Origin of the sequence: Pseudomonas syringae, assembly GCF_021606685.1 — a bacterium.
Lineage (GTDB): Bacteria > Pseudomonadota > Gammaproteobacteria > Pseudomonadales > Pseudomonadaceae > Aquipseudomonas > Aquipseudomonas syringae_R.
The window spans coordinates 1-57206 of sequence record NZ_WKCB01000020.1; the positions used below are offsets into that span (position 1 = coordinate 1).

Annotated in this window: 48 protein-coding genes and 4 pseudogenes (1 of these 52 running past the window's edge); 33 read left to right on the forward strand and 19 right to left on the reverse strand. The window is 62.4% G+C overall.

The window, feature by feature from the left end; genetic code table 11:
- Nucleotides 1-597: 597 nt before the first annotated feature.
- Both GIW02_RS10340 and GIW02_RS10345 read left to right on the forward strand, forming a co-directional pair.
- Entirely contained in the window at nt 598-1974 is a 1377-nt protein-coding gene (locus tag GIW02_RS10340; RefSeq protein WP_236416855.1) for a cystathionine beta-synthase, read from the forward strand.
- On the forward strand, nt 1971-3137 hold the full coding sequence (locus GIW02_RS10345) for a cystathionine gamma-synthase (protein WP_236416854.1): 1167 nt from the start codon (nt 1971-1973) through the stop codon (nt 3135-3137). Before GIW02_RS10340 ends, GIW02_RS10345 begins: the two co-directional genes overlap by 4 nt.
- A 125-nt stretch (nt 3138-3262) precedes the next feature.
- Here the strand turns inward: GIW02_RS10345 and GIW02_RS10350 are convergent, their stop codons facing one another.
- Entirely contained in the window at nt 3263-5461 is a 2199-nt protein-coding gene (locus GIW02_RS10350) for an OsmC domain/YcaO domain-containing protein (RefSeq protein WP_236421850.1), read from the reverse strand.
- A gap of 162 nt (nt 5462-5623) precedes the next feature.
- Between GIW02_RS10350 and GIW02_RS27235 the strand changes: the two are divergent.
- Nucleotides 5624-5890: pseudogene (locus tag GIW02_RS27235) on the forward strand (PAS domain-containing protein); the annotation flags it as partial.
- A 264-nt stretch (nt 5891-6154) separates the two neighbouring features.
- Nucleotides 6155-7189, forward strand: a complete 1035-nt coding sequence (locus GIW02_RS10355; protein ID WP_456361656.1) for a methyl-accepting chemotaxis protein — start codon at nt 6155-6157, stop codon at nt 7187-7189.
- A gap of 94 nt (nt 7190-7283) precedes the next feature.
- On the opposite strand, the gene GIW02_RS10360 is transcribed toward GIW02_RS10355, so the two are convergent.
- The gene (locus tag GIW02_RS10360; RefSeq protein ID WP_236416850.1) at nt 7284-8672 is read right to left on the reverse strand and encodes an XAC2610-related protein; all 1389 of its coding nucleotides are present in this window, start codon (nt 8670-8672) and stop codon (nt 7284-7286) included.
- A gap of 120 nt (nt 8673-8792) precedes the next feature.
- On the opposite strand from GIW02_RS10360, the gene GIW02_RS10365 reads away from it, so the two are divergent.
- Nucleotides 8793-9368, forward strand: a complete 576-nt coding sequence (locus GIW02_RS10365; RefSeq protein WP_236416848.1) for a cysteine hydrolase family protein — start codon at nt 8793-8795, stop codon at nt 9366-9368.
- On the opposite strand, the gene GIW02_RS10370 is transcribed toward GIW02_RS10365, so the two are convergent.
- A complete protein-coding gene (locus GIW02_RS10370; protein ID WP_236416846.1) occupies nt 9352-9813 on the reverse strand; it encodes an NUDIX domain-containing protein in 462 nt (153 codons plus the stop codon). The genes GIW02_RS10365 and GIW02_RS10370 overlap by 17 nt on opposite strands.
- A gap of 5 nt (nt 9814-9818) precedes the next feature.
- Complete coding sequence (locus GIW02_RS10375) at nt 9819-10403, reverse strand: TetR/AcrR family transcriptional regulator (protein ID WP_236416844.1); 585 nt, start codon at nt 10401-10403, stop codon at nt 9819-9821.
- Nucleotides 10404-10535: 132 nt separating this feature from the next.
- Here GIW02_RS10375 and GIW02_RS10380 point away from each other — a divergent pair, with 132 nt between their 5' ends.
- Entirely contained in the window at nt 10536-11402 is an 867-nt protein-coding gene (locus GIW02_RS10380; RefSeq protein ID WP_236416835.1) for an aldo/keto reductase family oxidoreductase, read from the forward strand.
- A gap of 4 nt (nt 11403-11406) precedes the next feature.
- On the opposite strand, the gene GIW02_RS10385 is transcribed toward GIW02_RS10380, so the two are convergent.
- Nucleotides 11407-11835 (reverse strand): HIT domain-containing protein, encoded by a 429-nt coding sequence (locus GIW02_RS10385; RefSeq protein ID WP_236416834.1) that lies wholly within the window; start codon nt 11833-11835, stop codon nt 11407-11409.
- A 77-nt stretch (nt 11836-11912) separates the two neighbouring features.
- Here GIW02_RS10385 and GIW02_RS10390 point away from each other — a divergent pair, with 77 nt between their 5' ends.
- The 6 genes from GIW02_RS10390 (at nt 11913) to GIW02_RS10415 (ending at nt 17958) form a co-directional block, all read left to right on the forward strand.
- Nucleotides 11913-12587 carry an Asp/Glu racemase gene (locus GIW02_RS10390; RefSeq protein ID WP_236416831.1) on the forward strand — a complete coding sequence of 225 codons (675 nt, stop codon included), beginning with the start codon at nt 11913-11915 and terminating at the stop codon, nt 12585-12587.
- A 195-nt stretch (nt 12588-12782) separates the two neighbouring features.
- Nucleotides 12783-13838: an AMP-binding protein gene (locus tag GIW02_RS10395; protein ID WP_236416829.1), complete on the forward strand. Its 1056-nt coding sequence runs from the start codon at nt 12783-12785 to the stop codon at nt 13836-13838.
- Nucleotides 13839-13848: 10 nt separating this feature from the next.
- Nucleotides 13849-14625, forward strand: a complete 777-nt coding sequence (locus GIW02_RS10400; protein WP_236416827.1) for an ABC transporter ATP-binding protein — start codon at nt 13849-13851, stop codon at nt 14623-14625.
- Between the two features lie 2 nt (nt 14626-14627).
- Nucleotides 14628-15509 carry a branched-chain amino acid ABC transporter permease gene (locus tag GIW02_RS10405; RefSeq protein ID WP_236421851.1) on the forward strand — a complete coding sequence of 294 codons (882 nt, stop codon included), beginning with the start codon at nt 14628-14630 and terminating at the stop codon, nt 15507-15509.
- 22 nt (nt 15510-15531) lie between these two features.
- Entirely contained in the window at nt 15532-16599 is a 1068-nt protein-coding gene (locus tag GIW02_RS10410; RefSeq protein ID WP_236421852.1) for a branched-chain amino acid ABC transporter permease, read from the forward strand.
- 27 nt (nt 16600-16626) lie between these two features.
- The gene (locus GIW02_RS10415) at nt 16627-17958 is read left to right on the forward strand and encodes an ABC transporter substrate-binding protein (RefSeq protein WP_236419468.1); all 1332 of its coding nucleotides are present in this window, start codon (nt 16627-16629) and stop codon (nt 17956-17958) included.
- Nucleotides 17959-18130: 172 nt separating this feature from the next.
- Here GIW02_RS10415 and nirD read toward each other — a convergent pair whose 3' ends face one another.
- Complete coding sequence (gene nirD / locus GIW02_RS10420; RefSeq protein ID WP_236419466.1) at nt 18131-18493, reverse strand: nitrite reductase small subunit NirD; 363 nt, start codon at nt 18491-18493, stop codon at nt 18131-18133.
- On the reverse strand, nt 18493-21036 hold the full coding sequence (nirB, locus tag GIW02_RS10425; RefSeq protein ID WP_236419465.1) for a nitrite reductase large subunit NirB: 2544 nt from the start codon (nt 21034-21036) through the stop codon (nt 18493-18495). The genes nirD and nirB overlap by 1 nt, the downstream gene beginning before the upstream one ends.
- 567 nt (nt 21037-21603) lie before the next feature.
- Here nirB and GIW02_RS10430 point away from each other — a divergent pair.
- The 6 genes and pseudogenes from GIW02_RS10430 to GIW02_RS10450 all read left to right on the forward strand — a co-directional run bounded on the left by GIW02_RS10430 (nt 21604) and on the right by GIW02_RS10450 (nt 30670).
- Nucleotides 21604-25590: a bifunctional nitrate reductase/sulfite reductase flavoprotein subunit alpha gene (locus GIW02_RS10430; RefSeq protein WP_236421853.1), complete on the forward strand. Its 3987-nt coding sequence runs from the start codon at nt 21604-21606 to the stop codon at nt 25588-25590.
- A 230-nt stretch (nt 25591-25820) separates the two neighbouring features.
- A pseudogene (locus tag GIW02_RS27240) lies at nt 25821-26777 on the forward strand (cache domain-containing protein); the annotation flags it as partial.
- A gap of 198 nt (nt 26778-26975) precedes the next feature.
- Nucleotides 26976-27680, forward strand: a complete 705-nt coding sequence (locus GIW02_RS27245) for a methyl-accepting chemotaxis protein (protein WP_456362085.1) — start codon at nt 26976-26978, stop codon at nt 27678-27680.
- A gap of 849 nt (nt 27681-28529) precedes the next feature.
- Nucleotides 28530-28844: a hypothetical protein gene (locus tag GIW02_RS10440; RefSeq protein WP_236418582.1), complete on the forward strand. Its 315-nt coding sequence runs from the start codon at nt 28530-28532 to the stop codon at nt 28842-28844.
- Between the two features lie 111 nt (nt 28845-28955).
- Nucleotides 28956-29381, forward strand: a complete 426-nt coding sequence (locus GIW02_RS10445; protein ID WP_236418583.1) for a DUF2231 domain-containing protein — start codon at nt 28956-28958, stop codon at nt 29379-29381.
- Nucleotides 29378-30670, forward strand: coding sequence for a PQQ-dependent sugar dehydrogenase (locus tag GIW02_RS10450; RefSeq protein WP_236418584.1), 1293 nt, complete (start codon nt 29378-29380; stop codon nt 30668-30670). Before GIW02_RS10445 ends, GIW02_RS10450 begins: the two co-directional genes overlap by 4 nt.
- Before the next feature lie 69 nt (nt 30671-30739).
- Here the strand turns inward: GIW02_RS10450 and GIW02_RS10455 are convergent.
- Nucleotides 30740-30979, reverse strand: a pseudogene (locus tag GIW02_RS10455) (LysR family transcriptional regulator); the annotation flags it as partial.
- 39 nt (nt 30980-31018) lie between these two features.
- Between GIW02_RS10455 and GIW02_RS10460 the strand changes: the two are divergent.
- Nucleotides 31019-31228 (forward strand): annotated as a pseudogene (locus GIW02_RS10460) (DMT family transporter); the annotation flags it as partial.
- On the opposite strand, the gene GIW02_RS10465 reads toward GIW02_RS10460, so the two are convergent.
- Nucleotides 31215-32618, reverse strand: a complete 1404-nt coding sequence (locus GIW02_RS10465) for an MFS transporter (protein WP_236421854.1) — start codon at nt 32616-32618, stop codon at nt 31215-31217. The pseudogene GIW02_RS10460 and the gene GIW02_RS10465 overlap by 14 nt on opposite strands.
- A 143-nt stretch (nt 32619-32761) precedes the next feature.
- Entirely contained in the window at nt 32762-33286 is a 525-nt protein-coding gene (locus GIW02_RS10470) for a GNAT family N-acetyltransferase (protein ID WP_236418586.1), read from the reverse strand.
- Between the two features lie 364 nt (nt 33287-33650).
- Here GIW02_RS10470 and proP point away from each other — a divergent pair, with 364 nt between their 5' ends.
- The 3 genes from proP to GIW02_RS10485 all read left to right on the forward strand — a co-directional run bounded on the left by proP (nt 33651) and on the right by GIW02_RS10485 (nt 38393).
- Nucleotides 33651-35153, forward strand: coding sequence for a glycine betaine/L-proline transporter ProP (gene proP / locus GIW02_RS10475; RefSeq protein ID WP_236421855.1), 1503 nt, complete (start codon nt 33651-33653; stop codon nt 35151-35153).
- Between the two features lie 50 nt (nt 35154-35203).
- The gene (locus tag GIW02_RS10480; protein WP_236419387.1) at nt 35204-35710 is read left to right on the forward strand and encodes a GAF domain-containing protein; all 507 of its coding nucleotides are present in this window, start codon (nt 35204-35206) and stop codon (nt 35708-35710) included.
- 112 nt (nt 35711-35822) lie between these two features.
- The gene (locus GIW02_RS10485; protein WP_236419385.1) at nt 35823-38393 is read left to right on the forward strand and encodes an EAL domain-containing protein; all 2571 of its coding nucleotides are present in this window, start codon (nt 35823-35825) and stop codon (nt 38391-38393) included.
- On the opposite strand, the gene GIW02_RS10490 is transcribed toward GIW02_RS10485, so the two are convergent.
- Nucleotides 38386-39207: an AraC family transcriptional regulator gene (locus GIW02_RS10490; RefSeq protein WP_236419383.1), complete on the reverse strand. Its 822-nt coding sequence runs from the start codon at nt 39205-39207 to the stop codon at nt 38386-38388. The two genes, GIW02_RS10485 and GIW02_RS10490, sit on opposite strands and share 8 nt — an antisense overlap.
- A 96-nt stretch (nt 39208-39303) precedes the next feature.
- Between GIW02_RS10490 and GIW02_RS10495 the strand changes: the two genes are divergently transcribed.
- Complete coding sequence (locus GIW02_RS10495; RefSeq protein ID WP_236421856.1) at nt 39304-40515, forward strand: MFS transporter; 1212 nt, start codon at nt 39304-39306, stop codon at nt 40513-40515.
- 110 nt (nt 40516-40625) lie between these two features.
- Complete coding sequence (locus GIW02_RS10500) at nt 40626-41792, forward strand: GGDEF domain-containing protein (protein WP_236417849.1); 1167 nt, start codon at nt 40626-40628, stop codon at nt 41790-41792.
- A 227-nt stretch (nt 41793-42019) separates the two neighbouring features.
- On the opposite strand, the gene GIW02_RS10505 is transcribed toward GIW02_RS10500, so the two are convergent.
- Nucleotides 42020-42442: an MAPEG family protein gene (locus GIW02_RS10505; RefSeq protein WP_236417847.1), complete on the reverse strand. Its 423-nt coding sequence runs from the start codon at nt 42440-42442 to the stop codon at nt 42020-42022.
- Nucleotides 42435-42740 (reverse strand): DUF2834 domain-containing protein, encoded by a 306-nt coding sequence (locus tag GIW02_RS10510; protein ID WP_236417845.1) that lies wholly within the window; start codon nt 42738-42740, stop codon nt 42435-42437. Before GIW02_RS10510 ends, GIW02_RS10505 begins: the two co-directional genes overlap by 8 nt.
- 84 nt (nt 42741-42824) lie before the next feature.
- Here GIW02_RS10510 and GIW02_RS10515 point away from each other — a divergent pair, with 84 nt between their 5' ends.
- Nucleotides 42825-43613: an MmyB family transcriptional regulator gene (locus GIW02_RS10515; RefSeq protein WP_236417840.1), complete on the forward strand. Its 789-nt coding sequence runs from the start codon at nt 42825-42827 to the stop codon at nt 43611-43613.
- A 54-nt stretch (nt 43614-43667) separates the two neighbouring features.
- Entirely contained in the window at nt 43668-45353 is a 1686-nt protein-coding gene (locus GIW02_RS10520; protein ID WP_236417839.1) for an amidase, read from the forward strand.
- 1 nt (nt 45354) lies between these two features.
- Here GIW02_RS10520 and GIW02_RS10525 read toward each other — a convergent pair whose 3' ends face one another.
- Nucleotides 45355-46089, reverse strand: coding sequence for a CPBP family intramembrane glutamic endopeptidase (locus GIW02_RS10525; RefSeq protein WP_236417838.1), 735 nt, complete (start codon nt 46087-46089; stop codon nt 45355-45357).
- Between the two features lie 29 nt (nt 46090-46118).
- Here GIW02_RS10525 and GIW02_RS10530 point away from each other — a divergent pair, with 29 nt between their 5' ends.
- Nucleotides 46119-46286, forward strand: coding sequence for a hypothetical protein (locus tag GIW02_RS10530; RefSeq protein ID WP_236417836.1), 168 nt, complete (start codon nt 46119-46121; stop codon nt 46284-46286).
- 74 nt (nt 46287-46360) lie between these two features.
- Here the strand turns inward: GIW02_RS10530 and GIW02_RS10535 are convergent, their stop codons facing one another.
- The gene (locus GIW02_RS10535; protein ID WP_236417834.1) at nt 46361-47455 is read right to left on the reverse strand and encodes an SMP-30/gluconolactonase/LRE family protein; all 1095 of its coding nucleotides are present in this window, start codon (nt 47453-47455) and stop codon (nt 46361-46363) included.
- Between the two features lie 217 nt (nt 47456-47672).
- On the opposite strand from GIW02_RS10535, the gene GIW02_RS10540 reads away from it, so the two are divergent.
- A complete protein-coding gene (locus GIW02_RS10540) occupies nt 47673-48104 on the forward strand; it encodes a nuclear transport factor 2 family protein (RefSeq protein ID WP_236417832.1) in 432 nt (143 codons plus the stop codon).
- Nucleotides 48105-48114: 10 nt separating this feature from the next.
- On the opposite strand, the gene GIW02_RS10545 is transcribed toward GIW02_RS10540, so the two are convergent.
- Nucleotides 48115-49440, reverse strand: a complete 1326-nt coding sequence (locus GIW02_RS10545; protein ID WP_236417830.1) for an aminotransferase-like domain-containing protein — start codon at nt 49438-49440, stop codon at nt 48115-48117.
- Nucleotides 49441-49529: 89 nt separating this feature from the next.
- On the opposite strand from GIW02_RS10545, the gene GIW02_RS10550 reads away from it, so the two are divergent.
- The gene (locus GIW02_RS10550) at nt 49530-50420 is read left to right on the forward strand and encodes a DMT family transporter (RefSeq protein WP_236421857.1); all 891 of its coding nucleotides are present in this window, start codon (nt 49530-49532) and stop codon (nt 50418-50420) included.
- Here GIW02_RS10550 and GIW02_RS10555 read toward each other — a convergent pair.
- Nucleotides 50417-50971 carry a YceI family protein gene (locus GIW02_RS10555; RefSeq protein WP_236417828.1) on the reverse strand — a complete coding sequence of 185 codons (555 nt, stop codon included), beginning with the start codon at nt 50969-50971 and terminating at the stop codon, nt 50417-50419. The two genes, GIW02_RS10550 and GIW02_RS10555, sit on opposite strands and share 4 nt — an antisense overlap.
- 121 nt (nt 50972-51092) lie before the next feature.
- Here GIW02_RS10555 and GIW02_RS10560 point away from each other — a divergent pair, with 121 nt between their 5' ends.
- Both GIW02_RS10560 and yghX read left to right on the forward strand, forming a co-directional pair.
- A complete protein-coding gene (locus GIW02_RS10560) occupies nt 51093-51587 on the forward strand; it encodes a hotdog family protein (RefSeq protein ID WP_236417827.1) in 495 nt (164 codons plus the stop codon).
- 44 nt (nt 51588-51631) lie between these two features.
- Complete coding sequence (gene yghX, locus GIW02_RS10565) at nt 51632-52519, forward strand: YghX family hydrolase (protein WP_236417825.1); 888 nt, start codon at nt 51632-51634, stop codon at nt 52517-52519.
- Nucleotides 52520-53090: 571 nt separating this feature from the next.
- Here yghX and GIW02_RS10570 read toward each other — a convergent pair.
- Nucleotides 53091-53969 carry a LysR family transcriptional regulator gene (locus GIW02_RS10570; RefSeq protein WP_236418692.1) on the reverse strand — a complete coding sequence of 293 codons (879 nt, stop codon included), beginning with the start codon at nt 53967-53969 and terminating at the stop codon, nt 53091-53093.
- Nucleotides 53970-54109: 140 nt separating this feature from the next.
- Here GIW02_RS10570 and ampC point away from each other — a divergent pair, with 140 nt between their 5' ends.
- Nucleotides 54110-55231 (forward strand): class C beta-lactamase, encoded by a 1122-nt coding sequence (gene ampC, locus GIW02_RS10575; protein ID WP_456361650.1) that lies wholly within the window; start codon nt 54110-54112, stop codon nt 55229-55231.
- On the opposite strand, the gene GIW02_RS10580 is transcribed toward ampC, so the two are convergent.
- Nucleotides 55212-56348 (reverse strand): polyprenyl synthetase family protein, encoded by a 1137-nt coding sequence (locus GIW02_RS10580; RefSeq protein WP_236418694.1) that lies wholly within the window; start codon nt 56346-56348, stop codon nt 55212-55214. The two genes, ampC and GIW02_RS10580, sit on opposite strands and share 20 nt — an antisense overlap.
- A 178-nt stretch (nt 56349-56526) precedes the next feature.
- Between GIW02_RS10580 and GIW02_RS10585 the strand changes: the two genes are divergently transcribed.
- Nucleotides 56527-57206, forward strand: the 5' portion of a protein-coding gene (locus GIW02_RS10585) for a terpene synthase family protein (protein WP_236418695.1). Its footprint extends 289 nt past the window's final position; the window shows 680 of its 969 coding nt (coding positions 1-680); the start codon lies at nt 56527-56529; the stop codon falls past the right edge of the window.

Below are 57206 nucleotides of genomic sequence, written 5' to 3' on the forward strand. Positions count from 1 at the left end.
CCCTTCAGGGGCAACCCAATACCCCGTGGCGAGCGGGCTTGCCCGCGTTGGGCTGCGCAGCAGCCCCAGTACGTCGCACTGTGTTGTGCCAGGCAGTCCTCGGTTGTGGGTTTCAGGGGGCGCTTCGCGCCCCAACGCGGGCAAGCCCGCTCGCCACATAAGCCCGCTCGCCACATAAGCTGGTTCGTTACAGAAAGCCGGTTCGTGCGCGGGGTGACCTGCAATATTTGCCAGGCTCCAGGCCGCAACCCGATAAACCGTGGCGAGCGGGCTTGCCCGCGTTGGGCTGCGCAGCAGCCCCAGTACGTCGCACTGTGTTGTGCCAGGCAGCCCTCGGTCGCGGGTTTCAGGGGGCGCTGCGCGCCCCAACGCGGGCAAGCCCGCTCGCCACATAAGCCCGCTCGCCACATAAGCTGGTTCGTTGCAGACAGCGGATGCGGATCTTTTCGGTTATCTCAAGGTGCATGCGGGTGGCGTCCATGCGCCAAAAAAAGACATTCAGCGGACCGCTTGGTTGCGACCCACCGGATACCGGCCTACTGTTCCAAGCCATGCTGCGCAATTTGCTGTCCCCCACCCCAGACTTCAGGTGACGACATGCCTACGCTTCCCCGTCCCGCCGTACTTGAACTGATCGGCAACACCCCGCTGGTGCGCGTCAGCCGTTTCGATACCGGCCCCTGCACGCTGTTTCTCAAGCTTGAATCCCAGAACCCCGGCGGCTCGATCAAAGACCGCATCGGCCTGGCCATGATCGACGCCGCCGAACGCGACGGGCGCCTGCGCCCCGGCGGCACCATCATCGAAGCCACCGCCGGCAACACCGGCCTGGGCCTGGCGCTGGTGGGCCGGGCCAAAGGCTACCGGGTAGTGCTGGTGGTGCCCGACAAGATGTCCACGGAAAAAGTGCTGCACCTCAAGGCCATGGGCGCCGAGGTGCATATCACCCGTTCCGACGTCGGCAAGGGCCACCCCGAGTATTACCAGGACGTGGCCGCGCGGCTGGCCAAGGATATTCCTGGCTCATTTTTTGCCGACCAGTTCAACAACCCGGCCAACCCCCTGGCCCATGAAACCAGCACCGCGCCGGAAATCTGGGCGCAGACCCAGCACGACCTGGACGCCATTGTGGTGGGCGTCGGCTCGGCAGGCACCCTCACCGGCCTGACGCGTTTCTTCAAGCGCGTACAACCCGAACTGGAGATGGTACTGGCCGACCCCGTGGGCTCGGTGATGGCCGAATACAGCCGCAGCGGCACACTCGACACCCCCGGTTCCTGGGCCGTTGAAGGCATCGGCGAAGACTTCATCCCCTCGATTGCCGACCTGTCCAGCGTGCGCCACGCCTATTCCATCAGCGATGAAGAAAGCTTCGACCACGCCCGTCAGTTGCTCAAGGCCGAGGGCATTCTCGGTGGTTCGTCTACCGGCACCCTGCTTGCCGCTGCGCTGCGCTATTGCCGCGAACAGACCGAGCCCAAGCGCGTGGTGACCTTTGTCTGCGACACCGGCACGCGTTACCTGTCCAAGGTCTACAACGACCAATGGATGAACGACGCCGGGCTGTTGCAGTACAAACACTACGGCGACCTGCGCGACCTGATCGCCCGTCGTTTCGAAGACGGCCGCGTGATCAGCGTGAGCCCCGACGACACTCTGCTCACGGCCTTCCAGCGCATGCGCCTGGCGGATGTCTCGCAGCTGCCGGTGCTGGTCAACGGCCGCGAGCTGGTCGGGGTGATCGATGAATCCGACATCCTGCTGGGCCTGCACCACGACGCCGCGCACTTCACCCTGAACGTCGCCGGCGCCATGACCAACACCCTGCAAACCCTGGCCCCCAACGCCAGCCTGGTCGAGCTGCAGGCCGAACTCGACCGTGGCCTGGTCGCCATCATTGCTGACGCGTCGGGCTTCTACGGCCTGATCACCCGCGTCGACCTGCTCAACCACCTACGGAGATCCCTTGCATGAGCCAGCCCGATAAAGGCGCGTTTGCCACCCGCGTAATCCACGCCGGGCAGTCACCCGACCCGACCACGGGCGCGCTGATGCCGCCGATCTATGCCAACTCCACCTACCTGCAAGACAGCCCCGGCGTGCACAAGGGCTTCGACTACGGCCGCTCCCACAACCCCACGCGGTTTGCCCTGGAGCGCTGCGTGGCCGACCTCGAGGGCGGCAGCCAGGCGTTTGCCTTTGCCTCCGGGCTGGCGGCGATTTCCACGGTGTTGGAACTGCTCGATGCCGGCGCGCATATCGTCTCCGGCAACGACTTGTACGGCGGCACCTTCCGCCTGTTCGACAAAGTGCGCCAACGCAGCGCCGGGCACCGCTTCAGCTTTGTCGACCTGAGTGATGTGTCGGCGTTTGAAGCGTCGCTGCAGGACGACACGCGCATGGTCTGGGTCGAAACCCCGAGTAACCCGCTGCTGAGCCTTACCGACCTGAGCGCCATTGCCCGAATCTGCCGTGACCGCGACATTATCTGCGTGGCCGACAACACCTTCGCCAGCCCGTGGATCCAGCGCCCGCTGGAGTTGGGGTTTGATGTGGTGGTGCACTCGACCACCAAGTACCTTAACGGCCACTCGGATGTGATCGGCGGTATCGCCATTGTCGGCGACAACCCCGCACTGGCTGAACGCCTGGGTTTCCTGCAGAACTCAGTGGGTGCCATCGCCGGCCCCTTCGATGCCTTCCTGACCCTGCGCGGCGTGAAAACCCTGGCGCTGCGTATGGAGCGCCACTGCAGCAACGCCCTCGACCTGGCGACCTGGCTGGAACAGCAGCCGCAAGTGGCGCGGGTGTATTACCCGGGGCTCACGTCCCACCCGCAGCACGCACTGGCCCGCACACAGATGCGCGGATTCGGCGGGATGATTTCGGTGGACTTGAACAGCGACCTGGCCGGTGCCACGCGCTTCCTGGAAAACGTCAGGATCTTCGCCCTGGCCGAGAGCCTGGGCGGCGTTGAAAGCCTGATCGAACACCCGGCGATCATGACCCATGCGAGCATCCCGGCGGCCACGCGGGCGCAGCTGGGGATTGGCGACGGCCTGGTACGGCTATCGGTGGGCGTTGAGGATGTGGAGGACTTGCGGGCGGATCTGGCGCAAGCGCTGGCAAAAATCTAAATAGCCCACTCAACGAAGACCAAATGTGGGAGGGGGCTTGCTCCCGATGACGGTTGATCAGCCAATGAATCTGTTGACTGACACTCCGCCATCGGGGGCAAGCCCCCTCCCACATTGGTTACGCGTCAAGCTGAAGTGACGTTGGCCCGCGCGCTATGCAGCTTCTTGTAGCTGTCGATCAAACGCAAATGCCGGTCCAGACCTTCCAGCTTCATGCTCGTCGGCGTCAGCCCATAGAAGCGCACGCTGCCATTGACCGAGCCGATCACTGCATCCATCCGCTCATTGCCGAACATGCGCCTGAAGTTTCTCTCGTAGTCCGCCAGTTCAAGGTCATCGTCCAGTTGCATCTCCAGCACCGCATTCATTGCCTGGTAGAACAGGCCGCGCTCGGCGGTGTTGTCGTTGTACTGCAGGAACATCTCCACGCACTCCTTGGCCTCTTCATGCTGCTGCAAGGCGAGGAAGATCAGCAGCTTCAACTCCAGGATGGTCAGTTGGCCCCAGGCGGTGTTGTCGTCGAACTCGATGCCGATCAAGGTGGTGATGTCGGTGTAGTCGTCCAGCTCGCTTTCAATCAGGCGCTCGACCAACGCGTTCAACTCGGCCTCGTCCAGACGGTGCAGGTTGAGGATGTCTTCGCGGAAAAACAGCGCCTTGTTGGTGTTGTCCCAGATCAGGTCATCCACCGGGTAGATTTCCGAGTAATCCGGCACCAGGATGCGGCACGCGGTGGCGCCGAGGTGCTCGTACACCGCCATATAGGATTCTTTGCCCATGCCTTGCAGAATGCCGAACAGTGTCGCGGCTTCCTGGACGTTGGAGTCTTCGCCTTCGCCGGAGAAGTCCCACTCGACGAATTCGTAGTCCGACTGCGCACTGAAGAAGCGCCACGAAACCACGCCGCTGGAGTCGATAAAGTGCTCGACGAAGTTGTTCGGCTCCGTCACCGCCTGGCCTTCGAAGGTCGGCTGCGGCAAGTCGTTCAAGCCTTCGAAACTGCGGCCTTGCAGCAATTCGGTGAGGCTGCGCTCCAGCGCCACTTCCAGGCTTGGGTGTGCACCGAACGAGGCGAATACACCGCCGGTGCGCGGGTTCATCAGGGTTACGCACATCACCGGGAATTCACCGCCCAGCGACGCATCCTTGACCAGCACCGGGAAGCCCTGGGCTTCCAGGCCCTGAATGCCGGCGAGGATGCTAGGGTATTTGGCCAGCACTTCAACCGGCACGTCCGGCAGCGCGAATTCACCTTCGATGATTTCACGCTTCACGGCCCGCTCGAAAATCTCCGACAGGCACTGCACCTGGGCTTCGGCCAAGGTATTGCCAGCACTCATGCCGTTGCTGAGGTAAAGGTTTTCGATCAGGTTGGACGGGAAGTACACCACCTCGCCGTCCGACTGGCGTACGAACGGCAGCGAAACAATCCCGCGTTCTTCATTGCCGGAGTTGGTATCGAACAGGTGCGAGCCACGCAGCTCACCCTCGCGGTTGTAGACCTTGAGGCAGTAGGCATCGAGGATTTCGCTTGGCAGCGCATCGTCAGGTCCCGGCTGGAACCAGCGCTCGTCCGGGTAGTGCACGAACGGCGCGTTGGCCAGCTCTTCACCCCAGAACTGGTCGTTATAGAAGAAGTTGCAATTGAGCCGCTCGATAAACTCGCCCAACGCCGACGCCAGCGCGCCTTCCTTGGTCGCGCCCTTGCCGTTGGTGAAGCACATTGGCGAGTGCGCATCGCGGATATGCAGCGACCACACATTGGGCACGATATTGCGCCACGAGGCGATTTCGATCTTCATCCCCAGGCCGGCGAGGATCCCGGACATATTGGCGATGGTCTGTTCCAGCGGCAGGTCTTTACCGGCAATGTAGGTACCCGCCTGTGAGGTGCTGTTTGGCATCAACAAGGCCTGGGCATCGGCGTCGAGGTTGTCCACTTCCTCGATCACGAACTCGGGACCGGCCTGCACCACTTTCTTCACGGTGCAACGGTCGATGGAACGCAGGATGCCCTGACGGTCCTTGTCGGAGATATCTGCCGGCAGCTCGACCTGGATCTTGAAGATCTGGTTATAGCGGTTTTCCGGGTCGACGATGTTGTTCTGCGACAGGCGAATATTGTCGGTGGGAATATTGCGTGTCTGGCAGTACAACTTCACGAAGTACGCCGCACACAACGCCGACGACGCCAGGAAGTAATCGAATGGCCCCGGCGCCGAACCGTCGCCCTTATAGCGGATCGGCTGGTCGGCAATCACCGTGAAGTCATCGAACTTGGCTTCAAGCCGGAGGTTGTCGAGAAAGTTGACCTTAATTTCCATGCGGGTACACCAGAATAACGGGCTAAACAAAATGGCCGCCATTATGAGGTGTTTCATCGGGAAGTTTCAGGCTTTTGACCAATGGCTGGCGAAATAGCCAATGTGCATTAATCTTCTGCGAGTTGGCGCCGATGGACTGAGTGCAACCAGGGAGTAGTCGGAATGCGCAACAACCAGCCCGTTACACAGCGCGAGATTTCCCTCGCGCCGCAACAAAAACTCATCTCGGCGACGGATGTTCGAGGTGTGATCACGTATTGCAACGACGCCTTTGTGGATATCAGCGGTTTTGAACGCGCCGACCTGATCGGCGCCCCCCAGAACATCGTGCGTCACCCCGATGTGCCCCCCGCAGTATTTGCGCATATGTGGAGTGCGCTCAAACAGGGTCAGCCCTGGATGGGCATCGTCAAGAACCGCTCGAAAAACGGCGACCATTATTGGGTCAACGCCTACGTCACGCCGATCTTCGAAGGCAACAGCGTGGTGGGTTTCGAGTCGGTGCGGGTCAAGCCCACGGCCGATGAGATTCGGCGCGCCCAAGCTCTGTACCAGCGCATCAGCCGGGGCAAACCGGCGGTGCCGCACCAGGACAACTGGCTGCCCGCCGCCCTGAGCTGCGTGCCGTACCTGGCCACTGCGGTCGCCGGTTGCGTCGCCGGGTTGTTTCTCAGCGCACCGCTGGCCGTCGCGGTGGCCGTGGCGGTCGCTGTGCCGGTGGGCGTGCTCTGCTCACGCACTCGCCAGGGCAGCACCTTGCGGCTGTTGGCAGGTGTCGAACCTTCGACCTCGGACGCCCTGATCGCGCAGATGTACAGTGACGCACGCGGCCCGCAGGCACGCCTGGAAACCGCGTTTCTCAGCCAGACTGCACGCCTGAAAACCTGCCTCACGCGCCTGCAGGACAGTGCCGAGCAACTCAGCGCCCTCGCCGGGCAATCCGATCAGTTGGCCACCGCCAGCGCCAAGGGCCTGGACCGCCAGCGCGTGGAAACCGAACAGGTCTCGGCCGCCGTGAATCAGATGGCCGCGACCACCCAGGAAGTCGCCAGCCACGTGCAACGCACCGCCGATGCCACGCAGCAAGCCAACGCCCTGACCGGGCGTGGCCGCGAAGTGGCGCGCGATACCCGTGAAGCCATCGAGCGCCTTTCTGCCGTGGTCGGCGAAACCGGCGCCACCGTGGCGCAACTGGCCCGCGACAGCGATGAAATCGGCAGCGTGGTGGATGTGATCAAAGGCATTGCCGATCAAACCAACCTGCTGGCGCTCAACGCCGCGATTGAAGCGGCACGTGCCGGTGAACAAGGCCGCGGCTTTGCCGTGGTGGCCGACGAAGTGCGCCAACTGGCCCAGCGCACCTCGCAATCCACCACCCAGATCCACGCCCTGATCACCCAACTGCAAACGTCCTCCAACAACGCCGTGAGCAGCATGCAGCACGGCCAACGCCAGGCCCAGGAAGGCGTGGCGTGGGTGCTGGAGGCGGACCAGGCGCTGGTGGGCATCAGTGAAGCGGTGTCGCACATCACCGACATGACCACCCAGATCGCCGCCGCTACCGAAGAACAAAGCGCGGTCGCCGAGGAGATCAGCCGCAATATCACCACCATCGCTGAACTGGCCGACCAGACCTCGGTACAAGCCCATCAATCCACGGACCTGAGCAAGGAGCTGACCAACACAGCGTCCACTCAATACGCCTTGGTTGAACGCTTCAACCGCTGATCCCCCTAAGGCGCCCGTCCTCAAGCAAGACGGGCGCCGTCCGCAGTTTTATCCGACGCCTCAGCAACCCACGCTGGCGGTGAGAAGGCACGGCTCAAGGCTGCTTGCGATACATCCCTGTCAGGTAATCGGGAAAGTCCGGTGCGGAGTTGTGGTTGATAACCGCAAAATTCTTCACCAACTGAATGTGGTACGGCCCTGCGCGGCGGCCCACGTCGGGCTCACGCACGATAATCAGGTTATCGGTTTCCATCGGCACAGTGAGGTGGGTGCTCACGATGACTTTGTCGGTGCCGGTGTCTTTGAGCGTGATAGTGAACTCCGCGAGTTCCCTGCCCTGGGCGTCGCGCTCCGGGAGGATTTTCAGGTCCAGGTCGCCGTCGCGGTCGAGGAAGTCGTCACGCATCTGGTAGTGGCCGGCGCGCTGGTCGCGGGCAACATTGTCGATTTTTTCGTAGTCCGGTTCGCGGTATTCATCGCGCAACTGGAAGGCCATTTCGCGGGTAGGTCCCTTGACGGCGCTGAGCCAGGTGCCAGTGTTGTCCTGCTTAATGTGCCACACGCCGGTTTGATGGCCGTCGTCGCTATATTCGTGCAGGTACAGGAAGGACTCGTCAGCGTACTCGCCCCGATTGCCCACCAGCTTGATCGGTTTGCCGCTGCCGCTCTTGGTGTAGCGCAACTCGCCGATCATCACAGCGCCCTGCTGCTGGTACCAGATTTCCACCGGGATCTTGCCGTTTAGCGTGCCGACCAGCCGCTGCGGGTCTTCATTGACCGGGCCTTCGAGCCTGGGCGTTTCCAGCCATTGGCCGTCCTTCCACTCGCCGGTGGTGCGCAGCATGTAACCGGCGGGCATGCTGTTGTTGGCGTCGCCATCGGTCGCCGGCACCTGTTCCTGGGTGTATGAACTGAGTTGCACCAGTTCGCCGTCGCGTAGTTGCCAGATGCCCGAACGCGTCCAGCAGCAACCCCGGTCAACTTGCGTATGGAGCGTGCCGTCCTTGGGATTGACCATGAACATCCCGCCGAAGTTTTCGTTGGCCAGGTCGGTCAGGGGGCGGTTGAGCACCCACTGGGTTTTCTGCGGGTCTTGCAGGTATACGTCGTAGTTGAACTGGAAGTCCTTGTCGGCGCCGTTGTCGTTGCGAATGGCCAGGTCCTGACGGCCATCGCCATTGATGTCGGCGAAGTACAGCAGGCCGTACTCCCCCACTAGATGTCCCTCGTCGGTTTTACCGTTGCGATCCAGCGGTACATTGCCCGCCGGCGTCTCCAGTTGCTGAAGGATCTCAAGCGTGTTTTTGTCGCGCACGGTGATCAGTGCGCGCACCAGTTCGCGCAAGTCCTCGGGCACTTGTGGGAACAGCACCTCAACCAGGTACTTGCCACTGGGGTCGTCGACCGAGAACGAACGGGGTTCGGCCATGGCCGGGGCGGCAAGCGCCGTAGAGAGCAGCACAGCGCTGACAAGCGAACGCATTCAAAGCATCCTTGCTGAAATTCGGGGGCGGCAGTGTAGCCTGTGTTTTCACACAAATCGCTGTTTGCCGGCACACCTTGGCTGATATGTTGCGTGCCTCAAGCAGCCAAGGGACGAGCCATGGAACCGCTAGCCAGCAACGCCGCACTGGTGGTCATCGACATGCAACAGGGCATGCACCAGCCAACACTTGGGCGGCGCAACAACCCCGACGCCGAAGTGCATATGCAGCGCCTGCTGAGCGCCTGGCGGCAAGCCTCGCGGCCTATCGTGCATGTGCGGCATATTTCCCGCACGCCGGGTTCGGTTTTCTGGCCGGGGCAACCCGGTTGCGAGTTCCAGGCCGCACTGCAACCGCTGCCCCATGAACATGTGGTGGAAAAAAACGTCCCGGATGCCTTCACCCATACCGGGCTGGAGCGCTGGCTGCACGCCCGCGCGATCCGGCAGGTGGTGATCGTTGGGGTGATCACCAACAACTCGGTCGAGGCCACGGCGCGGTCGGGCGGCAACCTGGGCTTTGAAGTGATCGTGGCGGCGGACGCCTGCTACACGTTCGACCAGACCGACCTGTCGGGACGCCTCTGGCCGGCGGAGGATGTGCATGCACTGTCGCTGAGCAACCTGGCAATGGACTATGCCACGGTAGTGGAAACGGACGAGATCCTCTCCGGCGGCGTCATACCAAAGGCTTGAACACGCCGGCTTGCTCCAGCATCGCCACCAGCGCTTCTGGCCAGACGGTGTCTGGCGTTGCACGCAACTGCTCGGCAGACCACCAATGATGATCCGCCATCACTTGAGTCTCTTCCAACGTCCACTCGGCTCTGGAAAGCTCAGTGCTGACAGTGTGAACGACAAAGTAGTGCTCGACAGCGAGCACCGTTTCACCGCTGGGCAGCATCAACGCAAACGTGCGCTCGGCGGTCGGCGCTCCCACCGCCCGCACCTGGATACCGGTTTCCTCGCGCAGCTCACGGATCGCCGCCGCCTCGAAAGTTTCCCCGGCTTCAACACCGCCGCCAGGCGTCGCCCAGTAGTTTTTCCCGGCTAACGCGCCGTCTTTGTGGACGAACCTGAATAGCAGCACTTCATCGGAGGGGCTGATGACCAGCAGGCGTGAGGCCTTTCGTTCACGCATGAACTCTATTCCTTGCTTGATAAAACGTGTTGATGGGTCTGCAGGTAGGCGGTCAACAACAAGGTGGTCTGTTGTTCCAGACCGGCCTCGAAGGCGGGCGACGCGTTGCCTTCGAGCAGCGTGCGCACCGGGCCGGCGATCGCGCTGAAGGAAATGGCCGCGGTCAAGTGAGGGTCGTCAAAATGCGCATCGGCGGCGGTCGCGAGCATTGCTGCGATCACCGCCACCACGCGCGTATTGACCCGGGCGACCAACTCAGCGCCGCCCCGCTCGCCCGCGATGGCATATAGAGCTTTGGAAATGCCCTGGTCGCGCAGTTTGGCGGCGACCATCGCCGACACCAACCCGGCCGACATTTCAACCACCGGCATGCCTTGATGGCGGGCACACGTTTGCTCCACCGTCTGGGCGAACCGTTCCAGGTGTTTCTCCAATACAGCGGCGAGCAAGGCGTCGCGGTTGGGGTAGTACTGGTAGACACTGCCCACCGAAATCCCCGCCCGTTCCGCCACGCGGGTGGTGGTGCAACGCACCAGCCCCTGCTGAATCAGAACCTGAATGGTTGCCTGGTGCAGCGCCTCGACAGTCACCGCTGAGCGCGCCTGAACCGCCGATTTTCTTGGCTTCAAGGAGGGTTTGGGAAAGCTCACGGAATGCGAATTCCAATATCTGAAGGATCCTTCATATTAGAGCCTTACTCAGTTGAAGCAAGGGCGACGCACATGACACGTTTGGCAACCAGCAACACATTCACCCTCGGCGACCGCCAGGTCAACCGCATCGGCTACGGCGCCATGCAGCTGGCAGGCCCCCATGTGTTCGGCCCGCCCAAGGATCGTGACGCGGCGCTGGCCGTACTGCGCGAGGCCGTCGCAGCCGGTGTGAACCATATCGACACCAGCGACTTCTACGGGCCCCACGTCACCAACCGGATTATCCGTGAGGCGCTGCACCCTTATCGGGATGATCTCACCCTCGTTACCAAAATCGGTGCCCGTCGCGACAATGAGGGCGGATGGCATGCCGCTGCGTCAAAAGAGCAACTGACCCAGGCCGTACACGACAACTTGCGCAACCTTGGGCTGGACGTGCTGGATGTGGTCAATTTCCGCTGCGCGTATAACCTGATGGGGCCGGGTGAAGGCTCAATCGAAGCCGCGCTGACCACCCTTGCCGAATTGCAACACCAGGGGCTGGTGCGCCACATCGGCATCAGCAACGTCACCCCGACGCAAGTCGCCGAAGCGCGTGCCTTGGTCAAATTCGTCTGCGTACAGAACCTGTACAACATCGCCCATCAGCACGATAACGCCTTGATCGACGAACTGGCCAAGGACGGCATTGCCTACGTGCCGTTCTTCCCCTTGGGGGGTTTCAGCCCGGTGCAGTCGTCTACCTTGTCCAGTATTGCGCAGCAGCTGGAGGTGACGCCCAAACAACTGGCGCTGGCGTGGTTGCTGCACCGTTCACCGAATATCCTGCTGATTCCCGGCACTTCGTCGGTCGCTCATTTACATGAAAACCTGGCGGTGGGGGAACTGGATTTGTCGGATGACGTGGTGGCGCAGTTGAACGCCATCGCCGGTTGAGGTCTCAGCCCAGCAACTGCGCAATCGACTTGCGCAATTGCCCATGCACGTCTTCGGCATACGGCACCGCGTTTTTCCAGTCGTAAAACCAAGCCGGCATCCGGCGTTTGTCATCCGGCTCGGAGGCATAACGCGGGAAGATATGGCAATGCAGCTCGGGCTCGGAATTGCCCAGAATCTCGTAGTTCATGCGCACCGCGCCGGTGGCCTGCAGCACCGCGTCGCCGATGCGTGCCATGTCCAGCAGGTAGACAGCACGGGCCTCGGCATCCAGGTCGTTCAAACTCGCCACCACGGGGTCGGGCAGCAGCAGGCAGTACCCCGGCAAGAATTGCACGTCCCCCATCACTGCCCAGCCCGAGGGCATGCGGCAGATGACTTTGTCGTTGGCTCCGTTGCGAGCCAGTGTTACGCGCTCCATGATCAGCGCCACAGTGAGTCCTTGATTAAGCTAAGTGTGGACGGCATCTTAACGCGCTGCACCCCGATTTCCAGCCCTGGAACCCACCCATGCGCATTGCCTGCCTGCACACCGCCGCCAGCAACATCAGCGTGTTTGACGCCGCCGCCCAAGCCTTAGGGCTCGGCCCGGAGGTGCTGTGCCATGAAGTGCGCGCCGACCTCTTGGCCGCAGCCGAACACGCCGGCCAGCTGACGGCCGAGATCGCTGCTGCAACCGCATCGGCGCTGCTCGCACTGGCGCAGCACGCGGATGCGGTTGTCCTCACCTGCTCGACCCTGGGCCCGGCGGTTGAAGGGATCGGCACCCGCACGCCGATTCTGCGCACCGACGCAGCACTCGCCACTTCAGCGGTTCAGGCTGGCGGCAAGGTCGTGGTGCTGTGTGCGGTGCAAACAACCCTGGCGCCCACCTCGCGGCTGTTCCACGCGGCGGCGTTGCACACCAATGCGCGCGTCGAGGTGCAATGGGTTGCGGGGGCATGGGAGCTGTTTAAGGCGGGCAACCTCGACGGTTACCTGGCGGCTGTCGCCAAGGCTGCCGATGCCGCCTATCTGGCAGGTGCATCAAGGGTTGCGTTGGCTCAGGCATCAATGGGCGGCGCGGCCGCGTATGTCACGGCAGGCCCACGCCCGCTCACCAGTGCCCTGACTGGCCTGGAAGCCGCCGTGCGCTCAGTTCAGAACTCGCGCGAGGTCGGCCTGCAGCAGGCCGATCTGGGCTGACGGGATGAATACATGGATTGCCAGCCCCGCCCTACAACAGTGACTGTTGCAGCAACAACAGTGCCTGGACAGCTTGTGCTGAATCGACACATGCCTTTTCTCCACACAACCGCCGTATCCCCTTGAAGTAAAAGCCTTTATCCCCCTGGCATGGCCCGTGCAATCGCCTTCGCATACACCCCTAAGGATGCACCCATGCCCCACACTCTGCCCCAGGCGCTGTTGCACCAAGCCCAAACCCGCGGCACGGCGATTGCGTTGCGTTACAAGCGGCTGGGCATCTGGCACGAGCGACGCTGGAGCGAACTGGCCGACGACCTCGGCCAACTTGCTGGCGCCCTGCAACAGCGCGGTTTCACCGGCGACGATGACCTGCTGATCATCAGCCAGGCGCGTCCCGAGGCATTGCTGCTGGCGCTGGCCGCGCAATGGTTGGGCGCCAGCGTGACCCTGCTCGACCCCGAGCGCGACCACCGAACGCTGCTGGCGGGCTTGCGACCGCGCTTCGTGGTGGCGCAAGACCATGAAGCGTTGCAGCAAGTCGGTGAAGACACTGTGGTGGTGTACCTCGACGGGCGCGGCCTGAGTCAGCCCCAGCGCAGCGGTTTGATCGCGTATGCCGAGCTGCGCGCGCAAGCCCCGGCGCCCGCCTGCGCCGCCGAGCCAAGCGCCGTCGCCTTCGTGTTCCACGCCGGCACCAGCGTGCAGCTGACCCACGCGCAATTGCTGGCGGGCGCACGCACCCTGATCGCCCGTGAGCAGCTCGACCGCAATGACGAGGCCTTGGCGGCGCGCGTATTTGCCGCCAGCGGGCAGGCGCGCTACCTGCTCGCGCCCTGGCTGCTGGCCGGGTTTTGCCTGAACTTTCCCGAAGCCCTGAGCACCCGCGACACCGACCGCCGCGAGCTGGGCCCCACGCTGGTGTTGGGCACCCGCGAATCCTACGCGCGTCTTGAAGCCTGGGCGCGTGAACGCCTGCCGTTGCCCGGTACGCTCAGCCATCGCCTGTACGCCTGGGCCATGCGGCCTACCGCCTCGCCCGTGCGCCGCTGGCTTGGCCACTGGCTGGTGCGCCGGCCTTTGCTCGATGTGCTGGGCATGAGTCGCCTGCGTGTGCCATTGCTGGTGGGCCCGGCGCTGGACCCGCAGAGTGCGGCGTTTTTCGGCGCGCTGGGGATTCACCCCGGCAGTTGGCAGGAGCCTTCGAGCCTGCACATCCCCCTTGACCACTCACTGCCTCACACTGCCTGACGAGCCCTCCATGCGCGCACCCACTGAATCGGTATTACTGCGGCTCGATGACATCTCCCTGTCGTTCAAGGGCATCAAGGCCATCACCTCGATCAGCTTCGACGTCAAGCTCGGCGACATCTGTGGACTGATCGGCCCCAACGGCGCCGGTAAAAGCTCGCTGCTCAATGTGATCAACGGCGTTTACCACCCCCAAAGCGGCAGCATCCGCTACGCCGGCCAAACCCGCCGACGCATGCGCGCGCACCAGGCCGCCGAGGGCGGTATTGCGCGCACCTTCCAGAACATCGCGCTGTTCAAGGGCATGAGCGTGCTCGACAACGTGCTCACCGGGCGCAACCTCAAGCGTCGCAGCAGTTGGGTCGAGCAAATGCTGCGCCTGGGCCGCGCCCGACGCGAGGACGATGCACACCGCCTGCACGCCGAAAAGGTCATTGCCTTTTTGCAGATTCACCCCTGGCGCCACGTGTTGGTGGGCACCCTGCCCTACGGCCTGCAAAAGCGGGTGGAGCTGGCCCGCGCCTTGGCGGCAGAGCCGACCTTGTTGCTGCTGGATGAGCCCATGGCCGGCATGAACGCCCAGGAGAAGGCGCAGATGAGCCAGTTCATTCGCGACATCAACCGCGAGTACGGCACCACCGTGGTGTTGATCGAGCACGATATCGGCGTGGTCATGGGCTTGTGTGACCACGTGGTGGTGCTCGACTACGGCCGCAAGATCGGCGATGGCACACCCGAACAGGTGCGCGCCAACCCGGATGTCATCGCGGCCTACCTGGGGACTTGAGCATGGAATTTTTCTTCGAAGTGCTGATCGGCGGCCTGCTCGCGGGCGTGATGTATTCCCTGGTGGCGATTGGTTTTGTGCTGATCTACAAAGCCTCCGGCGTGTTCAACTTTGCCCAGGGCGCCATGGTGCTGTTCGCCGCGCTGACGTTTGTCAGCCTGCTCGAACGCGGCGTGCCCTTCGCCTGGGCATTCCTTGCCACCCTGGCGAGCATGGTGGTGCTGGCGCTGCTGATCGAAAAAGTGGTGCTGCGCCCGCTGGTCAATCGCCCGCCGATCATCCTGTTTATGGCCACCCTCGGGCTGTCGTACCTGATCGAAGGGTTCGCGCAGTTTCTCTGGGGTGCGCAGGTGCACGGCCTGGACCTGGGCATCGCCGATGAGCCGCTGGAAATCCGCGGCATGCTGCTCTCGCAATTCGACCTGTTTGCTGCCGGCACCGCGGCTGCACTGGTGCTGGCGCTGTCGCTGCTGTTCAACAAAACCCGCATCGGCCTGTCGTTGCGTGCGGTGGCTGACGACCCGCTGGCGTCCATGGCGGTGGGCATCCGCCTGCCGCGCATCTGGGCGCTGGTATGGGCGGTGGCGGGGTTTGTCGGGCTGGTGGCCGGGTTGCTCTGGGGCGCCCGCCTGGGGGTGCAGTTCTCGCTGTCGCTGGTGGTGCTCAAGGCCTTGCCGGTGTTGATCATCGGCGGTTTTTCGTCGATTGGCGGCGCGATTGTCGGCGGTTTGATCATCGGCGCGGCGGAGAAAATCGCCGAGATCTACCTGGGCCCGATCATCGGCAGCGGTATTGAAAACTGGGTGCCTTACGTCCTGGCATTGCTGTTTTTGCTGGTGCGACCTGCCGGGTTGTTCGGCGAGCGCGCGATCGAACGGGTCTGATCGTTTTTAAGGAAATGCCTGCATGCTGTATCAAGAAGTCGGTCAAATCAGCACCTCCTACGCGGCCGAGCGCCGTACCTTCCGCCTGCGCCAGGACCGCGTCGCGCTGTGGCTGCTGCTGGGCTTTGCCTTTGTGGCCGTACCGTGGCTGGGCAATGACTACTGGTTCAGCGCGATTCTGGTGCCGCTGCTGGTGCTGTCCCTCGCCGGCCTCGGCCTGAACCTGCTGACCGGCTACGCGGGGCAGCTGTCGTTGGGCTCCGCGGCGTTTATGGCGGTGGGCGCGTTTGCCGCCTACAACCTGCAACTGCGCGTGCCCGGTTTGCCGCTGCTGGTGAGCTTTGCCCTCGGCGGCGTGATCGCGGCGCTGGTAGCGGTGTTCTTTGGCTTGCCGAGCCTGCGTATCAAGGGCTTCTACCTGCTGGTGGCGACGCTGGCCGCGCAGTTCGTGGTGGAGTGGGTGCTCACCCGGTTCAGCTGGTTTACCAACGACAACGCCTCCGGGGTCATCACCTCGCCGCCGCTGCTGATTGCCGGGCTGGATTTCAGCTCACCCAGGGGCCGGTATCTGCTGACCCTGGCCGTGGTAGTGGGGTTGTTCTGGCTGGGTAAAAACCTGGTGCGCAGCGAGTTGGGCCGTAACTGGATGGCGGTGCGCGACATGGACACCGCCGCCGCCGTGATCGGCATCCGCCTGCTCAAGGCCAAGCTGCTGGCGTTTGCCATCAGCGGCTTCTACCTCGGTGTCGCCGGTTCACTGTGGGCATTTGCCTACCTGGGCACGGTGGAGCCCCACGGCTTTGACCTGAGCCGCTCATTTCAGGTGCTGTTCATCATCATTATCGGCGGCCTCGGCAGTGTGCTCGGCAACGTCCTGGGCGCGGCGTTCATCGTGTTGTTCCCGATCCTGCTGGGCAACCTGTTCGCCCTGTTACCTGCGGGGCTGATGGACGCGGGCCAATTGGAAAACATCCAGAAGATGCTGTTCGGCGCGCTGATCATCACCTTCCTGATCAAAGAACCGGAGGGGCTGGCCCGGCTGTGGCAGCGCTTTCGCCAACGGGCCAGGGTCTGGCCGTTGCGTTATTAAATTCATCACCCCCCAGGAATACCCTCTATGACACACCGCATATCGCTGCGCCGCCTGGCATTGGGCCTGGCCTTGATCACCGCCGGGCTGACTGGCAGCGTCCAGGCCGCCAACGAGCAATACTTCCCGTTGCAAAGCTACCGGGTCGGGCCTTACGCCGCCGGCGGTACGGGCTTCTTCGGTGGTTTTATTGACTACCTGCAATACATCAATGCCAAGGGCGGCGTGAACGGGGTCACCTTGACCTGGAGCGAATGCGAAACCGAATACGTGGTGGAAAAAGGCGTCGAGTGCTACGAGCGCCTCAAAGGTGGCTTGAACGGCGCACCGGCTGCGGCCACCAACCCGCTGTCGGTGGGCATCGCCTATGCCACGCTGGAACGCTCCACCGCCGACAAGCTGCCGCTGATCACCATCAACCATGGCCGTACCGACTCCACCGACGGCAGCGTCTTCCCCTACGTGTTCCCACTGCAGTTGAACCCTTACTCGGAAGTGTCGGCGATCATCAACTACATCGGCCAACGTGAAGGCGGCGCCGACAAGCTCAAGGGCAAGAAAATCGCCGTGCTGTACCACGGCTCGCCCTACGGCAAGGAAACCAACGGCGTACTCGAAACCCTGGCGAAAAATGCCGGTTTCGAACTGACCCTGCTGGAAGTGCCGCACCCCGGCAACGAGCAGCAATCACAGTGGCTGAACATCCGTCGGCTGAAGCCGAATTGGGTGATCCTGCGCGGCTGGGGCGTGATGAACCCGGTGGCGCTCAAATCCGCGCAAAAGGTCGGCTACCCGGCTGATCACATCATCGGCAATATCTGGAGCAACTCGGAAGAAGACGTGGTGCCGGCGGGCAATGCGGCCAAGGGTTTCATTGCCATCACCACGCACCCTTCGGGCACCGATTTCCCGGTGCTGCAAGGCATCAAGCAAAGCGTGGTCGACGCCGGCAAGGGCAACCTGGCCGACCCGAAACGCTTCGGCACCGTGTATTACAACCTGGGCGTGGTCAACGGCATTCTCAACGTCGAAGCCGTGCGCCTGGCCCAGGAAAAGTACGGCCATAAACCCCTCACCGGCGAGCAAGTACGCTGGGGCTTCGAGCACCTGAACCTCGACGATGCACGCCTGCAAGCGCTGGGCGCCAAAGGCCTGGTGCAACCGCTGAAGCTGTCCTGCGCCGACCACGAAGGCGGCGGCGCGGTGCGCTTCCAGCAGTGGGATGGCCAACGCTGGAACCTGATCAGCGATTGGGTGCAAGCCGACCGCGCCCTGCTGCGGCCGATCATCGAAGCGTCGGCCGCGCAGTACGCCAAGGAAAAAGGCATTACGCCGAGGGATTGCAGCAAGGAGCAGTGAGGCCTATCAGCTGAAACGCATTACAGAAATGTGGGAGGGGGCTTGCTCGCGAATGCGGTGGGTCAGTCGCTAAATACAGTGACTGACACTCCCCATTCGCGAGCAAGTCGAATCGTCGCACCGCCCCTCCCACATTTGGACCCCGGTGTATCAGCTGAATCCCACTCAGCGCTCAGTCCAGGCCGAGTTCCACCACGCCTGCGTTCAGCCGCACCGGCCATACCCGCAACCGCTGGGTTGGCGCCTCCAGGCACTGGCCATCCTGCAAGCGGTAATGCTGCTTGTAGATCGGCGCGGCCACCACCAGGTCGCCCTTGATACTGCCCACCAAACCACGGCCGATCACATTCGCGCCGGATTCCGGGTCATGGTTGTCGATAGCGAACAGCGTCTGCTCCTGCGCACCGGGAAGGTAGAACAGCGCCACTTGCGCGCCGTCCAGCCACACCACCACCCCGGAGTTGCTTACCAGGTCTTGCTCGCTGCACACGCCTTTCCAACGGGCGAGGTTGGGTTGAAGGTTGGGCTGGCTCATCAGGCAATCTCCTCGATCACGGGAATCAGGTTGAGTTCGGCGGCCATGATCGGCCGACGCTGGCCGCGCTCCTGGACAAAGTGGATATCCGGGTCCGGGCGTTTGTCATTGACGAAGGTGCGGAAGCGCTTGAGTTTTTCCGGGTCCTTGAGGGCGTTGGCCCACTCGCATTCGTAGCGGTCCACCACCAGTTGCATCTGCGCTTCGAGTTCGGCGCCCAGGCCGAGGCTGTCGTGCAGGATCACGTCCTTGAGGAAATCCAGACCGCCCTCCAGGCTTTCACGCCAGACCGAGGTGCGTTGCAGTTTGTCGGCGGTGCGGATGTAGAACATCAGGAAGCGGTCGATGTACTGGATCAGCGTGGCGTCATCCAGGTCGGTGGCGAACAGCTCCGCATGGCGAGGGCGCATGCCGCCGTTGCCGGCGATGTAGAGGTTCCAGCCCTTCTCGGTGGCGATCACGCCGACGTCCTTGCTTTGCGCTTCGGCGCACTCACGGGTGCAGCCGGACACCGCAAACTTGAGCTTGTGCGGCGAGCGCAGGCCCTTGTAGCGGTCCTCGATCAACAGCGCCATTTTCACGCTGTCCTGCACGCCGTAGCGGCACCAGGTGCTGCCCACGCAGGACTTCACCGTGCGCGTCGACTTGCCGTAGGCGTGCCCGGTTTCGAAGCCGGCGGCGATCAGCTCGGCCCAGATATCCGGCAGCTCGTGCAGCTGCGCGCCAAACAGGTCGATGCGCTGGCCGCCGGTGATCTTGGTATAGAGGTCGTATTTCTTCGCCACTTCGCCGATCACAATCAGCTTGTCGGCGGTGATCTCCCCACCCGGAATGCGCGGTACCACCGAGTAGGTGCCGTTCTTTTGCATATTGGCCATGAACGTATCGTTGGTGTCCTGCAGCGGCACCAGGGAGGCGTCCATGATCGGCTGGTTCCAGCACGAGGCCAGGATCGAACCCACTGCCGGCTTGCACACATCGCAACCGGTGTGGCCACGGCCGTGCTTGGCCAACAGTTCTTCGAAGGTGATCACCCCTTCCACGCGCACCAAGGCATACAGCTCCTGGCGGGTGTAGGCAAAGTGTTCGCACAGGCTCTTGTCGACGCTGACGCCACGCGCGATCAGCTCATGCTCGAATACCTGCTTGAGCAACCCGGCGCAACCGCCGCAGCCGGTGCAGGCCTTGGTCTGGGATTTGAGCAGGCCGAGGTCGCTGCAACCCCCGTCGATGGCCGAGCAGATCGCGCCTTTGGTCACGTTATGGCACGAGCACACGGTGGCCGACTCGGGCAGCGCGCCTGGGCCCAGGGTCGGGGCGCCGGCGGACGACGGCAGGATCAGGCTCGCCGGTTCCGCCGGCAGCGTGATGCTGTTTTGCATGTATTGCAGCAAGGTGTCGTAGTAGCTGTTGTCGCCGACCAGCACCGCGCCGATCACGTGCTTGCCACTCGCGTCCACCACTAGGCGCCGATAGCTGGCGCTGGCCTCGTCGATGAACTGGTAGCTGCGCGCGCCAGGCGTGTGGGCGTGGGCATCGCCGATGGAGCCCACGTCCACGCCCAGCAGCTTGAGCTTGGTCGACATGTCGGCGCCGATAAAGGGCTCGGCGGCCTGTTCGCACAACAGCGCCGCCACGCCCCGGGCCATCTGGTAACCGGGCGCGACCAGGCCGAACAGGCTGCCATTCCACGACGCGCACTCGCCAATCGCGTAGATATGCGGGTCGCAGCTCAAGCATTCATCGTTGATCACCACCCCGCCACGCGGGCCGATCTCCAGGCCGGCCTGGCGCGCCAGGGCATCCTGCGCGCGGATACCGGCGGAGAACACGATCAGGTCGGTTTCAAGGAATTCGTCATTGGCAAAGTTCATCCGATAGCGGTAGTGCTCGCCCGCACTGATCGACTGGGTGGCACGCGACAAATGCACGCCGACCCCCAGTCGCTCGATCTGCGCCTTGAGCGCCAGCCCTCCGAAATCATCCAACTGCACCGGCATCAGGCGCGGTGCAAATTCCACCACATGCGCTTCCAGGCCGAGGCTTTTCAGCGCGTTAGCCGCTTCCAGGCCCAGCAGGCCGCCACCGACGACCACGCCACGGCGGGCATTGGCGGCCGCCGCGCGGATCGCATCAAGGTCTTGCAAGGTGCGATACACCAACCGCGAATCGCCCGCGGCGCCTTCGATCGGTGGCACGAAAGGGTAAGACCCCGTGGCCAGTACCAGCGTGTCATACGCCACGCAGCCATTGGCGGTAATCACCTCACGGCGTGCGCGGTCGATCTCCAGCACCGGTACGCCCAGGTGCAAGGTCACGCCTGGCGTCTGGTACAACGCCGCCTCCGACAACGCCAGCGACTCGGCATCGCGGCCGGTGAAGTACTCGGACAGATGCACGCGGTCATAGGCACGCATCGGTTCTTCGCTGAACACATGCAGTTGGTAATGCTGCAGCGCGCCGCGCTCGATCAGTTGCTCTACGCAATGGTGACCGACCATGCCATTGCCAACGACGATCAGGGTTTTCATCTGTGTATTCATATCAATCACCCGACAATGCTTATCACGGTTTTGAAAAGCAAAAAAAAACGCCTGAAACCTTGCGGTTCCAGGCGTCTTTGCCTGTTCTTATTGCGGGATCGGTTCGGCGACTGCGCCGGATCTACCGCTATTGCCCCTGGTGTCGATCGTCGTTGACCGAGGTGGGTTGAAGGTAGACTTGCAGGCGGCGTGCCAATCCGTAGGCAGCCCGTAATTGCGGGATCCAGCAGTCTCCAGCCCGCTCAACTGCGCCTCCAACTGGTGCGCCGCGCCTTATAAAAGTGCACCCCCACCTGTGGCGAGCGAGCTTGCTCGCGTTGGAGTGCGCAGCGTTCCCAGGATTGTGCAGCCGCTGCGCAGCCCAACGGCAGCAAGCGCCCTCGCCACCTCAAGCGCGCCCATCACACAGGCCATGCCAAAGCTGGCGCGTGACTTGCTAGGAAGACAGCTACCAAGCAGTCAACGCTGATTGCCCATTCACGACAAAGGCGCCGTGCAGCCCCCGTTTTCAACGGAGGGGTGCAAGGCGCTTTTTTGTTGGCGGCAAAAAAGATTCGAGGGTTACGGATGGCAAACCAAAGCGTACGCAGTGTGTGCCCCTATTGTGGTGTGGGCTGCGGCATCGTCATGCAGGTCGAGAACAACCGCGTGGTCAAGGTGATCGGCGACAAGGCCCACCCCACCAACTTTGGCCGGCTGTGCACCAAGGGCACCACCTGCGGGCAAGCCATCGCCGAGTCCGGCCGCATGGAAAACGCCTACCTGCGGGAGAAGCGCGACCACGACCCGGTACGCATCGCCATGGACAAGGCCATCAGCGAAACCGCCACGCGCCTGCGCCACATCCTCGACCGCGATGGCCCCGACGCGCTGGCATTCTACGTGTCCGGGCAGATGTCGCTGGAAGCCCAATACCTGGTCAACAAGTTGGCCAAGGGCTTTGTGCGCACGCCTAACATCGAATCCAACTCGCGCCTGTGCATGGCCAGTGCCGGCAGCGGCTACAAGCTCTCCCTCGGCGCCGACGGCCCGCCCGGGTCCTACGAGGACTTCGACCGCGCCGACCTGTTCTTCGTGATCGGCGCCAATATGGCCGACTGTCACCCGATTCTGTTTCTGCGCATGATGGACCGCGTCAAGGCCGGCGCCCGGTTGATCGTGGTCGACCCACGGCGCAGCGCCACGGCTGATAAGGCCAACCTGTACCTGCCGATCAAACCGGGCACCGACCTCGCGCTGCTCAATGGGCTGCTGCACCTGCTGGTGAAAAACGGCCACACCGACCCGGCCTTCATTGCCGCATTTACCCAAGGCTGGGAGGCCATGCCGGAGTTTCTTGAAGACTACCCGCCGCACGTCGTCGCCGAGATCACCGGCCTTGCCCAAGCCGATATAGAGCAAGCCGCCGACTGGATCGGCCAGGCCGCCGAGTGGATGAGCTGCTGGACCATGGGCCTCAACCAGAGTACCCACGGCACCTGGAACACCAACGCGCTGTGCAACCTGCACCTGGCCACCGGCGCGATCTGCCGCCCCGGCAGCGGGCCGTTTTCCCTGACCGGCCAGCCCAATGCCATGGGCGGTCGCGAGATGGGCTACATGGGCCCTGGCCTGCCGGGCCAACGCTCGGTACTGGTCGAGGCCGACCGGGCGTTTATCGAAGACCTCTGGCACCTCCCCGAGGGCAGCCTGCCGCGCCAGGCCGGCGGCGGCACCGTGGCGATGTTCGAGCAGATGGCCGCCGGGCAGATCAAGGCATGCTGGATCATCTGCACCAACCCGGTGGCCAGCGTGCCCAATCGCCAGACCGTACTCGACGGCCTGCAAACCGCCGAGTTGGTGATCACCCAGGACGCCTTCCTCGACACCGAAACCAACCGCTACGCCGATATTCTCCTGCCCGGCGCGCTGTGGGCCGAGGCCGAAGGGGTGATGATCAACTCCGAACGCAACCTGACCCTGATGCAAAAGGCCGTGCAAGCGCCCGGCGACACCCTGCCTGACTGGCAGATCATCGCCAGGGTCGCCTGCGAAATGGGCTTTGCCGAGGCGTTCACCTATGCCTGCGCCGCCGAGGTGTTTGAGGAGATCAAACGCGCCTGGAATCCCAAGACCGGCTACGACATGCGGGGCGCCAGCTACGCGCGGCTGCGTGAACAACCACTGCAATGGCCCTGCGCATCCAGCACGGCGGCAGACCGCAACCCGATTCGCTACCGCACCGAGGGCACGCTCAGGTTCGCCACCGAAAGCGGCAAAGGCCAGTTCTTCGCGCGCCCGCACATGCCGCCGGCAGAGCTGCCCGACGACGCCTTCCCCTTCGTGCTCAACACCGGCCGCTTGCAGCACCAGTGGCACACGCTGACCAAGACCGGCAAGGTCGCCACCCTGAACAAACTCAACCCCGGCCCCTTTGTGGAGATCCATCCCGAGGATGCCGTGCGCCTGGGCATCAAGGCCAAAGACTCGGTGGAAGTGCGCTCCCAGCGTGGCCGCGCGGTGCTGCCTGCCGTGATCACCGACCGGGTGCGGCCGGGCGACTGCTTTGCCCCCTTCCACTGGAACGATGTGTTCGGCGAACACCTGGCGATCAACGCCGTGACCAACGATGCCGTCGACCCGATTTCGCTGCAGCCCGAGTTCAAGTTCTGCGCCGTTGCCCTGGCGCGGGTCGAGCTGATCGACCACGCGTTCCTTTCCCCTTCCACAGAGGAGCCTGCCATGTCGCGCCTCGACGCCTTCGCCGAGATCACCGGCATCCGTAACCTGCCGACGCCGCACTTGAGCGACAGTGAACGCACCTACCTCGCGGGCTTCCTCAGCGGCCTGCAATCGACTGCCGGGCGCCAGGCGGGCGGCGTACCGGTGATGCCGGCGAACGCGCCGCTGGCCAGGGAATCGCGGTTGTGGCTGGACGGTTTGCTCGGCGGGTTGTTCAGCCGCGCAGAAACCACGCCCGTAGCTGCGCAAATGGCCGCGCCGCCCTCCCCGACAGTCACCCTGTTATGGGCCTCGCAGACCGGTAACGCCGAAACCCTTGCCGAGCGGTTCGCCCAGCGCCTGCGCGACGCCGGTATCAGCGTAGAGCTAAGCGCCATGGCCGACTTTGCGCCGAGCAAATTGGCGAGCACCCAGAACCTGGCGCTGATCAGCAGCACCTTTGGCGACGGCGACCCGCCGGACAACGGCGAAAGTTTCTGGCACAGCCTCAGCAGCGCCGAGACGCGCCTGGAATCACTGCGCTTCGCCGTGCTGGCGCTGGGCGATCCGAATTACGACCAGTTCTGCCACCATGGCAAGCAGCTCGACCAGCGCCTGCTGGAACTGGGCGCCACCCGCCTGCTGGAACGCGTCGACTGCGACACCGAATTCGAAGAACGCGCCGACGCCTGGCTGGCAAAGTTTCAACAGACGCTGAACCCGACAAAGCCCGTCACCCTCGCCACCCCCGCCGGCAAAACCAAGCTGCATGGCTCACGGCTGCTGCTCAATCGGCACCTGAACCCGCACAGCGCGCACAAGGAAACCCGCCAGTTTGCCCTCGACCTGGCCGACTCCGGCCTGACCTATGAAGCCGGCGATGCCCTCGGCGTTCGGCCGCGTAACTGCCCCGAACTGGTGAGCGAACTGCTTGACCTGACCCGCCTGGGCGCCAGCACCTCGGTGAATATCGACACCTTTGGTGATGTGCCGCTGCAACAGGCACTCACCCAGCACTTCGAAATCGCCCGTCCCAGCAGCGAAACGCTCGCCTTTATCGCCGAGCGCAGCGCCAACGCTGGGCTTGAGCAACTGCTGAGGCCCGAGCACAAGGCCGAACTCAAAGACTGGCTATGGGGCCGGCAACTGGTGGATGTGCTGCAGGAATACCCCATCGAGTGCTCGGCGGACGAGCTGCTCGGCACCCTCAAGCGCCTGCAACCGCGCCTGTACTCGATTGCCTCCAGCGCCAAGGCCCATCCGCAGGAAGTGCACCTGACCGTGGCGGCCGTGCGGTATGGCAAGCGCAAGGGCGTGTCCTCGACCTTCCTGGCCGACCGTGTCGGCGACGGCGAGGTGCCGGTGTTCGTGCAGCCATCCAAACACTTTCGTACGCCCACCGACGGTAACGTGCCGATGATCATGATCGGCCCCGGCACGGGGGTGGCGCCCTTTCGGGCTTTTTTGCAAGAGCGCCGGGCCCAGGGGCATCAGGGCAGCAACTGGTTGTTTTTTGGCGAGCAACACGCCGCCAGCGACTTCTATTACCAGGACGAACTGCAAGGCATGCAACGCGACGGGTTGCTCACCCACCTGAGCCTGGCGTTTTCGCGCGACCAGGCCCAGAAGATCTACGTGCAGGACCGCCTGCGCGAACACGGCGCCGAGCTGTGGCGCTGGCTGCAGGACGGCGCCAAGCTGTACATCTGCGGGGATGCCAGCCAGATGGCCAAAGACGTCGACCTGGCCTTGCGCGAAGTGGCGCACACCCATGGCGGACTGGACGTTGAGGGGGCCGTGGACTACTGGCGCCAACTGAGCGAGCAAAAGCGTTATCTGCGTGATGTGTACTGATTGGATACAGAACAATCGCCAATTGTATTGTGTACAAAAAACCCTAAAGGTTTGCCGATGCGGGGCCGAAACAGCGGTGATAGCAAATCGCCGCGCCTTTTATCCGAGACGCGACGGTTTGGCCGCCCTCCACGCTGATGGTCGTCTCGATGAAAATAAAAAATAAACTTGTTCTGGCTTTTGTCTCTGTCGCGTTTATTCCGGTGAGCCTGGTGGCCGTGATCTCTGTGATGAATACGCGGACCCAGGCGGTCGACCAGTTTATCGACGGCAGCACCCGCGAAATCCGCCAGATTGATGGCAACATTCGCCAGTTCTTCGACGGCACCCTGCAGAACGTCGATCAGATGGCCACCGATCCTGTATACACATCGATCAGCACGCTGAAGAACTACCAGCCCGCCGACGCCGCCAGCCAACCGCTGCCGGCAGAGGCGCAAAGCGTGATCGAGCGCTTCGCGCGGTTTGGCGCTACGCACCCGGCAGCGGCGATCCTGTCCATCGGCCTTGAAGACGGCACCTACGCCAAATGGCCCGATGACCCACAGCTGTCCAAGTACGACCCGCGCCAGCGGCCCTGGTACAAGGCGGCGATGGCCAGCCCGGGCAAGACCGTGCGCACCCCGGCTTACTACTATGACAAAGACGACGTAGCGCTTGTGGGCACCGCGCGGGCGTTGCTGGACAACGCCGGTAAAGCCAAGGGCGTGTTCGTGGTCAGCGTGTCACTCAAGAACCTCACCGAACTGGTCAAGAGCATCAAGCTGGGCGAAAGCGGCTACGTGATGCTGATCGAAGACGGCGTGGTGCTGGTGGACCCGCGCGACGCCGCCCACAACTTCAAACCGCTCAAGGACCTGGGCGCACCGTACGCGAAGCTGGCCGAAACCACTCAGGGCTCCACCGAGGTGGAAATCGACGGCGTGCGCTACATGGCCAATATCTGGACCTCGCCCGGCCTGGGCTGGCGCTATGTGGGGCTGATCGAGCACCGCGAAGTGATGGCCGAGGCCACCCGCATGACCTACCTGACCGCAATTATCGTGGCGGTGTTGGTGCTGATTTTCGGCTTGATCGCGGCGGCGTTTTCCAAGGTCATCGTCAAGCCTATCGGCCAGGTCAGCACCGGCTTGCAGTCCATTGCCCAGGGCGAAGGCGATCTGCGTCACGAACTGCAGGTGCAGGGCAAGGATGAAACCGCCGAACTGGCCGGCTGGTTCAACAAGTTCCTCGCGGCGATCCGCCAACTGATCCAGCATATCGGCGCCGCCTCGACCAACTTGCAGAACGCCTCGAAGGTCAACAGCGAAGTGGCGCACAACATGAACGAGGCCGCCGGGCGTCAGCGCGAGGCGGTGGAGTTGGTGTCCACTGCCTTCAACGAGATGGTCGCCACTGCCAACGAAGTTGCACGCTCCTGCAGCGGCGCGGCCGAATCCGCCGAGAACGGCCATCGTCGCGTGGCCGAGGGCAAGCAACAGATCGAAGTGACCACCGATAACGTCAATCGCCTGGGCCGCCGTTTGAGTGAATCGTCCCAGGCCATGGTCGAGCTGGAAGCCGGTAGCCGCAGCATCAACCAGATCCTTGGCACCATCCGCGCGATTGCCGAACAAACCAACCTGCTGGCCCTTAACGCGGCTATCGAGGCCGCCCGCGCGGGCGACCAGGGCCGTGGTTTTGCGGTGGTCGCCGACGAGGTACGCGCGCTGGCCAAGCGCACTTCTGACTCCACCGGCGAGATCGAACAACTGCTCGGCACCCTGGGCAGCAAGACCGAGGAAGTCACGCAGAAAATGAGCAGCTGCCTGGACCTGTCACGGGCCAGTGTGTCGTCCATCGAAAGCGCACGGGACAGCTTTGAAGGCATCCAGTTGTCGGTCAACGAGATCCGCGACCAGAACCTGCAGATCTCCGCCGCCGCCGAGGAACAACACAGCGTGGCCGAAGAGATCAACCGGCACATCCAGCAGATCTACGACGAAGCACGCCTGGTGGAGAGCCTGGCCAACTCGGCACAGGACGACTCGGGAAGGCTGTCGAATTTGTCGGATGAGTTGAATGGCTTGGTAGGACGCTTCAAGTCGTGATCTAGGGTACTGCTGGGATTTAGGCTTCAACTGTTGATGCAGTTTCGGCCCTGACCCGAATCACTGTGGGAGCTGTCGAGCCCTAGCGAGGCTGCGAAGGCGGCGGCACTGCCAGTATTTTTGTCGCCTGACACACCGCTTTCGCAGCCTCGCTAAAGCTCGACAGCTCCCACAGGGAATCTGCGGTGCTGCTGGGATTCAGGCTGTACCTGCTGATGCAGTTTCGGCCATCACCCGAATCAACTGTGGGAGCTGTCGAGCCCCGGCGAGGCTGCGAAGGCGGCGGCACTGCCGGTATTTTTGTCGCCTGACACACCGCTTTCGCAGCCTCGCTAAAGCTCGACAGCTCCCACAGGGGATCAGCGGTGCTGGTGGGATTCAGGCTGTACCTGCTGATGCAATTTCGGCCCTGACCCGGATCAACTGTGGGAGCTGTCGAGCCCAGGCGAGGCTGCGAAGGCGGCGGCACTGCCGATATTTTTATCGCCTGACACACCGCTTTCGCAGCCTCGCTAAAGCTCGACAGCTCCCACAGGGGATCTGCGGTGCTGGTGGGATTTAGGCAGTGCCTGCTGATGCAATTTCGGCAACCGGTACCTGTCGGCGGCTGCCGATATTGACCTTGGTGACTTGCGAGCCCTTGCTGTCGAAGCATCGCTGTGCATTTTTTGTCAATTTAAGTTGAATTCCTGCTTTTGCAGCAGGGTCACTTATAAGGACAACAGCGAGACGACAACGCAATGGAGGTTGTGATGAACCTTGCAATGACACTCTTTAGCCTGTTTGCCGGTTGGATAGCCATAGGGCTTTCAATGATGTGGGGCCTGCTGCGGGTGCTGCGCTGGCACCATGCTTAGCACCCCGGATGGGCGCTACTTTGTGGTCAACGGCCAACTTTGGCGGTGCACCAACCCGGCGTTGGACGAGGCGACCCGGCAGCGCTGGGTCAACGACCTGATGGACGCCCGCCGCGCCGTCAAGGCGGCCAAAGCCGCAAACGATGCGCAACAGCTGAAGGCCGCCCGCCAACGGGTGCACCACGCCAAGGTGGCATTGGGCGAACGCGGGCCCGTGTGGTGGAGCGATGGCAGCCCGGATTTCAATCGCCGTCAGGTCGCCAACACGCCGTATGCGTCATGGTTTGAAACACATCCCGACACGTAACCCAGGTGAACTTTCTGGCAAACGCCGCGTTCCTTTCCTATGCCTAGTACTACGCATAGCCACTGTGTTCCTGACGGCAGGAGCGCTGAACGATAAGGAGCCGCCACCCTCATGACTACCCTCCCCACCTACTACGCCACAAGGCCCGGGCCGCTTCACGCGACCTTGCTGGCCGGCAGCGTCCCGCTGTTTCTCGGCGCGTTGCTCAGTGACATTGCCTACGGCCAGACCTACCAGATCCAATGGGCCAACTTCGCTTCCTGGCTGATCGCCGGGGCGTTGGTGTTCAGTGGTTTTGCGTTGTTGTTCGCACTGGTCAACCTGCTGCGGGCCGAACACAAGGCTGGGCGTGCGGCTGCGTACTTCCTGTTGCTGCTGGCAGCCTGGGTGCTGGGGCTGATCAACGCGTTCCAGCATGCCAAGGATGCCTACGCCATGATGCCGACGGGCCTCGTGCTTTCGGTGATCGTCACCGTACTGGCGCTGGCGGCCACATGGACCGGCCTGACCAACCTGCGCTCGGGAGGTGCACGATGAACAAACTCCCTACCCTGACGTTATTAAGTGCAGCGCTGTTACTCAGCGGCTGTGGCGCCGAAGGCGACAAGACCCAGGCCCGTGGCCCCGACCCTAAATTGCCGGAGCAACAAAGTAGCCTGTTACCGAGCATGAAGATCGCCGAGCCTACCCCCTGGGGCGCAGAAAAACCCAAGGTTCCTGAAGGTTTCAGCGTCACCGCCATCGCCACCGACCTGGCCATTCCGCGCCAGACCCTGGTGCTGCCCAACGGTGACATCCTGATCGCCGAAGGCCGGGGTGGCAGCGCCGCCAAGCTCAAGCCCAAGGATGTGATCGCCAGCGTGATCAAGGCCGAGGGCAACACCAAGGTCAAAGGAGGCAACCGCCTGACCCTGTTGCGCGACGCCGACGGCGACGGCACCTACGAGCTTAAAACCGTGTTTGCCGATAACCTCAATGCACCGTACGGCCTGGCGTTCGCCAACGGCAAGCTCTACGTGGCCAACCAGGATGCATTGGTGAGCTTCGATTACGCCGACGGCCAGACCAAAGCCGGCGGCCCGCCGACCAAGGTCACCGACCTGCCCGCGCAGATCAACCACCACTGGACCAAATCCCTGGCGGTGAGCGCCGACGGACGCCAGTTGTATGTGGGCATCGGCTCCAACAGCAACGTCACCGAACGCGGCATGGAAGTGGAGATCGACCGCGCCATGGTCTGGCAGATCGACGCCGCCACCGGTGCGCACAAGCCCTATGCAACGGGGCTGCGTAACCCCACGGCGCTGACTATCCAGCCTGACTCCGGGCAGTTGTGGACGGTGGTCAACGAGCGCGATGAACTGGGCCCCGACCTGGTGCCGGACTACCTGACCTCGGTGCGTGAAGGCGCCTTCTACGGCTGGCCCTATAGCTATTGGGGCCAGAACGTCGACCCACGCGCCCAACCGCAGAACCCGGCCAAGGTTGCCTCGGCCATCAAGCCCGATTACAGCCTCGGCTCCCACGTGGCGGCCCTGGGCGTGGACTTCTCCATCCCGGCCATGGGCGAGAAGTTCGCCGACGGCGTATTCGTCGGCGAGCACGGCAGCTGGAACCGCGACAATCCGGTGGGCTACAAAGTGATCTTTGTGCCCTTCAGCAATGGCAAGCCATCCGGCGAGCCGATTGACTTCGCCACCGGCTTTCGCGGTGACGACGGCAAGACGCGCGGGCGCCCGGTGGGCGTGACGGTGGACCCGAAAGGCGCACTGATCATTGCCGATGACCTGGCCAATACCGTGTGGCGCGTTACGCGTAACCAATAGCCGTACATGACAGGGGCGGTTTCGCCCCTGTCAGCTTTCAGGTTGCAATTGCGCTTGCAACCAATCCAGCAGCGCCGCGCCGACCACCTGCGCCCACTCGCGCCCTTCTTGCGTGAGATACACCGCACGGTTACGCCGGCTGAACAGCTTCACACCCAAATCGTCTTCCATCCCTCGAATCTGCCGGCTGATGGCGGCCTGGGTAATGTGCAGCTCATCAGCAGCCTTGGAAAAACTCCCCAGGCGCGCGGCCGCTTCGAAGGGCAACAGACTGGCAAGCGGCGGTAAGGTTTTGCCGAGCGTATTCATAATCAGAGGTTATGCATCCAGGGCCGAGAACTCGTTTGTAGCACACAGGTGCGGCCGATGGTCTTGAGCGGCCAATTGATCGCCCTTGAATCACTCTTCGCCAGCCTGCTCGGCCTGTGGTTTCACGGGCGCTGGCCAACACTGATGGAAGCCGCTGGCCTTGGTGCGGTGCTGATCGGAGTGGTCATGGCAGTTCGAATCATTCTGGCGGGCACGCGACCCGCCAGGTCGGCCCTCACAGGTCAGTGATTTCCTTGTGGCGCGGCACCAGCGCTTTCATCACGCTCCAGGCCACCAGGTACGCGAGGGCACAGATCGCGAACATGATCATGTAGCCGGTATGGATATCGTTGATGGACTTGTAGTAGTCGAACACCCAGCCACCGATCTTGGTCATGACCACGCCGCCGATGCCGCCGGCCATACCGCCGATGCCGACCACCGAGGCCACGGTTTTCTGCGGGAACATGTCGGACACGGTGGTAAAGATGTTGCACGACCACGCCTGGTGCGCCGAGGCGCCCACACCGATCAGCAGCACCGGCACCCAGAAGCTGATGTAGCCCAGTGGCTGCGCGAGCAATACCACCAGCGGGAACAGCGCGATCACCAGCATGGCTTTCATGCGCCCGTCATAGGGGGCATCGCCGCGCGCCATGAAGTAGCTGGGGAACCAGCCGCCGCCGATGCTGCCGACCATGGTCATGCTGTACAGCACGGCCAGCGGCATGACGATATCCGCGCCTTTCATGCCGTATTGTGCCGACAGGTAGGTGGGCAGCCAGAACAGGAAGAACCACCACACGCCGTCGGTCATGAACTTGCCGAAGGCAAAGGCCCAGGTTTGACGGTAGGTCAGCAACTTGAACCACGAGACTTTCTTCTCCGCCACGCCGGCTCCCGCGCGGGCGAACGGCTGTACGCTCTGGTCGCTGCGGATATAAGCCAGTTCTTCGGCCGACAGGCGCTTTTGCTGCTCGGGTTTTTCATAGACGGCGGCCCACACCGCCACCCACACGAAGCCGAGCATGCCGATCACCATAAAGGCCGCTTCCCAGCCCCACAGCCCGGCAATCAATGGCACGCAGATCGGCGCGAGGATCGCGCCCACGTTGGCGCCGGAGTTGAAAATACCGGTGGCGAAGGAGCGTTCTTTCTTGGGGAAATATTCGGCGGTGGCCTTGATCGCAATCGGGAAGTTACCCGCCTCGCCAATCGCCAGCACCGCGCGCGACAGCATGAAGCCGGCAATCGACACCGGAATCACCGCCAGCCCGATCGCCCCGCTCACCGCGGCAATGCCCTCGCCCATCGGCACCGAGAACGCATGCATGATGGCGCCTGTAGACCAGATGCCAATCGCCACGACGTAGGCCGCCTTGGTGCCGATCTTGTCGACAAAGCGCCCGGCGAACAGCATGGAAATCGCATAGACAAACTGAAACACGGCGGCAATGTTGGCGTAGTCGGTGTTGCTCCAGCCAAATTGCGTCGATAACTGCGGCGCCAGCAGGCTGAGCACCTGGCGGTCGAGGTAGTTGACGGTAGTCGCGAAAAACAGCATCGCGCAGATGGTCCAGCGATAATTGCCTACCGCTTGGCCAACGCGCTGGGCGTTGATGGGCTCGATCAAGTTCATGGCATCACTTTTTATTTTTGTTAGATAGGACATATGTAACGTCATATGTCGTCGTACAACTCGAGCTTTTATAACGAGACGCCTGCCCGGTGTCAATCGCAAAAATTGCCGTATGTCCAGCTATTGCGTGGTTACGAAAAGTGTCAGGAATACTCAGTTGTAGGACGACAAATGCGCAGCACAAGGCTCGGTGCTTTGCCAGGCACATCGTCGAGCACGCCGAACGGCTGCATGCCGACCTTCTCCAGCACGCGGATCGACGCGGCGTGGTCCGGTCGCACCAGACCGAACACCTCGGGCAACCCCAGGGTGTCAAACGCCAGGGCCAAGGCCGCGCGGCTCAGCTCAGTCGCATAGCCCTGCCCCCAGGCTTCCTGCGCAAAGCGGTAACCCAGGTTGATGCGCCACTGCGTGAGGTAGTTGAGCGGCGCAATGCCGCCGAACCCGATGATGTGCTCCGGCGCCTCAGCGCGGGCAATGGCCCACCAGCCATAACCGAGGCTGTCCCATTGCCCAAGCCAATGATCGAGCAGGCGTTGGGCGGCGGCCAGACTGGGCATCGGCCCAGCCGGATTGAACAGGTTGGTCTGTGGGTCGCCGAAGATCGCGAACAATCGCTGCACATCCGTGGGCTGCGGCTTGCGGTAGACCATGCGTGAGGGGGACATTCGATTGGCTCCTTTTTTCCGTGCCTATCTTTTTTGTGAAGCGCTTTCAGTGCCGTGCGGGCTCATGTGGCGAGCGGGCTCGCCCGCGTTGGGCTGCGAAGCGGCCCCAGAAAAAACGCCGCGTGACGTCAGGTTAATCTTCGTGGCAGGGATTGGGGCTGCTGCGCTGCCCAACGCGGGCAAGCCCGCTCGCCACATACAGCGTGTTTATCCACCAGAAAAGCCCGCTATGCACAAAAATCCGTTACCCCTGCAAAAAAACACAAATAGCGGTGAATTATTTCGTGTGCAGTTGTATCTGAACTGACAGAGCGGTGCCATCGCAGCGATGGCACCTCCCCTGTTCAGTTTTAGAGTGGCCCGCATGAAATTACGTAAGAAAAGCGTCAAACCCATCGGTTTGAAAGACATCACCATCGTCGACGACGCCAAGATGCGCAAGGCGATCACCGCCGCCGCACTGGGCAACGCCATGGAATGGTTCGACTTTGGCGTTTACGGGTTTGTCGCCTATGTGCTCGGCAAAGTGTTCTTCCCCGACGCCTCGCCCAGCGTACAAATGATCGCCGCACTGGCCACCTTCTCCGTACCGTTCCTGATTCGTCCGCTGGGTGGCCTGTTCTTCGGCGCGCTGGGCGACAAGTACGGGCGACAGAAAGTCCTCGCCGCCACCATCGTGATCATGTCCTTGAGCACCTTTGCCATCGGCCTGATTCCCGGGTATGCCTCCATTGGCATCTGGGCACCGATTCTGTTGCTGCTGTGCAAGATGGCCCAGGGCTTCTCGGTCGGTGGTGAATATACCGGGGCTTCGATTTTTGTCGCCGAATACGCGCCGGACCGCAAGCGCGGCTTCCTCGGCAGCTGGCTGGACTTCGGCTCCATCGCCGGTTTCGTGCTCGGTGCCGGCGTGGTGGTATTGATCTCCAGCGTGCTCGGCGAAGCGGAGTTCGAGTCCTGGGGCTGGCGCCTGCCGTTCTTCCTCGCCCTGCCCCTGGGCATCATCGGCTTGTACCTGCGCCATGCGCTGGAAGAAACGCCAGCCTTCCAACAGCATGTCGACACGCTTGAAAAGGGTGACCGCGAAGGCCTGACCCACGGCCCCAAAGTGTCGTTCAAGGAAATCGCCACCAAGCATTGGCGCAGCCTGCTGACCTGCATCGGTATCGTCGCGGCCACCAACGTGACCTACTACATGCTGCTCACGTACATGCCAAGCTACCTGTCGCACAACCTGCATTATTCTGAAAACAGCGGCGTGCTGATCATCATCGCGATTATGGTCGGCATGCTGTTCGTGCAGCCGTTCATTGGTTTTGTCAGCGATAAAATCGGCCGCAAGCCTTTCATCATCGCCGGCAGCATCGGCCTGTTGTTCCTGGCCATCCCGGCGTTCATGCTGATTACCAGCGGCAAAACCGGGCTGATTTTCGCCGGCCTGCTGATCCTCGCCGTAATCCTGAACTTCTTCATCGGCGTGATGGCCTCGACGCTGCCCGCGATGTTCCCCACTCATCTGCGCTACAGTGCATTGGCGAGTGCGTTCAACGTCTCGGTATTGATCGCCGGTATCACCCCGACCGCCGTGGCCTGGCTGGTGGAAAGTACCAATGACCTGTTCATGCCCGCCTATTACCTGATGGTCTTTGCGGTGATCGGCCTGATCACCGGCCTGACCATGAAGGAAACCGCCAACAAGCCCCTGCGCGGTGCAGCGCCGGCGGCGTCCGACATGGAAGAGGCCAAGGAATTGCTGCAGGAACACCACGACAATATCGAGCAGAAAATCGAAGACATCGACGCCGAGATTGCAGCATTGGAGGCCAAGCGCCAGAATCTGGTGCAGCAGCACCCACGGATTAATTAAGACAGACCGCGCGTGGTGGCCACGGCCACCACGCCATTGGAGTGTTCCGCATGCTTCCAAGCGTTACCGCCGCCCAATCCCTACTCAGCGCAGACGAACGCGCTGCCATCGCCGAAATCGAAGCCACCACCAGCATCCTGCAACTGGTCACTCGCCTGACCGGCATGCGCTTTGCCGGCATCGCCAAGTTCGCCGACCTGGAATGGGTCGTCTGCTCGGTGCACGACACCGCCGACATGGGTATTCATGTCGATGACGTACTCGAACTCGAAACCACCTTGTGCAGTGAATTCTGCATCAACCCCCAAACCCTGTTCATCCCGCAGGTCAGCCAGAACGGCCGCTTCGCCACGCGCCCGGTGGTCAAGCAATACGCAATCGAAAGCTACGCCGGTGCGCCGATCTTCCTCCCTGACGGCCGCCTGTTCGGCGCATTGTGTGCGCTGGACTCACGCGCCATGCTGTTCGACGACCCCAACCTGGCGGAAACCCTCAGCCTGTTTGCGCGCCTGATCGGGTGCATCTTCTACGCTAATTTAACCGCCGCGGATCAGTGATCGTTGCTCCACCTGCAGGTCGAGCAACGATGCGGTGCAGCGCTCACTATTTAGCCCGGGCGGCCGATAGCCTGGTACACCCCTGACTTGCAGCGCCGCCCTGCGGGAAACAATGCCCAAATCCATCGCTCCGATTGTGCGCGAACTGTCCAACCGCACCAGCATGTCGCTCACACGTACGTCGCTGTTCAATTTCATTGCCTTGCTGGCCCTGGTATTTGCCGCGGCGACGTACTCGCTGGTCTACCTCGCCCACGAGTTGGACCACTCCGAGCAGGACCAAAGCGCGTTTTATACCCGTAAAGCCGTGCAGTCCCTGGAAAAGTCACTGCGCGTGACCGTCAAGGACTACGCGTTCTGGAGCGACTCCTACAAGCACCTGCACGTAAAAGTGGACACGGGCTGGGCTTACGAGCGTGGCAATGTCGGCGCCACGCTGTATCAGGATTTCGGCTTTCAGGGCCTGTTCGTGGTCAACGACGACAACCGCACGGTGTATTCGGTGATCAAGGGCGAGTTGCAACGCATCGACATCACGCAATGGCTCGACCAACCCCTGACCGAGATCATCGAACAGGCGCGCGCCGGGGCCGAAGACGAAACACCGGTCACCGCCTTTATCAACGTGCGCGGCAGCCCCGCGCTGGTGGCGGCAGCGGCCATCACCCCGGGCACCGACCCCACGGTCGTCACGGACGGTCGACAACCCTCAGTGCTGGTGTTCGTCGACATTCTCAACGCACAGAAATTGACGGCCATCGGCGATGATTTCGGCGTCGCAAACCTGCACGTCGCCACCGCCGATGACATCGCTACCACCTTGGTTTTGCCCCTGGGCACTGACGGCTCCGCCGGCAGCCTGCATTGGGAGCCGCCGCGCCCCGGCCTGCGACTGATGGCTGTCGGCCTGCCGCTGCTGGGGTTGGCGGCACTGCTGGTGTGCCTGATGACCTGGGTGATTTTACGCCGCAGCACCGCCGCCGCCCTGGCACTGGATGCCAGCCACACCTCACTGCAACACAGCCAGAATGCCCTGGCCACCAGCGAGGCGCGTTTTCGCGACGTGGTGGAAGCGAGTTCCGATTGGGTCTGGGAGATCGACGCCAGCTGGCACTTCACCTACTTGTCGGAGCGCTTCGAAAGCGTCACCGGCCTGGCGCGCCAGGCCTGGATCGGCGCGGCGATGAGCGACTTGCTCAAGACCCAGGCCGACGCCCTTTTGCCATGGATGAGCAGCCCGCAGCGGCGCGCAAACATCAGCGTGCAGTGCCGCTACACCGATGCCCGGGGGCAGGAGCGAACCACACGCCTGTCCGCGCGGGAAATGCCCTGCGGCGGGTTTCGCGGTACCGCCACCGACGTGACCGAAGAAGTCGAATCACGGCGGCGTATCGAATTTCTGTCCCAGCACGACGCCCTGACCGGGCTGCCCAACCGGACGCGCCTGCAAGCGTTTCTGGATGGCAAACTCAAGGCGCTGCCCACCTCGACCCACCCCCTTGTGATGCTCAGCCTGGACCTTGACCGCTTCAAACCGGTGAACGACTTGCTCGGCCACGCCGCCGGTGATCGGGTCCTCAATGAAGTCTCCAGCCGCCTCGCCGACTGCGTGCGCCATGGGGACCTGGTTGCCCGCGTGGGCGGCGATGAATTTGTGCTGATCCTCAACGATGCAGGCACCCAGGACGAAGTCGAAAGCCTTTGCAAGCGCTTGATCGAGTCCATCGAACACGCGATCAAAATCGACGAACAAGAGGTCTTTATCAGCGCCAGCATCGGCATTGCCATCGCCCCCAATGACGCCCGCGAAGCCAGCGAATTGCTGCGCTACGCCGATATCGCGTTGTACGAGGCGAAGTCTGCCGGTCGCAATACCTGGCGTTTTTACTCCGGCGAAATGAACGCGCGCATCATCGAGCGGCGGCGTCTGGAAAGCGACCTGCGGTTTGCGATCAAGCACGGCGAGTTGCGCCTGCACTTCCAGCCACGCTACCGCATCGCCGACGGGCAGATGGTCGGCGCCGAAGCCCTGGTGCGCTGGCAGCATCCGGTACGCGGGCTGATCGCGCCGGACACCTTCATTGCGATTGCCGAAGAGTCCGGCTTGATCCTGTCGCTGAGCGACTGGGTGCTCGACACCGCCTGTACGTGCGCGGCCCAGTGGCCGGACGGGCTGTTTGTATCGGTCAACCTGTCACCCACCGAATTCAAGCGCGGCAACCTGGTGGCGCGCGTGCGGCACGCCCTGGATACGTCGGGCATCGACCCCGCACGCCTGGAGCTGGAAATCACCGAAAGCGTCATGCTCGACGACGCCGCCGTGGCACTTGAGGTGATGCGCACGCTCAAGCAACTGGGGATCCGCATCGCCATGGATGACTTCGGCACGGGCTACTCGTCCCTGAGCTACCTGCGCGCCTTCCCGTTCGACGGTTTGAAAATAGACCGGAGCTTTCTGAACCGCCTGGAGGAAAGCGCCGACGACAAGGCCATCATCCAAGCCATCGTGGGGCTTGGCCGCGCCCTGGCGCTCACCGTGACCGCAGAGGGCATCGAAACCGCCGAGCACCTGGCGCTGCTCAAGGCGGTGGACTGCGATGAGGGCCAGGGCTACTTCCTCAGCCGGCCGCTGGACCTCGGCGCGTTCAACGAGCTGCTTGACGCTTACGCCAGCACTACCTGAAAAAATGACTCGGCGTCTTGCCAAACTGTTTCTTGAACATGCTGGTAAACGCACTCGGGCTGTCGTAACCCAGCTCCAGGGCCACATCAATAATCTTCTCCCCCACCGCTATGCGCTCCAGCGCCAGCAGCAACCGTGCCTGCTGACGCCACTGGCCGAAGGTCATGCCGGTTTCCTTGCGGAACAGGCGCTGGATGGTTTTCTGGTCCAGGGCCAGGCGCTCGCTCCAATCGGCCACGGTGGAGGCATCGCCCGGGTCCTCCTGCAAGGCCTGGCAGATCCGCTGGATGCGCGCGTCGCCCGGCTGCGGCAGCGACAACGGCAAGGCCGGCAACAGGGCGAGTTCGTCGAGGATCAGGTGCATGATTCGCGCATCGCGCGAATCCTCGGCATACGGCGGCTTCAGGCTCACCGACGCCTTGATCAGCTCACTCAGCAGCGGCGAGATGCTTACCGCCTTGGTTTCGGTGGGCAGGTTGGGAAAGCTGTCGGGGCGGACAAACACACTGCGCATCTTCAGCGGCCCCACGCAACGCAGCGAGTGCACGTGCCCGCAGGGCATCCAGAAGCCGCGATTGGGCGGCACCGTCCATTGCTTCTGCGCAGAGTGCACCACCATGACGCCCTCGGTGGCGTAGAGTAGTTGGTGCTTTTCGTGGCTATGGTCGGGGATCAGCCAGTTTTCCGGGTAATCGGTGGCTGAACTGATGACGGCCCACTCGCCCTCATCGATCTCCTGCAGAAATAAATCCAGTGATTTGACCATTTCGCCCTTTTTGCGATGGTTGCCTCCCGAATTACGCGAGACAGGCATTTATGACGAATTTAGCATAACCGTAGAAACAATTTGAAATGGGCAGCGGGCCAAGTACTCGCCGCCCCTGTTCGCTGCCTTGTATGGAATGCCTGCATGTCGACCCTGACCGCATCACCCGCCGCAACGTCAAGCACCCCTCAAGCCAGTCCGCTGGTGCTGCGCATCCTCGGCGCCTGTGCACTGGCGCACCTGATCAACGACTTGATCCAGGCCGTGTTGCCATCGATCTACCCGATGCTCAAGGCCAACTACGGGCTGACGTTCACCCAGGTGGGCCTGATTACCCTGACCTTCCAGCTGACCGCCTCGCTGCTGCAGCCGTGGATCGGCTACCACACCGACCGCCACCCCAAGCCCTGGCTGCTGCCGGCGGGCATGGTGTGCACCCTGGTCGGCATCCTGATGCTGGCATTTGTCGGCAGCTTCCCGGCGATTCTGCTGGCGGCAGGCCTGGTCGGCGTGGGCTCGTCGACCTTCCACCCGGAAACCTCGCGCGTCGCGCGCCTGGCCTCCGGCGGTCGTTACGGCCTGGCGCAATCGACCTTCCAGGTTGGCGGCAATACCGGCAGCGCCCTCGGCCCATTGCTGGCGGCGGCGATCATCATTCCCTACGGCCAGGGCCATATCGCCTGGTTCGGCCTGTTCGCGGTGTTCGCCATTCTGGTGCTCTACGGGTTGAGCCGCTGGTACCGTAACCACCTCAACCTGTTCAAGCTCAAGCAAGGCGGCAAGGCCACCCACGGTTTGTCCAAAGGCCGCGTGACATTCGCCTTGGTGGTGCTGGCGGTGTTGGTGTTCTCCAAATACTTCTACATGACCAGCCTCACCAGCTACTTCACGTTTTACCTGATTGAAAAATTCCAGCTGTCGGTGGCAAGTTCGCAGATGTACCTGTTCCTGTTCCTCGGCGCAGTAGCCGTCGGCACCTTCGCTGGCGGCCCGATCGGCGACAAGATTGGCCGCAAGAAAGTCATCTGGTTCTCGATCCTCGGCGCCGCGCCCTTCACCCTGGCGTTGCCTTATGTCGACCTGTTCTGGACTGCCGTGCTCAGCGTCGCCATCGGCTTTATCCTGGCCTCGGCCTTCTCGGCCATCGTGGTATTTGCCCAGGAACTGGTGCCGGGCAACGTGGGCATGATCGCCGGTATCTTCTTCGGCCTGATGTTCGGCTTCAGCGGGATCGGCGCCGCCTTGCTTGGCTTGCTCGCCGACAGCCACGGCATCGCCTACGTCTATAAGATCTGCTCGTTCCTGCCGCTGGTGGGCATCCTCACGATCCTGCTGCCGTCGACCAAAGGCGTCTAGACTGCCGATCATCGGCTGGCTGTATGCCATTACGATGAATGCTCTGAAAAACCTGCGTGTGCGCTTACAATCCCGGTTTTTAAACGCACACCAGGCAGACCCGGCAAGACATGACGCTCGACCCTCCTACGATTTTGGCACTTACCGTTGCCCTGGCAGCCGCTGCCGCCCTGTACCTTGCCGTGGAATGGCGTAGCGTGCGCGAACCCTCGCTGCTGTGCTGGAGCGCCGGCTTCGCGACCATCACCGTCGGTTCCACCCTCGCCCTGCTGCGCATCAATGGCTATCTGGTGGTCGGCATCTGGTTCGCCAATGGCTTGCTGGTGACCGCGCACTTCCTGTTTTTGCTCGGTGTGGCGCGGTTTACCCAGGCGCGGCTGTCCCTGCTGTGGCTGCTGATGCTGGCCATCTGGCTCGGCATGTTGATGTTACCCACCGACCTGCCCTGGTCCAAAGCCATGCTGGCGGTGCAGTCGCTGCTGGTGGCGTTGCCCACCCTGCGCGCGAGTTTCCTGCTGCGGCCCCACGGCAAATCGCTGAGCATCGGCGCGGTGCAGCTGCGGTATGTGCTGCTGGTCCACGGGCTGTTCTACGTGATCAAGGCGCTGTCGGTGCTGGTGCCGGGCACCCTGATCGACCTCGCCGCGTTCAAGGGCGAGATCATCCAGATCTCCCTGGTCGAAGGCGCCATGGCGATCATGCTGATTGCCCTGTCCATGACCGGCTCGGAACGCTACCGACGCGAACAGCAGATCGCCCGCCTGGCCGCCCGCGACCCGCTCACCGCGCTGTACAACCGCCGTGCCCTGGACCTGCGCGCCCCGCGTTTGCTGGCCCAGGTATCAGCGGCGCAACCCGGCGCCCTGCTGCTGATCGATATCGACAACTTCAAGGGCGTCAACGACCTCTACGGCCATACCGCCGGGGACCGTTTGCTGATTGCCTTGAGCGAGATGATCCGCAGCGTGGTGCCACGGGGCGCGCTGGCGGCACGCCTGGGCGGGGATGAGTTTGTGATCCTGCTGAACCCGGCCTCGACGGAACAGATCGTCGAACTGGGCAGCAGCCTGCGCGAGCAGTTCCAGCAACTCGCCGCGCAGACGTTCGCCACGCCGCAACCGGTGACGCTGAGCATCGGCGCCACCCTGTTCGACCAGCCGCCGGCCAGCCTGGCCGCGCTGATCGAACAGGGTGACACCACGCTGTATGAATCCAAGCGCGGCGGGCGCGACAGCATTCGCCTGGTGGACCGTACCGGCACCGGGCCCTATAGCTAGAGGTCGTAACTGACCGCCACGCTGCGCCCGGTCTGCGTGGCAAAAGTGCTCTATGTGGCGAGCGAGCTTGCTCGCGTTGGGCTGCGTAGCGGCCCCAAACCAGGCGCCGCGTTCTGGCGGACACACCTCAGCAGCCTTAAGAGGGGCCGCTGCGCACCCCAACGCGAGCAAGCTCGCTCGCCACAAAAAGCTCATTCGCCCAGCAAATGGGGGGGGGCCGCGCCTCTTTATACCAACCTGCAAGCCACCATCCCTCCCAGCCCGAACAGGCATACTATGCCCACTCCATACGCCAGCGTGCGCCAAGGTTGCCACCTGCCCAGATACATCACCGTGTGCGTAATCCGAGCCAGGGTAAAACCGCCAAACAACCAGACGGTGGCCATGGCGGACGTCTCCAGCACGACGCACAGCCCGCCCAACACAAAAAACAGCGGTATATTCTCCAGGTCATTGCTCCATGCCTTGGCCGCTCGCTCCACCTGTGGCAACTCGACTGCGTGTGCAGTGCTATTCAACCAAGCCGCGTCTTCAGGATTGACGAACGCCCGCCCGCGCATACGGAAGAATCCTTGATAGCAGGAAACGCCCAACATCTTCACGCACAGCACCAGCACGCACAGCGCGTAGACCTGCAATAAATTACTCATCCCGCCACCCATTCACGACGATGTACAACAACGGCCCCACCGATACGAACACCGCCGTCAGCAGAAAATACGGCAGCACCGCCACCACCGTGCGCCCACGCCGCCGTGCATCGCGGTACATCCACACGCACGCCAATGCGGCCAGCAAATACAGGTCAATCACCACCTGCGCCGTGTCCGGGCGCGACATCAATTCCCGCCCAAAGGCCAGCAGCGACTGCTCGGCCGTGAGCATCGTGAACAGGGTGTACAGCGAAAAGCCCAACAGCGCGGCCAGGGCCAGAAAGGGTGTGTGCATGGTGTCATCCTTGAAGTGATTGAGGCCCCACCCTAGTGATAAGGTTGCCGCCCTCGCAATGACCTCGGAGGTCATGAACACGTCATGGACAACCCTGCTACCGCCGGCGCACGCCTGCGCCAATTGCGCCGACAGGCCAAGCTGAGCCAGCTCGACCTGGCCCTGATCACGGGGGTTTCCCAGCGCCACCTCAGCTGCCTGGAAACCGGCCGCGCCCTGCCAAGCCCCGGCACCTTGCATAATCTGCTGACGGCGCTGCAAGTGCCGCTGGACCAATGCAACCAGGTGTTCCTCGCCGCCGGCTTCGCGCCCCGCTACCCCGCCACCCCGTTCGCCTCGCCGACGATGGCCGCCATTCGCGAGGCGGTCAGCCATGTGCTGCACGCCAACAACCCGGCCCCGGCGATCCTGCTGGACAGCCAGTGGCAAGTGCTGGCTGCCAATGCCAGCACCGGCGTGTTGTTTGCGCTGGTGGGCATCCACCCGGATGCCGCCCAAGGCGTGAACCTGCTGACCACCCTGCTGCAACCCGGCGGCCTGGGTGACCACCTGATCAACGCCGACGAGATCCGCACCCTGGCCTGGCAGCGCGCCACCCGCGAGGCGCTCGACAACCCGCAGCTGGCGACGTTACTGGCGAGCCTGCCAGCACCCAGCAGCAACGAAATGCCGGAACAGCTGCCGCCCCTGGTGCTGACCCGCATCCGCTCTACCCAGGGCGAGCTGAACTTTCTGTCGACCTTCACCACCTTTGGCATGCCTCAGGACATCACCCTGGCCTCGCTGCGTATCGAGCATCTGATTCCCGCCGACGACGCCACCTGGCAGGTCATGCGCGGCGCCTATGCCGACCATGCCGCACTGGTTTTGTGAAATATCTGTACGTAGACTGCCGCCATACCCCCACGTGAAGGCGGCGAAAAAAACGTGATGCAAGTTACCGAAGTCTCCATTGCGCAACTGCGCGCTGCGCTTGAAACCGGCCAGACCACTGCCGTAGAACTGGTTCAGGCGTACCTGGCGCGGATCGATGCCTACAACGACGAACTTAACGCCGTGGTGGTGCGCAACCCCCAGGCCCTTGAAGAAGCCGCCGCGTCCGACGCGCGCCGGGCCAGGGGCGAAACCTTGGGGCCATTGGATGGCATTCCCTATACCGCCAAAGACAGTTACCTGGTCAAAGGCCTGACCGCCGCCTCCGGCAGCCCTGCCTTCGCCGACCTGATTGCCCATCGCGACGCCTTCACCATCGAGCGCCTGCGCGCCGGTGGCGCGATCTGCCTGGGCAAGACCAACATGCCGCCGATGGCCAACGGCGGCATGCAGCGCGGCGTGTATGGCCGTGCCGAAAGCCCGTATAACGCCGATTACCTGACCGCGCCGTTTGCCTCCGGCTCGTCCAACGGTGCCGGCACTGCGACCGCCGCGAGCTTTGCCGCCTTCGGCCTGGCCGAAGAAACCTGGTCCAGCGGGCGCGGCCCGGCGTCCAACAACGGCCTGTGCGCCTACACCCCGTCCCGTGGGGTGATTTCGGTGCGTGGCAACTGGCCGCTGACCCCGACCATGGACGTCGTGGTGCCTTATGCCCGCACCATGGCCGACCTGCTCGAAGTGCTCGACGTGGTAGTGGCCGACGACCCGGACACCCGTGGCGACCTGTGGCGCCTGCAGCCTTGGGTGCCGATCCCGAGCGTCGCCTCGGTGCGCCCCGCGGCCTATGCAGAGCTGGCTGCGACAGCCGAATCACTGGCAGGCAAGCGCTTTGGCGTGCCGCGCATGTACATCAACGCCGACCCCGAGGCCGGCACCAGCGAGAAACCCGGCATCGGCGGGCCGACCGGGCAGAAAATCAACACCCGCGCCAGCGTCATCGACCTGTGGCAAGCCGCACGCCAGGCCTTGGAAGCCGCTGGGGCCCAAGTGATAGAAGTGGATTTCCCGCTGGTGTCCAACTGCGAAGGCGACCGCCCTGGCGCACCCACCGTGTTTACCCGTGGCCTGGTGTCCAAGGAATTTCTCCACGATGAGCTGTGGGAGCTGTCGGCCTGGGCCTTCGATGACTTCCTGCGGGCCAACAACGACCCGGCGCTGAACCGCCTGGCAGATGTCGACGGACCCAAGATCTTTCCCCACGACCCCGGCACCCTGCCCAACCGCGAAGACGACCTGGCCGCCGGCATGGACGAATACGTGCGCATGGCTGAACGCGGCATCACGCCGTGGAATGAGATCGCCAGCCTGCCCGACGGCCTGCGTGGCCTGGAGCAAACGCGCCGGCTTGACCTGGAAGACTGGATGGATACGCTGGGGCTCGACGCAGTGCTGTTCCCGACCGTGGCGGACGTGGGCCCGGCGGATGCCGACGTGAACGAAGCCAGCGCCGATATCGCTTGGAGCAATGGCGTCTGGGTGGCCAACGGCAACCTCGCCATCCGCCACCTGGGCGTGCCCACCGTGACCGTGCCGATGGGCGTGATGGCGGATATCGGCATGCCGGTCGGGCTGACCTTCGCCGGTCGCGCCTATGACGACTCGGCGCTGCTGCGCTTGGCGGCGGCGTACGAGGCGACGGGCAGCAAACGCCTGATTCCGCCGCGCACACCCGCGCTGTAACTCACCCCATCGGCACGGCGATCAACAGGATCGCCGTGCCATGGGTCAGCGTCGCCGGCCACACGCCGTAACGCATACGCACCAGCGCGCAGGCCAGGCCCTCAATCAGGGTAAACAGCAACACCGGCCAACCCAGGCGGGTCACGCTCAGTGCCAGGAACGCATGGCAGGCGGCAAACGCCACGCCGCTGAGCACGGCGGCGCGCAACGGCGTCACCTGTTGTTCCAGATACCCTTGTAAAAATCCGCGAAACAATACTTCTTCCAGCGCATTGGCGCCGTAGGCCAACACCACCATGCCCGGCAGCCATGCCCAATAGCCGGGAATCGCGTGCGTCTCAATCCCTTGGTAAAGCCGTAGCGGCACGCCGATCAAACACCCCAGCGCAAGCCCGGCCATCAGCCCGACCGCGCGATGCCCTTTGCTCCACACCACCAGTTGCCACAACTGCGGCGCCACGCGCGCCAGCAAGGCAATCATCAGCAATGACAGGCCGCCCAACACAGCAAGCACAAACGAATTGGCAGTGAAGGTGATGCTCACCGCGTCACTCAGCGCCCACAGGCCGAGCGGCGTCATCGCATCGCGCATCAGCACAAACGCCGCCAGCAGGATCAGGATGCGCAGGGCAGTCAGCGCCTTGGGCGTGAGCGCGAACCACAGGCCGAACAGCAGCAGGCCCGGCGCCAGATAAGTGCCGTACTCGGTCAACATTGCCACACCCTGGCTGATCATCGCGGGCTCAAGGGTGGGCAACGGCGATCATGTCGATCTCCACCGCCGCCGATTTCGGCAACGGCATCACCCCCCGCCGACGTGTGCGTATGCACGCCGGCGCAGCCTGGAATCTCGTGAAGCGCCTCCGACCGGTAGCCGAGGCGCTGTTGGACGAGCTGGTATTTTTCATCCGCAGTCATGCGGTGCTTCTCTGATACCTCAGGGGCACGCAGCATCCACTGTCCGCCCAGGCCAACGGGCGCCGACAGTGGTTTTTTTAAGCCGTGTGTCAGCCGAAACTGGCGTCTCGGGTATTCACGAACAGCGAATAGATTGAATGGCTGCCCGCCATGAACAGGCGGTTGCCTTCCTTGCCGCCAAAACACAGATTGGGGCAGCGTTCCGGCAGCGAAATATGCCCGATCGCCTTGCCCTGAGGGTTGAATACGCGCACGCCGTCGAGTTTTTCCAGGTCGGCCTTGGGGTCACCATTGCCACCCCAGCCACACCAGAGGTTGCCGCTTTCGTCGCACTTGATGCCATCCAGCGCGGCGTACTCCAGGCCTTCGATGTGCTTGCGGCGTGCGCCGAGGGTGCCGTCGTCCTTGACGTCGATGGCCCAGATCAGCCGGTTGGGCTTGGCCCGCCCTTCGACCACGTACAGGGTCTTTTCGTCAGGCGAGAAGCACAGGCCATTGGGCCCGTTGAGGTCATCGATCACCCGTGTGACCTTGCCGCTCTCTGCATCGATACGGTAGACACCGTGGGGCTGCGTCGGGGCGACCTTATGGCCCTCGTAATTGTTGCCGGTCTGGAACGGCGGGTCGCTGAACCACACCGAACCGTCGCGCTTGCACACGATATCGTTGGGTGAATTGAAAGGTTTGCCCTCGAAGCTGTCCGCCAGCACCGTGATGCTGCCGTTGTGCTCGGTGCGGGTGACGCGCCGACCCTCGCTGGAGGTTGTCGAGCCTTCGCACACCAGCAGGCGGCCCTGACGGTCACGGCACATGCCGTTGGAGAAGTTCGAGTGCTCCCGGTACACCGACAGGCTATCGGTCACCTCGTCCCAGCGCACGATGCGGTTATTCGGAATATCACTGAGCAGCAGGTAGCGGCCATCGCCGATCCACACCGGCCCTTCGGCCCAGCGCAAGCCGGTGGCGAGCCGTTCGACGCTGGCGTTGAACAGGCGCAACTCGAGGAAACTGTCGTCGAGCACCTTGACCAGAGGGTCTGGGTAGCGCTGGCTCAACGGTTCGGCCGCGGCAGCCAACCGGGGCAGGTTACCCAGCACTGCCACGGAGGCGGAAACCGCCAGCGAGCGCTTGAGAAAGACGCGACGGCCGTGGTTGGGCGGGGTCGGCAAAGGCGAAGTGTCCATGGTGTGTCTCCGTTATTTTATTGTTAGACGGGAGCGCATTTTTAACCTGTGATGGGACATCGTACAAGATGGAATCATCCACAAAGCCCAGCAGATGAGCGATCACAGACAGATACTGGAAAATTAACTTCCCAAACACCCGTGAAATATTGCATGTTGTACGACGACACAATCGGTAACGTGTTGCGTAGCCCCCCACAACAATAAGGAAACACCCATGCAAAAAATCAAACTCCTGATCGGTTTTCTGTGCCTGTTCACTGGCTATGTCGCAGCGGCGCCCGCCCCTGCTGAAAAGGACGTGGCCCAGGCCGTCGACCAACTGACCCAAGCCATGCTGCACCTGGACCTCAAACAGCTTCACGCGTTGACCAGCGACAAACTCACCTACGGCCACTCCAGCGGCAAGGTGCAGGACAAGGCGCAATTCATCGCCGACCTGGAAACCCGCAAAAGCGCGTTCAAGACCCTCGAAATGCAAAACCAGACCATCACCCTGCAAGGCGATACCGCCCTGGTGCGCAACCACTTCCACGCGCTGGCCGTGAACAGTGGCGTCGAAGTGCCGACCGATATCGACAACTTCCAGGTCTGGCAGAAACAGCAAGGCAAGTGGTTGCTGATCGGCCGTCAGGCTTACAAATACTGATCCGCAGCGCTTACCACGCCACCGCCCTGCGCACCTTGAGCAACGCCTCGCGCAGGGCGTCCATCGCCACCGAGCCCAAGGCCAGCCGTAACGCGTGCGGCACATGGGCCGAGACGGCAAACGGCTCGGCGGTGGACACCGAAATGCCTTCGCGCTGCAAGGCCATCGCAACTTGATCTGCCCTTACGTCTTCGGCCAGGGGCAACCACAGAAAGTACGACGAAGGATGGCTGATCACCGCCAGCCCGTGCAGCACCTGCGCCGCCAGTGCCTGTCTGGCCTGCGCATCCGCACGCTTTTGTGCCTCCAGTTGCGCCACCGTACCGTCTTCGATCCACGCGACCGCCATTGCACTCATCACCCCTGGCACGCTCCAGGTGGTGGCCATGATGCTGCGCTCCAGCGCCTTCACCCACGCCAACGGCGCGGCGATAAATCCCACGCGCAAACCGGTGGCCACGCTTTTGGAAAGCCCACCGACATACACCGTGCGTTCCGGCGCCATTGTCGCGACGGGCGGTGGCGCGTCTTCGGCCAGAAACGCGTAGGCCGCGTCCTCAATGATCATCAGGTTGTGGTGCCGGGCGATGGCCACCAGCTGCTCACGCTGCGCCCTGCCCATCACCCAGCCCAGCGGGTTATGCAGGGTCGGCATGCAGTACACCGCGCGCACCGGGCGCTTGCCGCACAGGCTGCGTAGCGCCTCCAGGTCGGGGCCGTCCGGGGTCACGGGTATCGCGAGCATTTCCAGGTGCAACGTGTCGGCCACTACTTTGAAGCCTGAATAGGTCAGCGCGTCCACGGCGATCACATCCCCGGGTTTGAGCAGCGCCATCAGGGTTACCGCCAACCCATGCTGGGCGCCGCTGACCAGCAGCACCTGCTCGGCTGCGACCGTCAGCCCGCGGCTCAGCAGGTGCCGCGCCATGACCGCACGCTCGTGGGCACGGCCGGCATGCGGCTGGTAACGCAGCAAGGCTTCCAGGTCGCCGGATAACGCCAACTGGCGTAGCGCGGTGCGCAGCAGGTCCGCCTGGCCGGGCAATGAGGGGTAATTGAAATTCAGGTCGCGCATGCCCGCCGCCACGTTCATCTGCCCACTGCCCTGCCCCGGCGGCAGCGAGATTTCACGCACGAAGGTGCCACGGCCGGTCTCCCCGCTGACCAGGCCCATGGCCTCCAACTCGCTGTACACCCGACTGGCGGTGACCAGCGCCAGCCCATGCTCGGCGGCCAATTGCCGATGAGTCGGCAGGCGCGTACCGGGCGCCAGGCGGCCCGAGCGGATAGCCTCAGCGAAGTGATCAACCCATGATTTATAGCGAGCGCGCGCCATCAAGATGTATCCATGACAATTTTTTGATTGTCTTAATGCTCACGCCTAGGATGGCTCGCTCGCAACCCCTTCTTTTCGAGCACGCCACCATGCAACGGACAGCCTCCCTCAACACGCCGGCCAACACCACCCAAGGCTGGATCAATGGCTTTATCGGCGTGGTGATTTTCAGCGGTTCGTTGCCGGCTACACGCTTGGCAGTGATGGAGTTCGACCCGGTGTTCCTGACCGTGCTTCGCGCGACCATCGCTGCCGTGCTGGCGGTGTTGCTGTTGTGGCTGCTCAAGCAACAACGCCCCGCGCGCAACCAATGGTTCCCCTTGGCGATCGTCGCGTTGGGCGTGGTGATCGGCTTTCCGCTGCTCACCGCGCTGGCTTTGCAATACGTGACGTCTGCGCACTCCATCGTGTTCATCGGCCTGCTGCCATTGGCCACGGCGGTGTTCGGCGTATGGCGGGGCGGCGAGCGCCCGCGTCGGGTGTTCTGGCTGTTTTCGATTTTGGGCAGCGCGCTGGTGATGGGCTATGCCCTCGCCCAGGGTTTGAGCGCCGCTCCGGCCGGCGACCTGCTGATGCTGCTGGCGGTGCTGGTGTGCGGCCTGGGTTATGCCGAGGGCGCCACGCTGTCGCGCAGCCTTGGCGGCTGGCAGGTGATCTGCTGGGCGCTGGTGATCGCGTTGCCGGTGGTGGCGCCGCTGAGCCTGCTGCTGGCGCCAGCAAGCTTGAGCGGCATCAGCCTGCCGGCCTGGTTGAGCCTGGGTTATGTGGCGCTGTTCAGCATGTTGATTGGTTTTGTGTTCTGGTACCGCGGGTTGGCCCAGGGCGGCATCGCTGCGGTCGGCCAGTTGCAGTTGCTGCAACCGTTTTTCGGCCTGGCGCTGGCCGCAGGCCTGCTGCATGAACAGGTCAGCCTGGGCATGCTGCTGGTGACGGTCGCGGTGATCGGCTGCGTGGCCGGCGCGAAGCAATGTGCTCGCTAGCGCTGTGGCGCGACCATCTTGAACTTGATGTTGATGTCATTGGACACCACGCTGTTGCCGGCCCACTCGCCCTCGCCAATCTTGAAGTCGCCGCGTTTGAGGATGAACTCACCGTCGAACACGCCGATGCCGCCTTGCTCCTTGAGCAGCACGTCGACCGCCACGGGGCGCGTGGTGCCCTTGATCGTCAGGTGGCCGCTGATCCTGTAGCGGTTATCGCCCAGGGCCGTGACGCCGGTGGACTCATACACCCCCACCGGATAGGTCGCCGTATCGAACCAGGAAGCGCGTTGCAGTTCGTCGTTTGCATCCGGGCTGCCGGCATCGATGCTCGCCAGCCGGATCGTCAGCAACGCATGCCCGGCCTCGGGTTTTTGCGTGTCAAACCTCAGGCTGCCCTCGAAATCACTGAAGGTGCCGTACACGCGCTGGCCCAACTGTGTGTAGGTAAAGCTGATGTGGCTGGCTGTACGGTTGACGTCGCTGTACTCCGCCGCCTGGGCGAAGCTGCAAAAACCCAGAAGGACCGCCAGGTAAATAAGAGGATTCATGCAACGCTCCAAAAGAGGACAGGGCCCACGCACCCAACTGACGTTACCTACCACGGATGTATTTGCATCCGGCGCACGCCCTGCTACATAGAGTAGTCGCCCAGACCAATAAGGACGCTCCATGGATTCCCCGTCACTGCAGGACAGCACCGCGCCGGAAGGCATCTGCTATGGCTGCGGCAGCAGCAACCCCCACGGCCTGCATATCAAGAGCCGTTGGCACGCAGACGGCGTGCACGTGGTCGCCGAGCACGTGCCCGACGCCCAGTACAGCGGCTGGCCCGACCTGGTCTATGGTGGCCTGATCGCCATGCTGGTGGACTGCCACTCCAACTGGACCGCCATGGCCTACCACTACCGCGCCGAACAGCGCGCCCCCGGCAGCCTGCCGCGCATCGACTGCGTGACCGGCAAACTCGGCATCTCCTTCATCAAGCCCACTCCCATGGGCGTGCCGCTGACCTTGCGCGCTCGGGTCGAAGGCGAGGTGGCACGCAAAAGCCGTGTGGTCTGCGAGGTGTACGCCGGTGATGTGCTCACGGCAATCGGCGATTCGGTGTTCGTGCGCGTGGATACCGGCCAATTGGCCGCCGCCGCCCATGGCCGTAAAGGTTGAACCTGGTCTACATTGTCTGCCACCGCTAATCGAGGATTGCACCGATGACTCGTCTGACCGCGAAAGACTTCGCCCCCGAACTGCTGGAACTCTACGACGGCTACGCCCACGGCAAGATCAACCGCCGCGAATTCCTCGACCGCGCCGCGTTGTTCACCTTTGGCGGCCTTACCGCGTCTGCCCTGTTGGCAGCCCTGAGCCCCAACTACGCGCTGGCCGAACAGGTGAAATTCACCGACCCGGACATCCTCGCCGACTACATCACCTACCCCTCGCCCAAGGGCAACGGCACGGTGCGCGGCTACCTGGTGCGCCCGGCCAAGGCCGCAGGCAAGTTGCCGGCCGTGGTGGTGGTGCACGAAAACCGTGGCCTCAACCCCTACATCGAAGACGTCGCTCGGCGCCTGGCCAAGGCCGGTTTCATCGCCCTGGCGCCGGACGGCCTCACGTCGGTCGGGGGCTACCCCGGCAATGACGAAAAAGGCGTGGCGCTGCAACAGACCGTCGACCCGACGAAGCTGATGAATGACTTCTTTGCCGCCATCGAATGGCTGATGCACCACGACAGCAGCACCGGCAAGGTCGGCATTACCGGCTTCTGCTATGGCGGCGGCGTCACCAATGCGGCGGCGGTGGCCTACCCGGAACTCGGCGCGGCGGTGTCCTTCTACGGGCGCCAGCCGGAGGCCAAGGACGTGCCGCGCATCAAGGCGCCGATCATGCTGCATTTCGGCGAGCTGGACACGCGGATCAACGAGGGTTGGCCAGCCTATGAGACGGCATTGAAGGCAGCCGGCACGACCTATGAAGCGTTTATCTACAAGGGCGCCAACCACGGCTTCCACAATGACTCGACGCCACGTTACGACGAAGCGGCGGCGAATCTGGCGTGGGAAAGAACGCTGGGCTGGTTTCGCAAATACCTGGCCTGATGGTGTTCTGAATGTGGGAGCGGGCTTGCTCGCGAATGCGCTGGGTCAGCTGGCATTTTCGTCAACTGATCCGCCGCATTCGCGAGCAAGCCCGCTCCCACAGGGTTGACCGCGTGCGGCAAGTACACGTTTGGGGCGTGAGCAAGGTCACGATCAAAAGATCGCTGACTTCGTCAGCGGTGAGGATGTAAGAGCCAGGTCAAAAGCAGACTGGTGTGCCCCTGATGGATGGAGATCCAAATGTGGGAGCGGGCTTGCTCGCGAATGCGGTGGGTCAGCTAGCATTTTCGTCAACTGATCCGCCCCATTCGCGAGCAAGCCCGCTCCCACAGGGTTGACCGCGTGCGGCAAATACACGTTTGGGGCGTGAGCAAGGTCACGATCAAAAGATCGCTGACTTCGTCAGCGGTGAGGATGTAAGGGCCAGATCAACAGCAGGTTGGTGTGCCCCTGATGGATGGAGATCCAAATGTGGGAGCGGGCTTGCTCGCGAATGCGGTGGGTCAGCTAGCATTTTCATCAACTGACATACCGCATTCGCGAGCAAGCCCGCTCCCACAGGGGAACGTCGCTATTTTTCAGGTCGGTTTTCCAGTAACCAGCCCTTGAACGCCTGCATCGCCGAGGTTTCGGCCCGTGACTGCAAACGCGTCAACCAGTAACTGCCGGTGGTAATGCCGACATCGAACGGTTGTCGGATCACGTCACTCTCCAATTGGCGCGCAAACATCATCGCCGGCGCCAGCGCCACGCCGATGCCTTGCTGCGCGGCCTCCATCATCGCCAGCGAAGAGTCGAACACGATGCTGCGCGGCACCAGGGTGTCGGCAGGCAGCCCGGCCGCCTGAAACCACAGGCTCCACTCATCGGCGCGGTAGGAACGCAGCAGGGTGTGCTTCAACAGGTCGGCCGGCGCATGCAATTGCTCGGCAAGCTGAGGAACGCACATGACCGTGAGCGGGGCTTCGAGGATTTCACAGGCCTGCGTGCCGTGCCAGGCGCCGGCGCCAAAACGTATCGCGTAATCCAGGCCCTCGGCGGCCACGTCGACGCGGTTGTTGTGGGTGGACAGGCGCAAGTCGATAAACGGATAGCGGCTTTGAAAATTCGCCAGGCGCGGCAGAAGCCAGCCCACGGCAAAAGTGCCGACCGCGCCCACCGTCAGCACCTCGCGGTAATGCCCACCCTCGAACTGGCCTAAGGTATGGGCGATGCGGTCAAAGGATTCGCGTACCACCGGCAACAGCGTTTCACCTTCTCGGGTGAGCATCAGGCCGCGTGGCAGGCGCTTGAACAACGCGATACTGAGCTGCGCTTCCAGGCTTTTCACTTGATGGCTGACCGCTGCCTGGGTCACGCATAATTCAATGGCGGCGCGGGTAAAGCTCAAATGCCTGGCAGACGCCTCGAATGCGCGCAGGGCATTGAGCGGCAGATGGGAACGCAGCAAGGTCTACCCCAAATTTTCTAATGGCTGGTGCGAGATATCATCGTTTGTCGAATGATCAAAATCTACCTAGATTTGCGCCGCCTGCGCAGGCCATCACTTTAATAGGGAAGCGATACACCATGAATCACACATTACACAAAATGCTGATTTGCGCTGCATTCCTGGGGGCCGGCACCTGCATGGCGGCCACTGACCTGCGCAAGGTCGTGGACGCCAGCGTAGCGCCACTGATCCAGCAGCAAGACATCCCCGGTCTGGCAATCGCGGTGGTGAACAAGGGCAAAGTGCAATACTTTAACTACGGTGTTGCGTCCATTGAAACCCAACAGCCGGTGACTCAAGACACGCTGTTTGAAATAGGCTCGGTCAGTAAAACCTTTACCGCCACGCTCGGCGGCTACGCCCAGGCCACTGGCAAGCTCAAACTCTCGGACCCGGCCAGCCAGCACCTATCTGCCCTGGCCGGCAGCGCCTTTGACCACATCAGCCTACTGCAACTGGCGACCTACACCGCGGGCGGCCTGCCCCTGCAGTTTCCGCCTGCCGCCGACACTGCTGACGGCATGCTCGGCTATTTCCAGCACTGGAAACCCACCTACGCACCGGGTGAACAGCGCCTGTATTCCAACCCCAGCATCGGCTTGTTCGGCTACCTCGCAGCGCAAAGCCTGGGCCAGCCGTTCGACGTCGCACTGCAGAGAACCCTGCTTCCCAAACTCGGCCTGACCAATACCCACCTCAGCGTGCCCGCGGACAAATCCAGCCAGTACGCCCAAGGTTACGATAAGCAGCAAAAGCCGGTACGCGTCAGCCCCGGCGCACTGGACAGCGAAGCCTACGGCATCAAGACCAGCACTCAGGACCTGGCTCGCTACGTGATTGCAAACATGCACCCGCAAAGCCTGGAACAGCCGCTGCAACAGGCTATCGCTGCCACCCACGCCGGCTACTACAGCGTAAACGCAATGACCCAGGGCCTGGGCTGGGAGCGCTACCCCTACCCGATCAAGCTGCAGACGCTGATTGACGGCAACTCCACACCGATGGCGATGCAACCCCACACAGTCCATTGGCTGGCTGCAGCGCAGCCGCAACCGGCCAACGTGCTGTACAACAAAACCGGCTCAACCGGCGGCTTTGGTGCCTACGTGGTCTACGTACCGAGCAAGGATATGGGTGTGGTGATCTTGGCCAACAAAAACTATCCGAATGCCGAACGCGTCAAGTTAGCTCATACGATTTTCAGTTTTCTGAACCCGTAATAGGTTGATCGCCGGGGCAGTACGTTGCCATGTGTAACGGACGCCCCACTGCAAGGCACTGCTGATAGTAGTTATCGGCAGCGCCCGGCTGAAATCGGATGTCACTCAACACCCCGGCCAAAGGGTGAATGTTGTGCTCCGGGTGTTTATATCTGATCGCCTCCAAGTGCCCCTCGATTGTCGCGTAAGTAGCCTCGATCATTGCCAACGCGGTATCCAACACGCCTGCGCGACCGTAGGCTTTGATTATCTTTTTTTTCTGGGCGTTGGTTCTTTTGGCTTTTACCAAAGGCTGACCTGCAAGGATCATCAACAATGACTTTGGACCGCCTTCAAGGTCCGGAGCAAAGCCTTTCTTTTCGAAATGCGGAATATGGTTAACATCGCAATAATCATTCACATAACGGTAATAGACGCCCAACTCGAGAAGCAGGCTTTTGAGTGCCAGATAAGTCTCTTCGTCTACCGGGCTCAAGCACTGACACATCTCCAACAAGCAGATAAAAAAACAACTCGTATTGGCCTGCGCGATTAATTCATATTCCGTCAGCGTGGGCAGCGTATTGCCATTGCTGAATGCCAGGTCCAGGTGTTGCCCGACATGCAGGTACTCAAGACAGGTCAGTCCGGCCTGCAGAATGCCGAGATTTGAAAACCCGGCGAGACGCTGCAAACCTGCGATATAGCCGTACATCCCGGAATTCAGCGCAACACCGACACCGTATTTAACCCACACCGAAGGCTGGCCGCGACGCATAGCGTCACCGTCGAGGATATCGTCATGTATCAAGGACGATGTATGCATCAACTCTATGGGTTCGCAGAGCTGCCGGGTCCAATCGGCGGGCAACTTATAGATCGCTGACAGTGCCCCGGCAATCGCCGTGCGCACATTCTTGCCGCCCGCGTTTTGCTGATAATCAAATGGCGCACGCCATTCGCTGGCACCGAATGGCATAGTGGTAGTGGTCATTGTTGTGCCCTGCGAACAAGCAAGCGAACCGGGCTGGCGGGCGGGTTTTACCTGCCGTGGCAGCACCTGGATTAACGAGCAGTAAAAGGCCGAAAACTGCAACGGACACTGCGTGATCTGACTGCCTTCCTTAACCTTAGCCAACGTGTAAAAAACACCTGATCGGTTTTTATACTTTTTGATTTAAAGCTCAATCGCAAAACAGTATGACTGCCATCAATTTACGCCATGCCGATCCAACTAAGCTCCCATCGTTAACGCGTCATCAATCCTTTGAAATGGACCGCTTTACCGTCCGAAATAACAGCTCAGGAATGCGGTTATGGAAGACTTTGACCTTCCTCCCAGGCTGGCGCAAGCGGACTACCCGCTCAGCCCTTTCGCTGCAGAGGTGAACCAGCACACACGCCAGTGGCTAAAGCGTATGGGGCTGGAAACCACCTCACGCCACACTCACCAGCGGGATATTTACAACCCCGGCTTGTATGCCGCCTACATGTGGGCCGATGCCCCGCTGGACAAACTTTCGATTCTGTCAAATCTGCTCGGATGGTTTAGCTGCATCGATGACCAGGCGGACGAAGACTGTCAGAGCCCGCAAGCATTGGAGCAATTGCTTCGCGAGGTCTTCATGCGTGCATTTACCTGTGCCAATACCCCCCACGGACCGCTTGCTTCAGGGCTCAACGATATTGTTCAGCATGCTGCACCCCTGGCGTCGCCATTCTGGCTGGAACGGACGGGCGATCAATATGCAAGTTATATCGCCCCCTGTGTCACGGCATTAATGCACCGAACCCATCACACACAACCCGGCATAGAAGGCTTCGATAACCTTTGGCGTAACGCAGGTGGGTTTCAGGTGTGTCTGGAATTCACCTATTGGGCACAGGATATCTACCTGCCACCCGCCCTCTATTACAGCAAGCCTTGGCTTGAGCTATGCCAGTTGGCGCTCAACTTGTTGAAGGCGGTAAATGACTTACTGTCGTTTCGGATTTT

What these genes read in the sequence shown, in the direction of transcription:
- GIW02_RS10395 (WP_236416829.1), top strand. Translation starts at nt 12,783, where the DNA reads ATGCCCCACACTCTGCCCCAGGCGCTGTTGCACCAAGCCCAAACCCGC.
- GIW02_RS10350 (WP_236421850.1), bottom strand. Translation starts at nt 5,461, where the DNA reads ATGGAAATTAAGGTCAACTTTCTCGACAACCTCCGGCTTGAAGCCAAG.
- GIW02_RS10510 (WP_236417845.1), bottom strand. Translation starts at nt 42,740, where the DNA reads ATGCACACACCCTTTCTGGCCCTGGCCGCGCTGTTGGGCTTTTCGCTG.
- GIW02_RS10530 (WP_236417836.1), top strand. Translation starts at nt 46,119, where the DNA reads ATGTCGATCTCCACCGCCGCCGATTTCGGCAACGGCATCACCCCCCGC.
- GIW02_RS10555 (WP_236417828.1), bottom strand. Translation starts at nt 50,971, where the DNA reads ATGAATCCTCTTATTTACCTGGCGGTCCTTCTGGGTTTTTGCAGCTTC.
- yghX (WP_236417825.1), top strand. Translation starts at nt 51,632, where the DNA reads ATGACTCGTCTGACCGCGAAAGACTTCGCCCCCGAACTGCTGGAACTC.
- GIW02_RS10450 (WP_236418584.1), top strand. Translation starts at nt 29,378, where the DNA reads ATGAACAAACTCCCTACCCTGACGTTATTAAGTGCAGCGCTGTTACTC.
- GIW02_RS27245 (WP_456362085.1), top strand. Translation starts at nt 26,976, where the DNA reads ATGGTCGCCACTGCCAACGAAGTTGCACGCTCCTGCAGCGGCGCGGCC.
- GIW02_RS10415 (WP_236419468.1), top strand. Translation starts at nt 16,627, where the DNA reads ATGACACACCGCATATCGCTGCGCCGCCTGGCATTGGGCCTGGCCTTG.
- GIW02_RS10490 (WP_236419383.1), bottom strand. Translation starts at nt 39,207, where the DNA reads ATGCCTGTCTCGCGTAATTCGGGAGGCAACCATCGCAAAAAGGGCGAA.
- GIW02_RS10430 (WP_236421853.1), top strand. Translation starts at nt 21,604, where the DNA reads ATGGCAAACCAAAGCGTACGCAGTGTGTGCCCCTATTGTGGTGTGGGC.
- GIW02_RS10500 (WP_236417849.1), top strand. Translation starts at nt 40,626, where the DNA reads ATGACGCTCGACCCTCCTACGATTTTGGCACTTACCGTTGCCCTGGCA.
- GIW02_RS10525 (WP_236417838.1), bottom strand. Translation starts at nt 46,089, where the DNA reads ATGATCAGCCAGGGTGTGGCAATGTTGACCGAGTACGGCACTTATCTG.
- GIW02_RS10540 (WP_236417832.1), top strand. Translation starts at nt 47,673, where the DNA reads ATGCAAAAAATCAAACTCCTGATCGGTTTTCTGTGCCTGTTCACTGGC.
- GIW02_RS10400 (WP_236416827.1), top strand. Translation starts at nt 13,849, where the DNA reads ATGCGCGCACCCACTGAATCGGTATTACTGCGGCTCGATGACATCTCC.
- GIW02_RS10465 (WP_236421854.1), bottom strand. Translation starts at nt 32,618, where the DNA reads ATGAACTTGATCGAGCCCATCAACGCCCAGCGCGTTGGCCAAGCGGTA.
- proP (WP_236421855.1), top strand. Translation starts at nt 33,651, where the DNA reads ATGAAATTACGTAAGAAAAGCGTCAAACCCATCGGTTTGAAAGACATC.
- GIW02_RS10380 (WP_236416835.1), top strand. Translation starts at nt 10,536, where the DNA reads ATGACACGTTTGGCAACCAGCAACACATTCACCCTCGGCGACCGCCAG.
- GIW02_RS10470 (WP_236418586.1), bottom strand. Translation starts at nt 33,286, where the DNA reads ATGTCCCCCTCACGCATGGTCTACCGCAAGCCGCAGCCCACGGATGTG.
- GIW02_RS10410 (WP_236421852.1), top strand. Translation starts at nt 15,532, where the DNA reads ATGCTGTATCAAGAAGTCGGTCAAATCAGCACCTCCTACGCGGCCGAG.
- nirB (WP_236419465.1), bottom strand. Translation starts at nt 21,036, where the DNA reads ATGAATACACAGATGAAAACCCTGATCGTCGTTGGCAATGGCATGGTC.
- nirD (WP_236419466.1), bottom strand. Translation starts at nt 18,493, where the DNA reads ATGAGCCAGCCCAACCTTCAACCCAACCTCGCCCGTTGGAAAGGCGTG.
- GIW02_RS10560 (WP_236417827.1), top strand. Translation starts at nt 51,093, where the DNA reads ATGGATTCCCCGTCACTGCAGGACAGCACCGCGCCGGAAGGCATCTGC.
- GIW02_RS10390 (WP_236416831.1), top strand. Translation starts at nt 11,913, where the DNA reads ATGCGCATTGCCTGCCTGCACACCGCCGCCAGCAACATCAGCGTGTTT.
- GIW02_RS10495 (WP_236421856.1), top strand. Translation starts at nt 39,304, where the DNA reads ATGTCGACCCTGACCGCATCACCCGCCGCAACGTCAAGCACCCCTCAA.
- GIW02_RS10340 (WP_236416855.1), top strand. Translation starts at nt 598, where the DNA reads ATGCCTACGCTTCCCCGTCCCGCCGTACTTGAACTGATCGGCAACACC.
- GIW02_RS10545 (WP_236417830.1), bottom strand. Translation starts at nt 49,440, where the DNA reads ATGGCGCGCGCTCGCTATAAATCATGGGTTGATCACTTCGCTGAGGCT.
- GIW02_RS10550 (WP_236421857.1), top strand. Translation starts at nt 49,530, where the DNA reads ATGCAACGGACAGCCTCCCTCAACACGCCGGCCAACACCACCCAAGGC.
- GIW02_RS10405 (WP_236421851.1), top strand. Translation starts at nt 14,628, where the DNA reads ATGGAATTTTTCTTCGAAGTGCTGATCGGCGGCCTGCTCGCGGGCGTG.
- GIW02_RS10505 (WP_236417847.1), bottom strand. Translation starts at nt 42,442, where the DNA reads ATGAGTAATTTATTGCAGGTCTACGCGCTGTGCGTGCTGGTGCTGTGC.
- GIW02_RS10360 (WP_236416850.1), bottom strand. Translation starts at nt 8,672, where the DNA reads ATGCGTTCGCTTGTCAGCGCTGTGCTGCTCTCTACGGCGCTTGCCGCC.
- GIW02_RS10535 (WP_236417834.1), bottom strand. Translation starts at nt 47,455, where the DNA reads ATGGACACTTCGCCTTTGCCGACCCCGCCCAACCACGGCCGTCGCGTC.
- GIW02_RS10370 (WP_236416846.1), bottom strand. Translation starts at nt 9,813, where the DNA reads ATGCGTGAACGAAAGGCCTCACGCCTGCTGGTCATCAGCCCCTCCGAT.
- GIW02_RS10480 (WP_236419387.1), top strand. Translation starts at nt 35,204, where the DNA reads ATGCTTCCAAGCGTTACCGCCGCCCAATCCCTACTCAGCGCAGACGAA.
- GIW02_RS10515 (WP_236417840.1), top strand. Translation starts at nt 42,825, where the DNA reads ATGGACAACCCTGCTACCGCCGGCGCACGCCTGCGCCAATTGCGCCGA.
- GIW02_RS10365 (WP_236416848.1), top strand. Translation starts at nt 8,793, where the DNA reads ATGGAACCGCTAGCCAGCAACGCCGCACTGGTGGTCATCGACATGCAA.
- ampC (WP_456361650.1), top strand. Translation starts at nt 54,110, where the DNA reads ATGCTGATTTGCGCTGCATTCCTGGGGGCCGGCACCTGCATGGCGGCC.
- GIW02_RS10485 (WP_236419385.1), top strand. Translation starts at nt 35,823, where the DNA reads ATGCCCAAATCCATCGCTCCGATTGTGCGCGAACTGTCCAACCGCACC.
- GIW02_RS10345 (WP_236416854.1), top strand. Translation starts at nt 1,971, where the DNA reads ATGAGCCAGCCCGATAAAGGCGCGTTTGCCACCCGCGTAATCCACGCC.
- GIW02_RS10440 (WP_236418582.1), top strand. Translation starts at nt 28,530, where the DNA reads ATGCTTAGCACCCCGGATGGGCGCTACTTTGTGGTCAACGGCCAACTT.
- GIW02_RS10445 (WP_236418583.1), top strand. Translation starts at nt 28,956, where the DNA reads ATGACTACCCTCCCCACCTACTACGCCACAAGGCCCGGGCCGCTTCAC.